A 54,645-nucleotide genomic window follows, 5' to 3' on the forward strand; every position below is an offset into this window, starting at 1 on the left:
TGCGCTGGCGGCGCACGTCGTCGAGCCGGAAGTCGTCGCCGCTAGTGGCGGCATCGAGCACCGGGTTGAGGAACGGGTTGAGTGGCTCGCGGAACGAGCCGATGATCGAGGCGAAGGTCACGTCGGCCTGCGACAGCAGGCCGGCGAAGGCGGTCTTCGCGTTGGCGCTGAGGAAGGGCTTGTCGGCCAACGCCTGCAGATAGGGCTTGAGCTCACTGCCGTCGCCGGACGAGACCCGCAGTACGGCACCCAGTGTCGGCGTCTGGATCAGGGCGTCCGAGGAGCCTTGACGGCGCTGGTCCTCTCGCGCTTCGAACAGGTACAGGGTGAAGGCCAGGAAGGCGTTGCGCGCCTGGCTGGTCCAGAACTTGTCCTTGTCGTCGCCGTCCGGGTACAGCATCGCCGCGATGCTCTGCAGGTCCGAGACCCGGAAGGCCGGATCGTCGGAGACATAGGTCAGCGGGTTCCAGCGGTGGGTCCTGCGGTCTTCGGCGAAGGGATTGAACAGGTAGATTTTGTGGCCGATGGACTTGCGCCAGCCCGAGGTCAGGTCGAAGTTTTCCTGCTTGATGTCCAGCACCACCGCCGACTCGCGATAGGCGAGCAGGTTGGGGATCACCACGCCCACGCCCTTGCCCGAGCGCGTGGGGGCGGCCAGGATCACGAACTGCTGGCCCGGCAGGCGCAGCAGCTTGCCGTTCATCTGGCCCACGACGATGCCCTCGTCCTTCTGTTTCAGGAAGCCCTTGTTGGCCAGGTCCAGCAAGCCGGCGAAGCGGGCGCGACCATGGATGTTGCGATGGCTGCGCAGCTTGAACAGGGCCACCAGGATCGACAGCCACACCAGCGCCATCAAGCCGAAGCCAATGGCGCCGGCAACCACCAGGCGCCCCTTGTACTGCGCCACCTGCGGATGGTCGAGGAACTTGATGTAGTCGTAGTAGGTGGTGAATTTCAGCAGGCCCGTGTCCAGGCCGAGGAAGATCAGGGCCAAGTAGCCCGACAGGTACGCGCCGGCCACGAAGGCCAGCAGCGTGACCAGGATGGTGGTGATAACACGTGTGCTGTCCACGGAAAATCCCTCTAGGAGAATTGGATGAAAGGAATGAATCACTGCGGCGGCTGGCGGGCCGATCGCCAGCCACGCCCTACTCGCGTGGCGTGGCGTCAGCGCTGCCGTCAACAAGCACGTAATCGTCGTTCTTCACCCAGCGTTCCTGGCCATCCTCCAGCTTCAAGCATGGCCGGCCATCGCAGGATGTGATCGTGACGTGCCGCAAGGCCTCGAGTACCTCGGCCTGCACTTGCGCGCGCTGGACACGTTTCACGTTATGCCAGGCAACGTAGGCGGTGCCGCCTGCGAGCACGGTCGCGGCGACGATCAGTGAGCCGATCGACTTCCAGCCAAGGATGCGCATGCGAAGACCGACCGCCGACTGTTCGAACTGAAGTTGCTCCGCCATCCGCTGCAGACGCTCGGCGGTGTCGGCGAGCGAACGGGACGCCGCCGGTATTTCGACCGCCAGCGCATCCCGTACCGCGGTCCTCGCGTGCTGCACAAGTTCGGCCTTGCCGGCAATGACGTTCTGCCCGATTTCATCCGCATGCTGTTGCAGTTCCCGCGCCGCGGCCTGCTGTTCGGCCACCGACTTCTCGCACTGTTGCGTCAGATGCGCGGCGAGGAGCGCGGCATTGGCGACGAAATCCTCCATCCTTCGATCCATGTTCTCCACCTTCCGTGTGCCAGAGCCATCCGGGCCGGGGACATCTTGCCAGACGTCTTGCATGGCCACATCCCCCAGAATTGACTGTTTAAGAACTCGGGGATATATTCGCTAAACACGCGGCTATAGGAATGGTCGCTAGGAATCGATGCCGCGGCTTGGCTGCGGCATACGAGTCAAGTCAAACGGAGTTGAGGACGAATGGAATCTGTCCACAGAAGTTGCGTCCAAGCCTTGGACTGCATACACGGCATCGACACGGCCCACGGCCCGCCAACGTGTTCGCGTCGCTTTAGCGCGATGCCTGCTCCTCCCTTTTTTTTACGCCCGCTTTTTCCGCAGGAAGAAGCGCGGTGTCCTTTGTCCTGTAATCCGATGGTGAGTCCATGAGCCGTGCCGGCCTGGTTCGAAATGCAGTCGTTTCCGGCATTTCCTGTGTCGCGATGTTGCTGGGCGCGTGCGCCACGCACGGTGCGCCCGATGTTGGCGGGCGATGGAGGCCGGTCAACCAGTTCGCGGAAACGCCGGTGGCGATTCCACTGCAGCAGGCCTACGTGTACCAGGCATCGCCAGCGGACGGCACATTGAAAACAATGCTGAACCGGTGGGCGAGGGACTCGAAGATGAGCCTGTCGTACCTGCACCCGAACGATTACTCGCTGCACGTGCCGGTCGCGCAGATTCGCACCACCAGCCTTGAGCAGGCCGCCTTGGCGCTGACGGCCGCTTATGCCGCGCAGGGCGTGCGGGTGGTTGCCGACCGCTCCCAGATTGTCGTCAGTCGTACTCAGGCCGATCAGCCATCCGGTGTCGGCGCGGCGACGGTGCAGGCCGAATAAGGGGCGGGCTTAGTAGCATGTTCGGAAAAAAGACAACTGCCTCGCCGGATATCGAACGGGCCGTCTCGCAGGGCGTCAACTACGAGCTGACAATCGCCGATCGCGCGCGCCGCAGCGAGCGCCGTGCGTGGATCGTAGCCGGGTGCGCGATTTTCATGTCGCTGATCCTTGCTGGGGGATACTTTTTGTTCCTGCCACTGAAGGAAAAGGTGCCGTACCTGGTCATGGCCGATCCGTATACAGGCACGGCGACAGTGGCGCGGCTGGTCGGCAATTTCAACGATCGTGACGTCACCACCGAGGAAGCGATCAACAAGAGCAATGTCGCCCAGTTCGTGCTGGCACGCGAATCCTACGATTCTGGCTTGATCGGCCAGCGCAACTGGCGGACGACGCTGTCGATGGCAAGCCCGGCGGTGGCCCCGGCGTACATTGCCCTGCACTCGGAAAACAACCCCGAGCGTCCGTTCCGCATCTATGGCCCATCGCGCGCCGTCCGCGTGCGCATTCTCAGCATCGTGCTGATCGGCGGTGGCGAAGGGCGTCGCCCATCCGGTGCCACGGTGCGCTTCCAGCGCAGTGTGTACGACAAAGGGAACGGACGCTCCGAGCCGTTGGATAGCAAGATCGCCACGCTCGAGTTCACCTATAACCCGGACCTGCGGCTCAGCGAGGAGGATCGTCTTCTCAACCCACTGGGCTTCCGGGTCGCCAATTATCGCGTCGACAATGATTACGCGAGTGGCTCGACGCCGGAGCGCGAGTTTCCTGCGCTGCTCCCGGCAACTGCCAATGCGGCGGCGACTGCTCCGACCTATCCGGCCGAACAAGCGATGCAGATACCGATGTTCGGTCCGCCTGATGCCGGTGAAGCCGGGAGCGCCGCGCCGCAGGCACCGCAGCCTGCGGAACAGACCGAAGCGAACCGCGAATAACGGAGCACGTCATCGATGATTCGCCAGCAACAAATGTCTCTCAGTCTTGGCCTGGCCCTGCTGGTCGCGTGCATAGCGTTGCCGGTGGCGGCCCAGGCTATCGAGGAATACGAGTACCAGCCGGATCGGATTTACCAGGTTCGAACAGGCTTGGGCATCACCACGCAAATCGAACTCAGCCCGCACGAGAATATCCTCGACTACAGCACGGGGTTCAGCGGAGGCTGGGATCTCAGCCGTCGGGACAACGTGTTTTACCTGAAGCCAAAGAACATCGACGTCGACACCAATTTCATGGTGCGAACCGCTACACATTCCTACATCTTCGAGCTGAAGGTGGTCGCGACCAACTGGCGCGCCTTGGAGCAGGCGAAGGCGGCCGGTGTGCAGTACAAGATCCGCTTCGTCTACCCAAGCGACGCCACCTTTGCAGCGACGGCCGCCCCCGTGAAGGACACGGTCGAGCTCGATACCTTGATGCAGCCGGACCGCGATTATTACTTTAACTACGATTATTCGTATCGAAAGCGATATCCGCGATGGCTTGTTCCGGCCACCGTCTACGACGACCGGCGGTTCACCTACATCCGCATGGGTGACCGTACGCGATTTCCCAGCGGGAATTTTCCCGCTGTGTTCGCGCGCGATAGCGCGAACGGCGACGTGTTCGTGGTTAATTCGACCGTCGAGGGCGACACCATCGTGGTCCACGGTACGTATCCGTACTTGGTCATCCGCCACGGCGACAATGTGATCGGTCTGCGCAGGAGCCCGGAACAGTGAACCAGCCTCCCACCCTCGAGCATGAGGAGCCGGGTTTCAACCGGAACCAGTCGTCCAATCCCTATGTCGGCCGGCAGGCGCCCGCTGATCCGGACCTGGATGCCGAAGCGCCGTACCTCAAGTCCGAGGACGTACAGCGGCTCAACCGCAAGGCGCTGTTGTTCCTCGGCGGTATCGTGCTGCTGCTCGGCATGGTCGCGCTCTGGATCTTCAGCGGCGGCCTGTCCGGTTCGGGTGACGGCTCACCGGTACCGCCGAGAAGCGAGCAAGTGGTGATTCCGGCAGCGCCGAGGGACATTCCGGAGCTTCCGCCCGAGCGAACACTGCCGCCCCCGGTCGCAGACCTGCCGCCGTTGCCGGTCTATGACATGCCCCAGCAACACACGCCCCCGGCCATGAGCCTGTCTTCGGGGGGCGAGTTTGGTGGACGTCGCGAACTCTCGCTTCAGGAGCGCAGGATGCTGGATACGGCCGGGACTTTCGCTGGCTTCGATCACAACGGTCCTGGGGGTGGGGTGTCGGGAATGTTGCCTCCCGATGAGTACGCGCGGCTCATGATGTCGGCGGGGCAGGAATCTCCGGCACCAGCACCTCAGGAGGCACCGGAAGGCACCGCGAGCGCACGACCACTGTACAACCCGAACACGCTGTTGCTGCGCGGTACGTACATCCGGTGTGTCATGCAGTCCAGGGTCATTTCGGACTTTCCGGGTTACACAACGTGCATCGTCACCGAGCCGGTTTATTCGGTGAACGGCCGCCGCCTGCTGTTGCCGCGGGGGTCCAAGGTTTCCGGCACCTACGGCCAGGACGCCATCATCGGCGACCGAGTCGCGATCGTCTGGGACCGTATCACCACGCCCAATGGTATGGACGTCAACATGCGCAGCCCTGGCGTGGATATGCTGGGTGCGGCCGGCAATGCGGGGCACTATACGGCGCATTGGGGGCAGCGAATCGGATCGGCGTTGCTGATCAGCCTCCTCAGTGATTCGTTCAAATACGCTGGTGCCAAGCACGGCCCGCAGGAGACATCGATCGCGAACGGTGTCATCGTCCAGAGCCCTTACGAAAGCAACACTGCGCGGACGATGGAGCGGCTGGCGAACATGGCGTTGGACCGCAACATGACCCGCCCACCCACGGTGACAATCAACCAGGGCTCGGTGGTCAATGTCTACGTTGCGCGCGATGTTGATTTCTCAGCAGTGCTGCGCTAGTCGGTCAGCAGATGGACATCGACTCCGCGCCCCTTGCCAAAGTGTCCAACCAGTTCCTAGATTATCAGTACCAGGTGCTCGGCATCCAGGAGCACATGCATTCCTCGGAAGTGACCGAGATATGCATCAACCGGCCGGGCGAGTTGTACCTGGAAACGCGTACGGGTTGGCAGCGGACCGATGTGCCCACGCTCACCTTCGAGCGCGCGCGCCAGTTCTGCACTGCGGTGGTCAACGAGAGCAACACCGGGCAGCGGATCACCGATGTCGATCCGATGGTATCGCTGACGTTCCCGACCGGACAGCGTGCGCAGTTCGTGATCCCACCGGCCTGCGACAGCGGCAAGGTGTCGATCACGATCCGGTTGCCTGCCAAGTTCAGCAAGACGCTCGAGCAGTATGACCAGGACGGCTTCTTCAACGAGATACTTGAGCAGGCACAGACGCTCAGCGACCACGACCAGGAGCTGCTGGAACTGCGTCGCAATCGCGACTACGCCGAGTTCTTCAGCAAGGCCGTCCAGTACCACAAGAACATCGTGGTCGCTGGGGCCACCGGTAGCGGCAAGACAACGTTCATGAAATCGCTGGTCAACCATATCCCCGAGCAGGAGCGCCTGGTCACGATCGAGGATGCGCGGGAATTGTTCATCCACCAGCCGAACGTGGTGCACCTGCTGTACTCGAAGGGCGGCCAGAGCGCCAGCAACGTCACGGCCAAGTCGTGCATGGAGGCATGTCTGCGCATGAAGCCGGATAGGATCATCCTGGCCGAGCTACGCGGCGACGAATCCTTCTACTTCATCCGCAACTGCGCTTCCGGCCATCCAGGCTCGATTACCAGTTGCCATGCCGGAAGCACCACGCAGACCTGGGACCAGCTGGCGCTGATGGTCAAGGCCTCGGCCGAGGGTTCCGGGCTTGAGTTCGATGTCATCAAGCGCCTGCTCAGGATGACCATCGACATCGTTGTGCACATCAAGGCGCACGCCGGCAGACGCTACATCACCGGGATCGATTTCGACCCCGTGCGCGCGCTGGCGCCGTGACCGCATGGAGGGTGAAAATGATTGGCAGATGCAATCCGGTCGCAATGTTGATATGTCCCGCGGGAGGCAAGGGGCATTGCGCTTGGTTTGAGGGAAGGGAAGAGGTCCAGGGAGACGTTGGAATGTCCGACGTCAGGGACGGGAGGTAACGGCGATGTTGCCAGGCATGGAATTGATGGGCTGCGCCAATCTGGCCGTCCCTCCGGACGTCATGCGCCATGTCGTGCGCATCGAGTCGTCGTTCAATCCATACGCAATCGGCGTGGTTGGCGGTCGCCTGGTGCGTCAGCCGCGCAACCTGCCCGAAGCAGTCTCTACCGCACGCATGCTTGAGAGCGAGGGCTACAACTTCTCGCTGGGCTTGGCGCAGGTCAACCGCTACAACCTCGCCAGTTACGGGCTGGACAGCTACGAGAAGGCGTTCCAGGCCTGCCCGAATCTCCAGGCCGGGGCGCGGATCCTTGCCGAGTGCTATCACCGTTCCGGGGGCGATTGGGGCAAAGCATTCAGTTGTTACTATTCCGGCAACTTCGTCACCGGGTTCCGGCACGGCTACGTGCAGAAGGTGCTGGCGTCGTGGCACAGCGAAGCCGGCAGCTTGTCCGCGCCGGCCGTTGCGCTCGTCGAGCGGCGGACGGGGCGTGCCGTGGCAGCTTCGGTCGCCGCCGATCTGCCGTCGCTCGTCATGCGCCGGATCCAGGAGGCGGCCGCGCCCCCCGTGCCAGCCCTGCGTGTGCAACCCCCTTCGGCCATCGCGCCCGCTGTATCCACAATGTTGCCGCAACCGGCGTCGGTGGCCATGCCGTCACGGCACGCCGCGCCAGGGCCAGTGATTGCCGGAGCGCTCGTGCCCGATGGCGATGCGCCCGTACGCCTGCAACCGATGGGCGCCGTTTCGTCGCAGATTCCATCGCTGCCACCCACGTCCCCGCAACAGCAAGCCGTTGCCGATCTTCCGGCGGTGGCACCGTCTCCGCGCAGGGACGAGGCTTTTGTCTTTTAGCAGTACCCGCCATGGAAGGCACCGCAACACCGCAATGATAACCATCGTTTCCACAACATTCAGGGCCAGATCATGAATCACAACGCACAGGCACTTCCGTTCCGTCACTTTATCCAGGGGGCCTTCATGGCCGTGGCGCTCATGACGGTCTTCGCCGTCCCGGAGATCGCATTCGCGCAGGATGTCACTGGCGCCCAAGGCCGGGTCCAGAGCTTCTTCGGCAACATCAATGCGCTGCTCAACGTCGCGTCCATCGCCGTCGTGACGATTGCCATTATCTTCGCCGGCTACCAGATCGCGTTCAATCACAAGCGCATCGGTGACGTCGCCCCCGTGCTGATCGGTGGGTTCCTGATTGGTGCCGCGGCGCAGATCGCGAAGATGCTGCTGCCAGACGACGTGACGTCGCAGGCGATGCACGTCGGACAGCTGCTGCTACAGCATGCATAAGAACGTGCTCTTCCGGGGCTGCACGCGTCCGGCCATGTTCATGGGGGTGCCCTATGTGCCCTTCGCGATCGGGGCGGGCGCGTGCCTCCTGTTGACGTTCTACATCGACATGTTCCTGGTGGTTCTTTTGCCAATCGTGATCTTCGTCATGCGGCAGATGGCCAAGCGCGACGAGATGATCTTCCGGCTCCTGGGACTTCGCTGGCAGTTCCGCACCAAGGCCAGGAATGTTCAGCACCATGGTGGCATGTGGGTGTTCTCGCCCAATAGTTACCGAAAGCAGTTCCACGACACCACCACAGGCCGATAGCCGCATGCTGGCGCCAGACGCATCCATCGCTGAGTTCATCCCGTTGTCATCGCATGTCTCGCCTAACGTGGTGAAGACGACGGGAGGCGATTTCCTGTTGACATGGCGACTGGATGGATTGCCTTTCGTCGGCCGCGAAGAGTGGGAGATCGAGCACCGGCACAACACATTCAACCGGATGCTGCAGACACTGCGTGCGCCGGACTTCGTCAACGTCGCATTCTGGGTGCACGACGTTCGTCGTCGTGGCCGTGTGGATATGAGTAATCGCTACAGGCAAGCCTTCAACCAGCAACTGTCCGACGACTACTTCGCGGCGCTGTCGGCACAGAAGATCATGCAGAACGAACTTTATCTGACCATGATCTACCGCCCCATCGTCATGGGCAGGAAGTTCGTGGAAAAGTCGGCGGATGTATCTCGGCTGCAGGCAGAGCAAGAGCAGGCCGTGGGTAAGATCACCGAACTGGCCGGCAACGTCGAAGCCGTGCTCAAGGATTATGCGCCGGTCCGCCTGGGCATGTATCAGGCGGACAACGGCGTGGTGTTTTCGGAGACCTTGGAGTTCTTCGGCTACCTGCTCAACCGCATCACCGAGCCAGTGCCGGTGTTGCAGGCACCAGTTTGCGACTATCTGTCGGTCAGCCGGCATATGTTTTCGGCCAAGACCGGCGATTTCGTCGTCAGTTCGCCTGGCGGCAAGAACCACTTTGGAGCCGTCCTCAACATCAAGGAGTACACCGACGGCACCTGGCCCGGCATCCTCAATGGCCTCAAATACCTGGATTTCGAGTATGTGATCACCCACTCCTTCAGCCCGATGGGCCGGCACGACGCGCTGAAGGTACTCGATCGCACCAAGGGCATGATGATCTCCTCCGGCGACAAGGCCGTGAGCCAGATTGCCGAGCTCGACAATGCGATGGACCAGATCGCCTCGGGCAACTTCGTGCTTGGCGAATACCATTTCACGATGGCGTTGTACGCAGACGACCAGCAGAGGCTGTCGAAGAACATCGCCACGGCACGGGCCGAGCTGTCGAACGCGGGTTTCGTCTCGGCCAAGGAAGATCTGGCGGTATGCTCGTCGTTCTATTCGCAGCTGCCCGCCAACTGGAAGTTCAGGACCCGGCTGGCCAACGTCAGTTCCCTGAATTTCCTCGGCTTGTCGCCACTGCACAACTTCGCCACCGGCAAACGCGACAACAATCCCTGGGGCGATAGCGTGACTGCGCTGCAGACCACCAACGGTCAGCCGTACTACTTCAACTTCCACGCCACCCACCCGGCGGAGAACTCGCTGGGCGAGAAGGCGATTGCGAACACCATGGTGATCGGCAAGTCCGGTACCGGCAAGACGGCTTTGATCAACTTCCTGCTCAGCCAGGCGCAGAAATTCGATCCGGTGCCGACGATCTTCTTCTTCGACAAGGACCGCGGCGCGGAGATATTCGTGCGCGCATGCGGTGGCAACTACCTCGCGCTCGAGAACGGCCAGCCAACAGGTTTCAATCCGTTCCAGTGCGAGCGCAGCGACGCCAACGTGCAATTCCTGGGCAACCTCGTCAAGGTGCTGGCGGGCAAGTCGCACTACACCGCGCGCGAGGACGAGGACATCTTCCGCGCCGTCGAGAACATGCTCGACATGCCAATGCACTTGAGGTCGATGACCAACTTCCAGAAAAGCCTGCCCAACATGGGCGACGATGGCCTTTACGCGCGGCTGCGAAAATGGACTGCCGGCAACGCATTGGGCTGGGTCTTCGACAACCCCGTGGATAGCATCGATCTGGGGCGCGCAAGCATCATCGGCTTCGACTACACCGACGTCATCGACAATCCCGAGGTGCGGGTGCCGGTCATCAACTACCTGCTGCATCGCCTGGAAGACCTGATCGATGGCCGGCCGTTGATCTACGTCATGGACGAGTTCTGGAAGATCCTCGACGGCAGCGGCGGGCTCAAGGAGTTCGCCAAGAACAAGCAGAAGACCATCCGCAAGCAGAACGGTCTGGGTATCTTCGCCACCCAGAGCCCCGAGGATGCGCTGGCCAGCGATATCTCCGCGGCGCTGATCGAGCAGACGGCGACCCTGATCCTGCTGCCCAATCCCAATGCGGCGCGCGAAGACTACATCGAGGGCCTCAAGCTCACCGAGGCCGAGTTCCATGTCATCAAGAGCCTCGACGAGCGCTCGCGTAGCTTCCTGGTCAAGCAAGGCCATGCATCGACGGTCTGCCAACTCAACTTGCGGGGTCTCGACGACGCGCTGGCGGTGATTTCAGCAAGCACCGACAACATCGAGATCATGCACAGGATCGTTCGCGAGGAATCCATGCGGCACGAGATCGATATCGCCGAGCTCGCGCCAGAGCAGTGGTTACCCCGGTTCTATCAAGAGCGAAAGGGCTCAGGCAAGAGGGCAGTGAGAGAAGGCGCTGGGCCCGATGATCGTCGGCTTGATGGGGCTGGAAAGAGCGAGCGTTCAATCGATATGGCTGCAGTATCGAAACAACGCTGATTGAAAGACAAACACGGTTCCTATGGCCAGGAGGTTCATCATGAAAGGATATCAACTCCCAATCTGGAAAGGGGCGTGCCGAGCGGCCAGCTTGGTGAGTGTGCTGCTGTGCGGTGTAGTGGCGACAGGTGCCGCCAATGCGCAGGCGGTTGTCACCGACCCGGGCCACACCTTGACCAACAAGCTGGCGTGGATTCAGCAGTACCAGCAGATGTATCACGACTATCAAAGTCAGCTGGACCAGCTTCGCAACCAGATCAGGCAGATCGAGCAGCAGTATGTCCAGGGCGAGGCGTTCAAGGGGACTAGCGGGTATCGTGAAACGCTGACCGAACGTGGTCTGGACGACCACGCCGAGGAACGGTGTGGTCGACAGGGCGATCTCCCGTCCGGTCCCGAACGGATCGCCTGGGCTGCGCAGCGCCAGTTCATCACTTGCAGGACATTGGTGCAGACCGAGAACGCTCGATACAACGCAATGGTCCGGATCATGGAGACGCTACGGGAACGTGATCAGCAGCTCGCCGACATTCGAAAGAGAGCTGGCGAGGTGGGTCCAGACCAACCTGGCACGCTGGCTCGACTGAATAACAACATTGCCCAGATCGAGGCGCAGATGTCGGCGGACGTGGAAAATGCGCAACGGCTGCTGCAGGCGTACGATTCCAGGATCCAAGTGCTGCGCGATGAGCAGGCGTGGGTTGGACAGGCGGCATTCTCGGACCGCAAGAAGAAGAGCCTGATCGATACCGCAATCCAGCACGGCACCTTGAAAGCCGCGCTGGAGATTGCCCGCACGCGGGATCGCTGAGAGACATGTTTAAGCTCGTGGAAGGTCACCGACAGATAGGGATAGGGGGCATACGTGAGTGATCTCATGCTGGCATTCGGCGCGCTATTGCAGGACATGATCCCGCTCAAGGCGGGCGTGCCCAACATGGTGTTCTTCCATGAGATCAGTTCGTTCATCGACGACGAGCTGATCAACGAGTACCTGCCCAATCTCGGGGCGCGAGTGATGCGGGTGGTCGGTGGGCTCGGCCTGACCTTGTTGACGCTGTGGATCATCGTGCAGGGCTATCGTGTCATCACGGGCCAGTCACGCGAATCGATGATGGCGTTGGTGGTCAGTTCGCTGCGTGCGACCTTCATCGTTGGCATCGCCTTGGGCACTGCGGTTTCGTGGGGCCCGACCTACCAGACCCTCACAGAGGGCCTGACGCGGACGGTCAACGACACCATGACCGGAAGGGAAGACGGCGGCAACGCATACCAGCGCATCGACCGGACGCTGGCGATCATGCAGGTGGCATTGACCGTGATCGACACGGTGGATGGTCAGCACGACGAGGTGACGCAGAAGCAGAAGGATCGCGCCTTGTGGATGACCGGCGTCGGTTTCGCCGGGCCTGCAGTCACAGCGGCTTCGGCCATCTTGCTGAACAAGATTGCGATTGGGCTGATTCTTGCGCTGGGGCCGATCTTCATCCTGTGTCTGTTGTTCGAGCAGACGAAATCGCTGTTCCAGAGATGGTTGTTCTACGGCATCGGCGCCTTGTTTTCGATGGCGCTGCTCAACGTGATGGTGATGCTTGCGCTGGACATGGTGATCGCGGTGGGCGGAGCTTTCTGGGTAAGCAGCGCCATCATCGGCTCCAGCAACGAGAGCGCGACCAGCATGGCGATGCAGCAGGGCGGTCTGGGCCTGATCCTGAGCACGCTGATCGTCAGTGCGCCACCCATGGCGGCGATGCTGTTCCAGGGCACGCTGGGCCAGTTCAGCCCGTACAGCGCGTTCAGCCAGCAACAGCAGCCGGGCGCCCCGGGACAGCCGGGGCATCCGGGGGCGGGCGGGTATCAGTACACGCCGGCGCCCGCGGCTAGCGGCTCCATGGGCTCGCAGGCAGCGGGCGCAAGTCCCAACAACGTTGGCAGATACAGGTGAACTAATGATTCAAAGAGCCAGTAAGTACTTGTTGATGCTTGCCATCGCAGTTGCCTGTCCGATGCCTCTGCTTGCACAAACCGCCTGCCCGCAAGGAGTTGGTCCGGGCTCGGCGCAATGTGGTCCTAGTGGAGGGGGTATGGGGCCAGCACCATCGGCACCAAGTCAGCCCACCGCGCGTTGGCAGCTTACGTGGGGTGCATTTGCGAAGGATACGAATGGCGATGTGGTCGGCACCTCTACCGGGCAGCGATCTAAGCGTGCGGCTCGCCGTGCCGCAGTAGATAGATGCACGCAAATGGGCGGTAGGAGTTGTAAGTCCGTGTTTGAGTACAGGCATCAGTGTGCGGTTGCAGCCGAGCCGATCGAGCAGGCTGATGGTGTCACAATAATCTTCGAACGAGGGCCAACGATCGATGCCGCCAGTGCGTCTGCTCTTTCGATCTGCCCAGAGCAGAACGGTGGCCGTGCATGCGAAATCAAGTTTTCGAACTGCACCGGACCCTACTTGGTCTACGATTGACAGGAGTTGGCAGGATGTCGTCGTCCCGCTCCAAACTTCCCACACTCCTTAAGCTCGCTATGTTGCTCTGCGCAACAGCGGTGCCCCTGACTGCCTGCACCCATCCGATGAACAACGAAGCCCGACCCGAGTATCGCGAGAATCCTTCCCCACGGCAGGCATACCGCCTGACGATGACGATCAAAGATGCGCCCGGGCCATTGAAGATTATCGCCAGCGCGGCGCAGTACGACGTAGTCAACCGGGAGTGCCTGCCGCCGCCGAAAGACAATCCGGGCGGTCGTTCGTCACCTGTGCCGACCAGAGACATTCCATTTGAACTTGCGCAGGTGTCGGATGGTGTATACGTCGGAACAGTCTATGCGGACGCGATGATCGACGAGGACTATCACGGTCGTGGCGTGTGCCGGTGGGAGCTGATACAGGCGCGTGCGCACTTGAAGGCGACAGGTGCTGATGGCGAGACGAGATTCATTGCCGGCTTGAGCCAGAGTGAGGGCGAGTTCCAGTCGGGGCAGCCGAAGACAACTTATTTCTGGAAGGGCGGTTATCCTGCGTCAAAGATTGAAGACTTCCCTGACTTTGGCGAGCCTGAGGTAGATCGGTTCAAGTTCGATATTCGGAATGAATTGTTCACGATTGCGCTGGCATCAGAGGAGGTGGCGCCATGAAGATGACCTCTCAGGACTATGCTGAGCTGGCCGGGCATTCTTACGATCGTGCAGGCAATATGCATGATCTGAAGGATCAACAGATCGTCCTTGAAGGCGTGACGTACAAGGTCCTGGAGCACGCCGACAACCCACGTACCGGCTACCAGGGCACGATCTACCAGCGGATGGACAGCGGCGAGATCATCGTGGCGCACCGCGGCACCGAATTCGAACGCGAGCGTTGGAAAGACCTGGCCGTGACCGATGGCCTGATGGTCGCGGGGCGCACCAATCCACAGGCGGCAGACGCGATTGCGTTGACAGAACGAGCAAGAGAAATCGCCCAAGAGCAGGCTGGGCGAAGGGGATTCACCCCCGAAGTCACCGTCACCGGCCACTCCCTGGGCGGAACTTTGGCGCAGATCAGCGCGCATTACTACGACTTACGCGGCGAGACGTTCAACGCCTACGGCGCGGTGAGCCTGAACTATCGGGTCCCGGAAGGCGGCAATCGCGTTCTCAACCATGTGACGGCAGCGGACATGGTGAGTTCGGCCAGCGCGCACTACGGCCAGGTCCGCGTGTACGCAATGCCGCAGGAGATCGAGATGCTGCGGGACAAGGGCTACGCCAACAACGATTCACGCCTGTTCGACCTGCGCAACGAACCAGGTGCGGCCATCGCTGGGTTGAACTCGCACGACATGCACTATTTCCGGAACGTGGATGGCGATGGCCGGGCAGACCGCTCGGTGCTGTCGGGCCCGCGGACGCGAGAACTGGCACGGGAATACGCGCCGATGATCGGGAAGTATCGCGAGGACGTCGAGGAGATGCGACGCGGGCTGACGATGGGATTCCGCGGCTCAGCGGGCTTGGTGCGGGACGGCATCGAGCACCTGCGCGGCCCGCTGGAGTCAGGCGAACCGGTGGCGCGCGAAGAGCGCGCACGTGAAGCGCAGGAGTCCCGCCGACGGGTCGAGACACCTTCACGCCTGATCTCGGAGTTCGGGGAACGTGTGGAGCGAGACCTGCATCGAACGCTGTACGGCGAGAACCTCGCACAGGTGCCACTACGTGCTCCCGTCGAGCCCGAACCCTCACGCGCCCATCTGGGCCCGATGGTGGGCGTGGAAGCCGCCAAGTCGAGCTACGTGGAGCAGCTATTGCAGGCGGCCCGCAACAACGACCCGGCAGCCCTCCGGGCCGCGACCCAGGGCTTGCAGCAATCGGTGTTCGGGCAGGACTGGCAGCAGCAGGTAGCCGGGTATCGACGGGAACTGGACCAGGCCGCCCAAGCGTCGAGCATCGTCGAGCAGGCCGAGCGACAACGACAGGCTCAGCCCGCAGGGCTGGCGCGCTAAGCGCAGCATGGCCAGATAAGCCCTGTTTTGTGACAGATAAAGGATGTCGTAGCGTAGACTTTGGTTACTCGGCATGGCGTCATGTGATGGGCGTGCCGAACATGGAGTCCGGTCTGCATCGATACCGGGCATGTGATGGAAGAAGGACGAAGAAGGAATTTTTATGTCGATGGTGAAGAATCTGCTGTTGTCTTCTGTGGTATCCGTTGCTTTGGTCGGTTGCGCCTCAATTGCGGGTAGTACGAACAACTTGACGGACGAGAGGATCAAGTCCGATACATCGGGTGTTCTTGGGTACCAGCCTGGTGATCTGGAGATCGTGAACCGGCGGACCGAAGGAACCAATACGTATGTGAACCTAAAGACGAACGACGGCAAGGAGTTTGCCTGCGTTATTAATGGCGGAAACCTTCTGACACTTGGCATGACGAACCCGCCCTCGTGTGCGAAGAAGGGCGAGCCCATCAGCACCAATCCACTCCAGAGGTAATTTGTTACTAAGGCGCGGCAGGCAGTGCGTCCGGCGTGCTGCTGCCGCGATACCTGTTTCGGGAAGATGGGCGGCTGCATGACACGTGCTGTCAATCGCACCATGACAGGCGAGCAAGGTGCGGAGGGCCTTTACGAGGGCGTCGACTGCATCTTGGCGGTCATGCAAGTGGTAGCGGCTACCGTCAACTCCATCGGCAACACGTACCACGAGGAGACCCGCGACCAGGAGGATCGTGCGCAGGTCATGATCACTGCGGGCCTTGGCCTGCCGGTGGCCATGGCAATGCAGAGAACTTCCTGGCACACCAAATTGAGTCGGGCGACCTGATGCGCCAGGCACGGATGAATAATGATGGTGAATGATATCGGCAGCTGGCTGGCGGGCGCACTTGTACTCACGTCATTCTGCCCGTCGCTTCTGGTTCTTCCGGTGCAGTTCGCTTTTGCAAAGAAGCTTTTGGTGAGAGTAGGACCAGTTCGGTATTGGAGCAGTATAGGGCTGCACTTGGCGAACGGGCTGACGTTATGGACAGCCATCGCCTATTTGGGGAAGCAGTGTCTGGGTTGTGTCAGTGGCGTCATGTTATTTCTCGGCATCCCTCTCTGGTGGTCGTTGTTCATGGTCGGTCTTCTGTTGTCCCTGGTGCCGCGGAGAAAGCGAAATGGCGAGGCGGGCCCGCAGCAGGCCGCTTGATCGCGCGCGTCACAGGGCCAGAGGGTTCTGGTATTTGTCGAGCAGCCAGATTCCAGGGGTAGCTAGAATCCGTGGCGATCAGGGGGCGCTCGGCTCGGCCCTTATTCGATCGCGCGGGAGCAGAGCCGTCCCCCAGAAGGCAGGGGCCCATGGGCGTTCCTTTTCGGATTGCCGCAGCTGGGTGTGCGTGCAATCGGAAGTTGCCTTGAAGCCATCGCGTCCCGGCTTGACCAGACACTCGCCTGTTGAGAGCCGCCGGGATGACGGGCCTTGTGATCCGACGCATTGGTGTGGTGCGTATCCAGGAGATGGCGGTATCGCACGACCACACCACCATGTCAGAGGGGCAGCGTCAGACGCTGTTTGATCTCGGCGGCCACGCGCGCGCTTTCGCGCAGGGGCTCGGCATCGAAGGATGCCAACGCGTCGTCCATCACGCGGATGCGGCCGCTGGACAGCAGCGCGTCGAGGAACCGCCGCGGGGCGCCCTGCACGCGATCGGGCTCGAACACGAACACCGGTGCGCGGGTGGCGCAGGCTTCGGACACCATGTTCACCGAATCGGGCGAGCAGACGATGCGGTCGGCCCATGCCAGCAGGCCGGGGTAGGGGTTGTCGCCATCGTCGGCGCCACGCCAGGTGACATGCGGTGCGTGGCCGTAGCGCTGCTTGAGCCTGTCGCGCAGGGCATCGGAACTGCGTCGCGACGTGGTGGCCAGCACGCTGCCGCCGTCGCGCGCCAGCACGGCATCGAGCTGGTCGGCGAGGCGATCGAATTCGGCCACGTCGAACGGGACGTGCCGGCTGCCGCCGCCCAGCAGCAGGGCGGTGCGCGGCCCTGGCAGGGACGAGAAGGCGTCGAAGGCAGTACGCGCCCGCGCCAGCCAGGCATCGTCCACCGGGTGCAGCCCGCCGCGGGTCACCACCACGTTGTCGCCGCGCAGGGTGTCGTGTTCGGGGACCACCACCAGGTCCCAATGCCGCGGATCGATGCGTGGGTCGAGCACCTGCACCACCCTGCTGCCGCGTGCACGCAGCAGCCGGGTCGCCAGCGCAGCCTGTCGTCCGCAGCCCACCACGAGTGCCGGCGGGGAGGCCAGGCGCGTCGCGAATTCCGCCCCGAAGGCAGCGTGGCTGCCGGGCAGGGCTCGCGGTGCCATCCACTTCCATGGCGCACGCGGTGACAGCACGATGCTTTCGATTGCATCGCCTCCCGCCAATGCCACGGCGAGCGCTTCGGCCTGTCGGGCATTGCCTGCGCGGCCATCGCTGACGGCCCAGATCGGTGCCGAAAGGGCGGGGTGGGAGGGGCTTCGTTCCACGTATACGATCATCCGTTCCGGAAGCATGGCCACCGCTTCACGGATGGAACTCTACACTGCAGGCCATGGACCGGCGCATGGGCGCCTGGCCGCCCGATCCCTTCGACGACGAGACCGACCGATGTCCGACATCCTGCCCGACACCGCCCTCGACCAGCTGTTCCGCCAGGCCCGCAGTTACAACGCCTTCTCCGGCGAGGTCAGCGAGGAGACCCTGCGCAAGCTCTATGACCTGCTGAAGCTGGGCCCCACCGAAGCCAACTGCTGCCCGGCGCGCATCGTCTTCGTGACCTCGGACGCGGGCAAGAAGAAGCTGGAACCGGCGCTGAGCGAAGGCAATCGCGCCAAGACCATGGCCGCGCCCGCGGTTGCGATCGTCGGCTACGACATGAAGTTCTACGACAAGTTGCCGGTGCTGTTCCCGCACGTGGATGCGAAATCCTGGTTCGAGGGCTCGCCCGAAGAGCGCCTGTACCGCGTCGCGTTGCGCAGCTCCAGCCTGCAGGTGGCGTACCTCATCCTCGCCGCGCGCGCGCTGGGGCTCGATGCCGGCCCGATGTCGGGCTTCGACAACGACAAGGTGGACGAGGCCTTCTTCAAGGGCACCAGCATCAAGTCGAACGTGATCATCAACCTCGGCAAGGGCGATCCCTCGAGTCTGTTCCCGCGCTCGCCGCGGCTGGGCTTCGACGAAGCGGCGAGGATCGAATGATGCGTCGGGTGCGACCTGCAAGGGCGCCTTCGCGGGTTTCGGCGACGGTGTTCGCGCTGGCGCTCGCCTGTGCCACCGCGGTGGCACAGGCGGCGCCAGTCGAGTACCGGATCGACCCCGGCCATACCGATGTCATCGCGCAGTGGAACCATCTCGGGTTCTCCAATCCCACTGCGCACTTCGGCCAGGTCGACGGCACCATCGTCTACGACGCAGACAAGGTGGCGGCGTCCTCGGTGCAGGTCACGCTGCCGTTGTCGGGGCTGAACTCGCACGTCGCGCGTTTCGACGCACACCTGCGCAATGCCGATTTCTTCGATGCCGATGTCTTCCCGGTCGCCACGTTCCGCAGCACCGCGGTCGAGGACCTGGGCGAGGACCGACTGAAGGTCACCGGCGCACTGACCATCAAGGACATCACCCGTACCGTGGTGCTCGACGCCGTGCTCGACAAGGCCGCGCCGCACCCGCGCAACAACCGCCCCACCATCGGGTTCGACGCCACGGCCAACCTGCTGCGCAGTGACTTCGGCCTCGGGCTGGGCGCGCCGGCGGTCAGCGACGAAGTCCAGTTGCGCATCACCACCGAAGCCCAGGCCGCGGCCGCGGACTGACCTGCCTCCCTTACCTCCCATCGAGGACGCCCACATGAAATCCCGAATCCGACCCGTGCTTGCTCCCCTTGCCCTGACCGTCGCACTTGCCGCGTGCTCGCCGTCGCAACCCGCCGCGGACACCACGGCACCTGCGGCAGCAACGCCTGCCGCGACGGAACCTGCCGTCGATCCGGTCGCGGCCGCTTCCGGTACCTACGTGATCGATCCCTCGCACACGATGGTGCTGGCCTCGTGGAACCACTTCGGGTTCTCCAATCCCAGCATCAACTTCGGCAACGTCGAAGGCGCCATCGTCTACAACGCCGAGGACGTGGCCGCGTCGAGCGTCGAGGTCACGCTGCCGATCTCCGGCATCGATGCACTGGCCGCCGAGTTCCACGACCACCTCTCCAGCGCCGACTGGCTGGATGCAGCGCGCTTCCCCGCCGCCACCTTCCGCAGCACGCGCGTCGAATCGACCGGGACCAACCGGCTCACCGTCACCGGCGACCTGACGGTCAAGGACACGACCCGCCCGGTGACGCTCGACGTGACCCTGAACGGCGCTGGCCCGCATCCGATGACCCAGCGGCCGTCGATCGGCTTCGATGCCACCGCCACCGTCCTGCGCAGCGACTTCGGCCTGGGCAACTACGCGCCTGCGGTGGGTGATGAAGTGACCCTGCGCATCACCACCGAAGCCTCGGTCGCCGCGGAATGAGCCACGCGGGTGCCATCGCCCGTGCGATGGCGCCCGGCGGCATGGCGGGCGGTAGAATGCCCGCATCACGATGCAGGCCCCCGCCATGACCGCCACTCCGCAACCGACCCAGGCCAACGCGCAGCAGCGCTACGAGATTTCCCGCGGCGACCTGCCGCTGAGCTGCCCGCTGCCGTCGATGGCGCTGTGGAATTCGCATCCGCGCGTCTACCTGCCGATCGAGGCCGAAGGCGGACAGTCCGATTGCCCTTACTGCGGGGCGCATTTCGTCCTCGTCGACTGACCCCGGCGCGGGCCCGCCACGCGTGACCCGCCCGTTGACGGTCCTGCAGTTGCTGCCGGCGCTGGACGCCGGCGGCGTCGAGCGCTCCACGCTGGAAATCACCGACGCCCTGGTGCGCGGCGGGCATCGCGCGCTGGTGGTCTCCGCGGGTGGGCGGCTGGTGCCCGCGCTGCAGGCGCTGGGCGGCGAGCACACCGCGCTCGACATCGGCCGCAAGTCCCCGCTGGTGCTGCGCCATGTGCGCACGTTGCGCCGGCTGTTCGCGGAGCAGCGCGTCGACATCGTGCATGCCCGCTCGCGGCTGCCGGCGTGGATCGGCTGGCTGGCCTGGCGTGGCCTGCCTGCCGCCTCGCGCCCCCACTTCGTGACCACCGTGCATGGCCTGAACTCGCCTTCGCGCTACAGCGCGGTGATGGCGCGCGGCGAGCGGGTGGTGTGCGTGTCCGACACCGTGCGCGAATACGTGTTGCGGCACTACCCTCGAACCGACCCTGCGGTCATGCAGGTGATTCCGCGCGGCATTGACCCGGCGCAGTTCCCGCGCCGTCCCGCGCCCGACTGCGGGGCACGCGCACGCGTCGCGGCTGCGCATCCGAAGCTTGCCGGCGAGGGCCCGCTGTTGTTGCTGCCCGGGCGCGGCACGCGGCTCAAGGGCCACGCCGATGCGCTGGCGCTGCTGGCCACGCTGCGTGCGGCCGGCAGCGATGCGCGGCTGTGGATGCCGGGCGCGCGCGAAGCGCATCGCAGCGGCTACATCACTGAACTCGAAGCCGACGCCGCGCGGCTGGGCATTGCCGATGCGCTGGCGATCACCGCGCCGACGTCCGCCATCGTCGAGGCCTACGCCGCCAGCGACCTGGTGCTGCAGCTTTCACGCAAGCCGGAAGCCTTCGGGCGCACCGTCATCGAAGCGCTGTCGGTGGGCCGGCCGGTGCTGGGCTGGGCGCACGGTGGCGTGGGTGAGTTGCTGCGCGAGCTGCAGCCGCAGGGCGCGGCAATGCCGTTCGATGGCGATGCACTCGCGCGGCGCGCACGCGAACTGCTTGCGCAAGCACCACCGCTTCCGGCTACGATGCCTTACACGTTGCAGGCCATGCAGGACGCCACGCTCGCGATGTACCGCGACCTCGCCCATACATGAATACGACTCCTCCCACGCCTGAGGTGACCGGCATGCCGCCCGCCTACGGCTGGCGCTGGGCGCCGCCTTGGGTGCTGGCCTTCGTCGCGCTGTGGCCTGCGCCCGGCTACGCCGAGGGCGTGATGGTGCTGGGGGCGTTGACCGCGATCTTCCTGCTGCTGCGCCGGCGTTTCCGCGGTGGCACCGCGCTGCTCAGTCCGCCGGCATGGGCGTTGACCAGCGTGTTGTTCTTCGCGTACTGGCTGCCGCAGCTGGTGTCATCGGTCGATGCCGTCGACCACGGCCGCGCCTTCCGCGAATCGCTGGTGGACCTGCGTTACCTGCCGTTCCTGTGGCTGGTGGCCGGCGCGGTGGCCGACGAGCGCGGACGGCGCATCACCTTCGGTGGGCTGGCGGTGATCATCGGCGTGTGGACGCTGGACGCGCTCGCCGAGGTGCTGTTCCACACCAGTCCGCTGTTCTGGGGCATCGATGCACTCAAGCAGCTGATCAGCGGCCGGCCGATGTGCAGCGAGGCGCAACTGGCCGCGGCCGACCGGCTGGGCGGCATCCTGGGCCCGTGCAACCTCAAGCTGGGCGTGGTGCTGGCCAGCCTGTCGCCGTTCGCGCTGTATGCCGCCGGGCGCCGCTTCGGCACCGTGGGCTGGATCGTGGCGGCGTCGCTGGTCGGCATTGTCATCGTCTTCGCCGGCTCGCGTGCGTCGTGGATCACTTATGCGCTGGTGCTGGTGTTCTCGGGCTGGCGCCTGCTGGGCTGGAAGAAGCTGCTGCTGGTGCTGGCCGGTGGCGCGCTTGCGATCCTCGCCATCGCATTGACCTCGCCCGATGTCGGCAAGCGCATTGAGCGCACCATGCTGGCGATGGAGGCCAGTGAGGCGGGCGTGGATGGCGCACTGTCGGGCCGCGCACGGATCTGGGGCGCGGCGCTGTGCATGGCGCGCGAGCATCCCATCAACGGCGTCGGCGCGCGCGGCTTCCGCGAAGCGTTCGACGATTGCGACCCGGATGCGGGGCAGGTGGCGGCATGGGGTGAAGGCCCTGCCTTCCACGCGCACCAGATCGTGCTGGAGATCCTCAGCGAGACCGGCGGCATCGGGCTGCTGCTGTGGCTGGCCGGTGCGGCGCTGGCATGGCGTGCGTGGCGCTTCGCCGACGAGGCGGCGCGCAAGCGTGCGCGCCCGGCGATGCTGGCATTGGCGGTGACCGTCTTCCCGCTCAACACGCACCTCGCGTTCTATTCGACGTTCTGGGGCGGGCTGACGCTGATGCTGGCGGCGCTGTATGCGGGGAGCCTGCTGGCGCGGGCGGACGCTCCGGCGAAGCCGTAGGCGCCCATCGATGCCTGGCGCTGCGGCCGCTTCAGTGTTTCGGGAAGCGTTAGGGCAGACTGGGTTTGTGCAGGGAATGACACCATCCATGGCGACATGCCGATGCGGGGGCACGTTGCTTGGCCCGAACCTTTTCCTGAGATCAAAGGCGTTCCGCCCGTAGACGGGCGGGTGACGTTCTTTGCTGGCACACTGCGAAGCGAACGGCGCAGCCGGTCAAGAAAGTCACAAAAGAAATACTTTCCCCGACCAAGCTAACGTTCCGTGTCAGGCTCGTCAGGATTTTTCGACAGGACATCCTTGTCCTGTCGAAAAACGCCCGGCGTCCATGCCGGGCGCCCTCCGGGTCTTCAAGCGATGTTACGACTGGGCTTAGATCAGAGGCTTGAGCTTCGACATCCCGGAGCAAGCCGGGACCGAGCGTCCTTGGCTTTTCGCATGCGCTTGCAATGTGGGTCTATGGAGTTCGGCCTGCACCGGAAAGGCCGTGCTGCGGCTCTCCTGACGAACCGCCGCGGGACTTGCCAGACCCGTAGGGCGCCGCACATGTGTGGGGAGGTGCGCTTGCGAGCCATTGGCTCGCGCGCCGACGAACGCCCGCGTTTTCCGACCGCGCCAACCGGATCCTGCCGCTGCGACGGAGACGAACGCGTCGCCACGCGTAACGCCACTGAATCGCCGTTGTCACACGCCTTTGGCGAGTCGGAAAATCCCGACGCACTGTCCGCCGAATCGTTAGCCCCCGTCGGGGAAGGCCCTTTTCTTTGGTTCGTTTCTTCTGACGCGCGCCTATGGCGCTCGCCCTTCGGGCCGGCTTCGTCGTCCGCATGCGCTTCGCGCATGCAGTGGGCCAGCAAAAGAAATGAACCCGCCCGCTGCCGCGGGCGGAACGCTCTTGCATTCGTGGGTTTCACGAGAGTATCGCAAGCGTTCTGAGGAGAGAACGCTGGCCGGGGAGAGCGGCCCGGCAGTCCGCGCCGCCACTACTTCCGCAACCGCTCCAACACCCCATCCAGCGCATCGAGGTTGGCGTAGTGGATGACCAGCCGTCCCTTGCCGCCGCGACCATGCGCAATGGCGACCTTCGCGCCCAGCGTCTCGGACAGCTCGTTCTCGAGCGTGGCGATGTCCGGCGGCGTTGCGGTCTTGCCCGCCTTCTTCTTCTTGGTCACGGGCAGCTTGCCCGCCGCGAACTGCTGCGCGCGATGTTCCACCTCGCGCACCGACCAGCCGTGTTCGACGGCTTCCGCGGCCAGCTTGCTGGCCAGTTCCGGCGACAGCGTCAGCAGCGCGCGGGCATGGCCCATCTCCAGCTGGCGCGACTCCAGCAGCGTGCGGATCGCGGGCGGCAGTTCCAGCAGGCGCAGCAGGTTGGACACCGCGGCGCGCGAGCGACCCACGGTCTCGGCGGTCTGCGCGTGGGTCAGGTCGAATTCGTCGATCAGCCGCTGCAGCGCCTGCGCTTCTTCCAGCGGGTTGAGGTCCTCGCGCTGGATGTTCTCGATCAGCGCCATGGCCACCACGGTGCGGTCGTCGGCCTGGCGCACCACCACCGGCACTTCGGCCAGCCCCGCTTCCTTCGATGCGCGCCAGCGGCGCTCGCCGGCGATGATCTCGAAGGTGCGGTCGGGCATCTGCCGGACCACGATCGGCTGGATCACGCCCTGGGCCTTGATCGATTCGGCCAGTTCGGTGAGCTTGGCGCCGTCCCAGTGCTTGCGAGGCTGGTAGCGCCCGGGCTGCATGGAATCGACCGGCAGCGTGCGCAGGGTGTCCTCGGGCGAAGCTTCCAGCTTCGGCGCCTCGGCGGCGGCCTTGGGGCCGAGCAGGGCTTCCAGTCCGCGGCCCAGGCCACGCTTCTTGGCGGGCGCGCTCTTGGCTGCGCTCATGCCGGGTTCTCCGTCACGTTCATGTCCTTCTGTTGTTGGTCGCGCTCGCGCTGGCGGCGCAGCACTTCGCCGGCGAGGCCGAGATAGGCGATGGCTCCGCGCGAGGCCTTGTCGTAGCCGACGATGCTCTGGCCGTGGCTGGGGGCTTCGGCCAGGCGCACGTTGCGCGGCACGATGGTACGGAACACCTTGTCGCCGAAGTGTTGCACCAGTTCGGCCGACACCGCGTTGGCCAGGTTGTTGCGCACGTCGAACATGGTCCGCAACACGCCTTCGATCTCGAGTTCGGGATTCAGCCGCTGCTTCAGTGCGTCGATGGTCTGCAGCAGCGCGGTCAGGCCTTCCAGCGCGTAGTACTCGCACTGCATCGGCACCAGCACCGAATCGGATGCGGTGAGCGCGTTGAGCGTCAGCAGCGACAGCGCCGGCGGGCAGTCGATGACGATGAAGTCGTAGCGTGCACGCAGGGGTTCGAGTGCGCGCTTGAGCCGCTGCTCGCGGCCGTCCTCGTCCATCAGTTCGATTTCGGCCGCGGTGAGGTCGGTGTTGCCCGGCATCAGGTCGAAACCTTCCGCCGTCTCCATGATCGCGTCCTCGGCGTGCAACTCCTCCAGCAGGACGTCGCAGGTCGAGGCGTGCAGGTCGCGCTTGTCGATGCCGCTGCCCATGGTGGCGTTGCCCTGGGCATCCAGGTCCACCAGCAGCACGCGCTTGGGCGTCTTCGCCAGCGCGGCGGCCAGGTTGACGGCGGTGGTGGTCTTGCCGACGCCGCCCTTCTGGTTGGCAATGGCGATGATGCGGGCCATGGGGTCCGGGGATGCCTCGGTAGCGGAGGGAAACGGCCGCGGCGAGGCGGTCCGGACAGGGGATTATGCCGCGCGATGGCGGGGAAGGGGGTTTGGCGCGGCTGGGAACCAGCCTGTCGGGAAGAGATGCTTCTCCGGCGAGCCTTGATCCCAAGGCGCGTCATCCCGGCGCTAGCCCACTGACCCGAATGAATCCAATGGCGCGGAACAGACGCCTCGATGCGGGCTATCACCGCTTCGCCACGCCGCCCCCCAACCCCCGCTCGGCGCCCCGGCCCGTGCCAGCGGCACGGGCGCTGCAGCGCACGCGCGCCAACGGCACGCAAACCGTGCGCTGTCGCCCCGGAGGGAGAGGGGCTTCTTTGTTCCTTCTCCCTCCGGGGTGAAGGGGGCTGCTTGCGAGCCTTTGGCCCGCGCCCCCCTGAACGCCCTGCGCGCTGCGCAGGCCGGGGCGCGGAGCGAGGTGCCTGCAGGGCGGATGAGGGCCGGCGAGGTGGGGACCGCTCCAATGGCGACGTCACCGCCATACCAAAAATAAACTCCGGATTGCCAAACTCCGCCCAAGCTAGCCCGCGTTCGACACCACCACCAGGTGGCGTTCGGCCGCAAGGCCGGGCACTGCGAGTGGATGGATGGCGTCGAGCCGCCAGCCGGGCGGGAGCGCGGCGATCTCGTCGTCGGGGCGCTGGCCCTTCATCGCCAGCAGGCGGCCGCCGGGGGCCAGCAGGTGGCCGCCCACGGCGATGATGTCGGGCAGCGTGGCCAGGGCGCGGGCGGTGATGGCTTGGTAGCGGCCGGGTTCGTCCAGCGCTTCGGCGCGGGATTCGGCCACGCGGGCGTTGCCGAGTCCCAGTTGGCGCACCGCTTCGCGCAGGAACCGGGCCTTCTTGCCGTTGCTCTCGACCAGGGTGACCTGCAGGGCCGGGGTGGCGATGGCCAGGGGGATGCCGGGCAGGCCGGGGCCGGTGCCGAGGTCGGCGAGTGCGGCGATGTCGGCCACGTGCGGCTGCATCGCCAGCGAATCGAGCAGGTGCAGGGTCACCATCTCCCGCGGGTCGCGGATGGCGGTCAGGTTGTAGGTGCGGTTCCAGCGGTCCAGCAGGGCGAGGTAGTCCAGCAACGGCGCCGCCAGCGCGGGATCGAGGCGCAATGCGGCCAGGCCGGCGTCCAGCGTGTGCCGCAGTTCATCGCGGAGGGGGGTGTCCATGTCGTCATTGTAGGAGCGGCCGCGCGCGCAGACCCTTGTTCAACCGTGGCGATGAGTACGCCGCCCCGCCAGGCAAGGGCAACCCCGGGGTTGCGCAGGCTTGGCCCGTCGCTACAGCGCGCGCCAGGCGAGGGTCGCCAGGAAGCCGGGCATCGGCGCGAAGGCGTGCAGGGTCCAGTCGGCGGGCGTGCCCAGCGCCGGGTCGCAGCGGTCGAGCCGCCATGCGTCGCCATCTGCCACGAATTCCAGCCGGTGCAGGCCGAAGACGATGCCGCGGCCATGCGCCTTCAGCACGGCTTCCTTGGCACACCACAGGCGCACGAAGGCGTCCTCCTGCAGGGCGGCGGGCAGTGCCTGCAGCGTGGCGGCCTCGCCGGGCGTGAAGAAGCGCGCGGCCAGCACCATCGCGCGCGGACGCGGGCGCAGCAGTTCCAGATCGGCGCCCACGCGCACGCCGCGGCCCAGGGCGACCAGCAGCTGGTCGCCGCTGTGGCTCCAGTTGATGTCGAGCCCGGCGTGGCCCGCGGCCAGGTGCGGCCGACCATGCGTGTCGCGCCAGACCCCCAAGGCCGGTTCGTCCACCGCCAGCTGCAGGGCCAGCCACGGCTGCACCAGCGGCGCAGTCGGCGTGCCGCGGCGATGCGGCATCCACGCGCAGTGCACCGGGCCGATCTGGAGGCTGTCGCGGGGTGGGGACATGAACGCGGTGCGGCGGCAGGGGACGCCACCAGCGTAAGCTAGCGGGCCGGGAATCACGAAGCGCAGGAACCTTCGCGTCACGCCATGTCCGCCGTCATCCACGACCACGACGCACCCGCCGCCGCGCCTGCGGTGCCGATGCTGTGCGGCAATGGCGACCAGCCCCTGGCGTTCGGAGCCGGCGGAACCGTGTCGCGCGCGCGTTTCGCAGCGCATGTGCGCGGGGTGGCCGCGCTGCTGCCGACGGGCGGGCACGTGGTCAACCTGTGCGAGGACCGCTACCGCTTCATCGTGTTGTTCTGCGCCACTGCGCTGCGCGGCCAGGTGACGCTGCTGCCGCCGTCCCGGACGCGCGCCGCCATCGCCGCGGTGCGTCGCGGCCATCCCGACAGCGTCTGCGTGGGCGATGGCGAGGCCTGTGGCTGCGAGATGCCGGAGGGCGTGCACTTCCTGCGCTTGCCCGACGCGCTGCCGGAACGCGAAGGCGATGACCTGCGCGTCCAGGACGCCGCCGTGGTGGCGATCGGCTTCACCTCGGGCAGTACGGGCGTGCCGAAGGCGAACGCCAAGACATGGCGCGGCTTCCGCACCAGCACGGCGCAGAACCTCGCCGCTCTGGCGGGCCTGTGGCCGCGTGATCGCACCGTGCATGTGGTCGCCACCGTGCCGCCACAGCACATGTATGGCATGGAGCTGTCGGTGTTGCTGCCATTGCTTGCGGATGCCGCCGTACACGTCGGCAAGCCGTTCTTCCCGGGCGATGTCGCGGCGGCCTTGCGCGATGCCGATGGCGCGCGCCTGCTGGTGACCACGCCGGTACACCTGCGTGCACTGGTCGAATCCGGCGTGGTACTGCCGCCACTGTCGGGCATCGTGACTGCCACCGCGCCGCTGCCAGTGGCGCTTGCGCGTGATGCCGAATCGCGCTTCGGGTGCGAGGTGCGCGAGATGTTCGGTTCCACCGAAACCTGCGTCATCGCGCGCCGCCGCACCGCCCGCGATGGCATGTGGACGCCGCTGCCCGGGGTGCGCGTGCTGCCGCAGCCCGACGGCGCGCTGGTGGAAGCGCCGCACCTCGCGGCGCCCGTCGCGCTGGCCGACCTGGTGGAAGTGCACGGCGATGGTCGCTTCCTGCTGCGCGGCCGCCAGGCCGACCTGCTGGAGATCGCTGGCAAGCGTGCATCGCTGGGAGAACTGACGCAGCGCCTGTTGGCCGTCCCCGGCGTACGCGATGGCGTGCTGGTCCAGTTGGAAGACGCCGATGCCGCCGGCATCCGACGCATCGCCGCGCTGGTGGTGGCGGATGGCCTGGATGAAGCCGCGATCGTCGAGGCGCTGCGCGCCAGCATCGACCCGGTCTTCCTGCCACGTCGCGTGCGACTGGTCGATGCCCTGCCGCGCAACGACACCGGGAAACTGCCGCGCGACGCAGTGCTGCGGGTGTTGCATGGCGGCGTGCAATGAGCGGCGCAACGGCGTAATAGTCGTGATGATCGGGCTGCCCGGCCCGGTCTTCCTGTGACGTCGCCATCACGGCGCCGTCGTCAGGATGCGCGCACCCCCGCATTGGGCGGCATTGCACATCCCTTTGTATCGGACAGGAGACCTCGCATGAACTTCCTCATCTATCTGATCGTCGGCGGCATCGCGGGTTGGTTGGCCAGCATCATCATGCGCACCGATGGCCAGCAGGGCATCATTCTCAACGTGGTCGTCGGCATCATCGGCGGCCTGATCGGCGGCTGGCTGCTGCCGACGCTGGGCCTGGGCCTGGGTGGCGGCTGGGTCGGCTTCCTGATCACTGCGCTGATCGGCGCCATCGTGCTGCTGGCGATCGTCAACCTGTTCCGCCGCGGCAACGTGCGCTGAGTCAACGGTCCAGCAGCACGTTCGAATGCGAAGGCCCGGCGGTTGCCGGGCCTTTCGCTCGTGGGGACATCTGTTTCTGCGACGGAATCGTCTCAACCCGCCAGCCGCACCCATGCAGGGGCATGGTCGCTGGGGCGCTCCCAGGTGCGCGGCTCCTGGTCGATGCCCGATCCAACGGCGGCATCGCGCAGCGCATCCGACACCAGGGTCAGGTCGATGCGCAGCCCCAGGTTCCGGCGGAAGGCCGCCTGCCTGTAGTCCCACCAGCTGAAGACACCGGCTTCATCGCTGTGCAGGCGGAAGGCATCGTGCAGGCCCAGTGACTGCAGTCGCCGCAGCGCATCGCGTTCCGCGGTGGACGTGAGGATGTGGTCGTCGTTCCAGACTTCCGGGTCGTGCACGTCGCGCGCGTCGGGCGCGATGTTGAAATCGCCCAGCACGACCAGCTTCGGATGCGCCTGCAGCTCGCTGGCGATCCAGTCGTGCACCGCCTCCAGCCAGCGCAGTTTGTAGGCGTACTTGTCGGTGCCCACGTCCTGGCCATTGACCACGTACAGGTTGACGATACGCACACCGTCGATGGTGGCCGCGATCACGCGCTTCTGTTCGTCCTCGAAACCGGGGATGCCGAGCTGGATATCATCGATCGCACGACCGCGGGCCAGGATCGCCACGCCGTTATAGGTCTTCTGCCCCGCGAACACGCTGCGGTAGCCAAGCCCGGCCAGCGCGGTATCGGGGAACTTGTGGTCTTCCAGCTTGGTTTCCTGGATGCCCACCACGTCCGGCGCGAACGCGCCCAGCCACTGTTCCAGGTGCGGCAGCCGCACGTTGAGCGAATTGACGTTCCAGCTGGCGATCTTCATGTCGCGGGGTTCCATCGGGTTGCGTTGGCGGCGAAGCGTGGAGCCTGGCGTGCTACGCGTCGGGGGTCCGGACGCGTGGGGCGGGAGCGGAGAACAGCCTTGGCAAGATCCCGCCTGGATCAGGATCAGTGCGCAGTTGCGCATCCTACTGCACAGTTCCCGCCAGGCCCGGCCCGTCGAGTTCGCACGAACGCGGGCGCGGCAGCACGGGAGAGCCGCGCATGCCCGATGCGTCGATTGCCGCGTGGGTCCGGCTGCGTCGTGCGAAAATGCGCGCATGGACATCTTCAAGGTCTTCACCCTCGAGGCAGCGCACCGCTTGCCGAACGTGCCGCCCGGGCACAAGTGCGCGCGCGTGCACGGCCACTCGTTCCGGGTGGAGATCCATGTCTCGGGCGAACCCGGCACGGACACCGGCTGGGTGATGGACTTCGGTGACATCAAGCAGGCCTTCCTGCCGCTGTACGAACAGCTCGACCATCACTACCTCAATGATGTGCCGGGGTTGGACAACCCGACCAGCGAGCGCCTGGCCATCTGGATCTGGGACCGGCTGAAGCCGGTCTTGCCGGGATTGAGCGCAGTGGTGGTCCACGAGACCTGTACATCGGGCTGCCGCTATACCGGCCCTTCGCCCTAACCCATTGATTGATATGGCGATAAATCTGGGCTGAACCCATCAGGGAGCACGATGTTGCAGCGCAACATCAGCTGGGTTATGCTGCATCGCACAAACCGGCACTCCCTGCCGGACAACCGCAGGAAACCGCCATGAATCTCCAGTTCAATGACCAGTTCGTCGCCGCGACCCGCCAGTTCGCGGACACCGCCGCCCAGATCAACCGCCTGACCCTCGAGAACGCGCACAAGGCCTTCGGCCTGCAGCTCGCCACGCTGGAAGAGAACGCCGAAGCCACCTTCGCGTTCCTCGGCGAAGCCGCCGACGTGCGCGACATGGACGGCTTCAAGAGCCTGTTCCCGAAGGGCGTGCAAGTGGCCCGCGAGAACGTCGAGCGCGCCATCAGCGCCGGCCAGGAAGTCTTCGGCGGCACCGTGAAGACCAATGAAGCGATCGCCGGCATTGCCAAGTCGCAGGTCGAAGCCGCCACCTCCAAGGTGCAGGCCGAGGCCGACAAGGTGGTCAAGTCGGCCGCCAAGACTGCCAAGCGCCGTTGATCCACATGTAACACCGCGGCGCGCGACTGTCTCCCGCGTCGATTCGAAAACCCGGCAGCGCAAGCTGCCGGGTTTTTTGCTTGGCGCCTGCTACGCAGCACGCATGCGGGTGGCCGCTGATATCGGCAGGCGTCTCGACGCCAACGCCAGGTGGGCGGGTCCGCCGTTCCACCGGACTTGCGATGGACTGTACGGCGTGGATGGAATGTCGCCGCAACCAGGTGCATAGCGGCCGCGGCTTGTGGCGGCGACGGACCTCGCAGCCGCAGCGGGGTCTTTCCCGCGAGCGGAAAAGAACCTTGGTTCCTGGCGCAGGTAGCGTCTGCCAGGGGGCAGTATCCCGGCGCAGGCCGCTGTGGGCGACCGCCGCAATCCTGCGTGCGGATGGCGCTAGGCCTGCTGGTCCTGGCGCAGGCCGAGCAGCGCCTGTTTGGCGCGGGCGAACTCGTTGGCGATCAACGCCACGGCCACGGCGGGACGCTCCAGGGACTGTTCGCGCGCGGCCAGCTCGACGCGCTTGGCTGCAGCCGACAACGACATCGCGCCGAGGTTGGCGCTGGACGACTTCAGCGAGTGCGCGGCATCGCGCAATGCGTCGTAGTCCGGGCCGGCGGCGGCATTCTCGAGATCCTTCAGCAGGCGGGGCGTGTCCTCGAGGAAAACGTCGACCAGGCGATCGACCTCGTCGCCCAGCATCGCGCGCAGGTCTTCGATGATCTCTGCTTCCAGCACCGGTGGTTGCGGACGACGGGCTGCGGGGGCGTCGTACGCCGTCATCGGCGTCGATGCAGGCGGCGCAGGGGGCGTGGGCCGTGGCGCAGAGGGTGTCGGTGCCGGTGTGCGCGTGGCGGGCGCCGGTGCGGCGTCTGGTGCCGGGGATGCAGGCGAGGCTGCGATGTCGACCTGGTCGTCATCGCGGGCGATGCGTGGCGGGGGCGGCGGGTCGATGATCGCCACCGCGAGTTCCTCGCTGGCCCTCTGCTCCGGCGCTGGTGCCACCAGGCCGGCGAACTCGGCCGGCACCGGGATCTGCTCGGGGTCGAACCAGCGGTGCAGGCAACGTTCCAGTTCGCTGCGCGTGACCGGCTTGGGCAGGTAGTCGTCCATGCCGGCGTCGAGGCATTTCTGGCGGTCGCCGGCCATGGCGTTCGCGGTCATGGCGATGATCGGCAGGCGGCGGCCGTCGGCGGCTTCGGCTTCGCCCTCGCGCCAGCGCTGGGTGGCGGTATAGCCGTCCATCACCGGCATCTGGCAGTCCATCAGCACGATGTCGTAGCGCGAGGCGGACATGCGCATCAGCGCCGCCTCGCCATTGCTGGCGGTGTCGCAGGAAATCCCCAGCACGCCCAGCAGGCGCTGGCCGACCATCAGGTTGACCGGGTTGTCCTCGACCAGCAGCACGCGCGGTTTGCGCTGCGTGCCGCCGACCGGCGCGTCGCCGCCGGCCTTGCCGGCATCGGGCGCGGTCGTCGTCGGCTTGGGGGCATCCTCGCGCATGCGTTCTGCATCCTGTTGCCTCGCGCCGCCCACCAGAGCGGCGCGCAGGTCGGCGTCGGGCGCCTGCCGGCTCAGCAAGGTGGTGCTGCGTTGCAGCTCCTCCGCCACCGGGTCGTCACCGTACAGGCAGACCAGCTTGAGGTCACCGTACACCGACTGCCGCCCCAGGTTGCGGTGCAGCGCCAGCGCCGTGTTGCGCATGCCGGCCAGGTCGGCAAGCACGATGGAGTAGGCCCACGGTGGCCCCTGGTTGGCGGCGGTGCGCAAGCGGTCCAGCGCTTCCTGCGTGGTCTCCACCGCACTGACGCGCAGCCCCCAGTTGGGCAGCAGCATGCTCAGGCGCAGGCGCAGGCGCGGGTCGGCGCTGAGCAGCAGCAGGCGGCCGCCCTGCGGCGCCTGCTCGTCGGCCGGCATGTCGCCCTGCACCTTCAGTAGCGGCACTTCGAACCAGAAGGTCGCGCCCATCCCGGGCTCGGAGTCCACGCCGATGCGGCCTCCCATCAGTTCGACGATGCGCCGCGAGATCGCCAGCCCCAGTCCGGTCCCGCCGTACAGACGGGTGGTAGACGCGTCGGCCTGGCTGAAGGCCTGGAACAGGCGCGCCTGCCCGGCTGGCGAGATGCCGATGCCGGTGTCGCGCACTTCGAACCGCACCTGGTGCTGCGCCGCGGTCTCGCCGACGCGGCGCAGGGTGACGGTGATCGATCCGCGTTCGGTGAACTTCACCGCATTGCTGACCAGGTTGCCCAGCACCTGGCGCAGGCGCACCGGGTCGCCGCGCACCGGCAGGCGTACCGAGGATTCGAGCTGCAGGTTCAGGCGCAGGCCCTTGCTTTGCGCGGGTCGCTCCATCAGCTGCAACACGCCCTCGACCAGCTCGCGCAGGTTGAAGCCGGTGGTTTCCAGTTCCAGCCGGTCGGCCTCCAGCTTGGAGTAGTCGAGGATGTCGTCGACGATGCGCAGCATCTGCTGCGACGACAGGTAGGCGGTGCGCACCAGCTCGGCGTGGTCTGGCGCCAGCCTGGCGTGCATCAGCAGGTCGAGCATCGGCACGATGCCGTTGAGCGGCGTGCGGATCTCGTGGCTCATCGTGGCCAGGAACTCGCCCTTGGCCATCACCGCCGAATCCGCGGCCTGCTTGGCCAGGCGCAGGTCCTGTTCCAACTGCGTATGGCGATCCAGTTCGCGCTGCAATAGGGTGAGTTCTTCGGCACCGCGTCGGCGGTCTTCGTCGGCCTCTTCCAGCTGCCTTTCGCGCTGGCGCATGTTGTAGACGATGGCCATCAGCGCAAATACCGCCAACAGCGCCAGCACCAGCGCGAACCCCTGCCACGGACCTTCCATGCCCAGCACGTGCAGCGCAGTGGTCACCGCGGTGCCGCCGGCGGCACCCAGCGCGAACCAGCGGAGCATGATGGACGAGGGGCGTGCGCGGCTGACGGTCAGGGCCATTTCAGAGCACCGAATGCTGGAAGTCGAAGTCCAGCCCGCCGGCGGCGCGCTGCACCAGGTTGCCCTGGATGAAATCCACGCCGCTCATCCACAGCGTGGCGGCAGCCTGGGGGTCTTCGACCTGCTGGCCGATCACCTGCAGGCCAAGGCGGTGCGCCTGCTCGATGGCCTCGCGCATTTCGTCACGCACCTGGCCATCGTCCAGGCCCGAGGAATAGCGTGCCGACAGCCGCACGTAACCCAGGGGCAACTGCGCCAGCAGGGCACGGGCTTCGGCGTCGGGTCGATACTGGCTGAGGCAGAGCTGCACGCCGGCCGGCACCATCGCGCTGCAGAATTCCTGCAGCGACAGCGCGTGGATCAGTGCATCCTCCTGGCGCACGTCGATCACCAGCGACGACCCTTCGATCCCTCTGGCGGCCAACAGCGACAGCAGCTCGGCAGCGTAGCCATCGCGGGTGAGGCTGCGCGCGGACTGGGTGACGAACAGGCGGAGGCCACGGCCCTCGCCGCGGCGTCGCTGCATGGTGTCGATGGCGAGCGACAGCACGCGGTGGTCGATCTCGTGCAGCAGGCCGGCGGCATCGGCAGCGGGCAGGAATTCCGCGGCGGTATACAGCCGGCCATCGCGGTCACGCATGCGCGCCAGCGTCTGGTATTGCGCCTCCTCGCCGCCGGCGACGGCCACGATCGGCTGGAAGGCGAGCTCGAAGCCGTGGCCGTCGACCGCTTCCCGCACCATGTCGGCCAAGCCGACGTCTTCACGGATATCCGGTTGCGTGGCGGGTTGCCATTCGGCGATGCCGATGGGCGTGGTTCGCGCGCTGCGCAGCGCCTGTTCCGCCGAGGCCAGCGCACTGCCGGCATCGTTGAAGCCGTGCGACAGCGATGCATAGCCGACCAGGCCGCGCAGGCGCACGGTCTGGCTGCCGGCTGCGAACGGCTCCCGGCCAAGGCCGTCGCGCAGCGCGCGGGCGAAGGCGGCCAGGTCCTGCGTGCCAGACACGTCGGTGGCGAAGACCAGGAAGGTGTTGTCGTTGAGTCGCGAGGCAGGGTGTCCGCCCGCCAGCGTGCCGATGTGGCGGCCGGCGTCGGTCAGCACCGATTCCAGGGCGGCATAACCGTAGCGGTCGCGCAGCGCGCTGGTGCCCTCCACCTCGAGGAAGAACAGGCCGCCGTCGCGTGTTCCGGCGATCGCCCCGGACAGCAGTTGCAACATCTGCGGGCGGGTGTGCAGGCCAGTGGCAGGGTGGCGTTCGGCCGGTTTGGCGGCGCCCTGCAGCGCGCGGGCGCGGCGGACCCGGTTCTGCACGGTCAGCACGAGGTGCCGCGGGCGCACCGGCTTGTTCAGGAAATCGTCGGCGCCGACATCCAGCACCTCGAACTGGCGTTCCGGGTCCGGGTCGCCGGTCAGGAACACGATCGGTACCCGTCCCAGCTCGGCGTGGGCTCGGATCAGTCCGGTCAGCTCCACGCCATCCATGCCCGGCATGTGCAGGTCCATCAACACGAGGTCCGGCTGGAACTGCTCCAGCGACGTGATCACCTCGCCCGGTGCGCCGGCCACCAATGCCTGCATGCCGGCGCCATTGATCACGCTCTCGGCGAACAGCGCCTGGCTGGGATCGTCCTCGACGATCAGCACGCGATACGGGGCGTCGGCCTTGCTGTCGCTGTCTTCCGCCCGGCGTGAGGCGACCAGCGCCGGCAGCTCCGCCAGTGGATCCGGGGCTTCCGCCCCGGGCGCTTCGGCGGGCTGCGCATCGGTCGCCCAGCGCCGCCAGTAGTGTGCAGGCGGGAATTCGGCGCGGGTGCGGGCGTCGGCGGCGGACATCCCTTGAACTGTGCCGGGATGGGCCGGAGGAGGCAACTTCTTTCTTGTGCGCTGCGTCGCAGCCAGCAATCCTGGCGATGGCAGTGGCCATCGCAATGGCGACATCGCAGCGTCCGTGCCGGTGCGTGCTGCGCCGCGCAGCGTCGTCAACAGCCCGCCCAGCGCCGCGGACCAGGGCGCATCGATGCTGTTTGCCTGCGCATGCAGCCGTGCGGTTTCGTCGACAAGCGTATCCAGGGAGTCGGCCGAGAGCCCGTCGGGCAGGCGCAACCTTGCTTCGACGGTGTCGAGGTGCCGATGCAAGGACTGCAATGTTTCCTGGACCAGGCCCTCCGGTCCAGCCGCCATGCCTGTCATCGACGATCCCCCCGTGGCTTCGTCGTGTGATGGGTGTGAGCCCGGCGCGCGATCGTTCGTGCCGCGGGCGGGCCGCGCGTCCTGACGCACGTCTCCGGAAAGACGGGATCGGCCGCGCCGGGAGGCCAGCATGCGCCCCGGCGGGTGCGTGGGGTCAGGGCATGACCGGCCGGGGCGCCCGCCGGAACAGCTTGCGCCAGATCCACCACACCACCAGCGCGAAGCCGACACTCACGGCCACCACCAGCGCCAGCGCCACCCAGGGATAGGCGAAGGCCAGGGCCAGTGCGCCCACCACGGCCACATCCTCGGTAACCGAAGCGGTCCAGTTGCTCAACGGCTCCGGCGAGGTGTTCATCAGTGCCCGCGAGCCTGACTTCAGCAGGTGGCTGGTCAGCGCCACGCCCGCGCCGGTGGCCAGCATGCCGGCGCCCAGGTCGCCATCGGGCGACAGCGTGGCGGCGGCCAGGAAGGCGCCGGCCGGCACCCGGGCCAGCGTCTGCAGCAGGTCCCAGCCGGAATCGACCCCGGGGATCTTGTCGGCGAAGAACTCGGTGACCGCCAGCGCGCCGGACACGCCCACCACCCACGGCGAGGTGGCCACTGCCAGCGCAGGCGGCAGCTCCAGCCAGCCCAGCATGCCGGCGATGCCGATGCCGAAGACGGTCAGGTACACCCGGATCCCGGCCAGCCAGGCCAGCAGGATGCCGATGGCGAACAGATGGGCTTCCGACATCGCATTGCCCCCGGCGCGGCCATGAACGTGCGCAGTATAGGCAGCGCACGGGACGGATGCAGGCAGCGGCGGCTGGCGATACGCTTCGGGGCATGAGCGAATCGACACCTCCGGCGGCCGACCCCGGCGAATCGCCGTCCGGCGCGATCCGGCAGACCGCCGCCCGGCACCCATGGTGGGCCTACGGCGCGTTGGCCGTGCTGCTGGCGGCGCTGCTGTTCGGCGCCTGGGGCGTGTGGACGGTGGCGTCCGGTGGCGCGGGCGGTGGAAGCTCGTCCGCGGGTCACCGGGTCGAGCTGGAGCGGCTGGAGCAGGAAGTGGCCACGCTCAAACGCTCCGACCAGATCAGCCGCGACGCCAATGCCGAACTCCAGGCCTCGCTGGCGGCCCGCGACGAGGAGATCGCGGGCCTGCGCTCCGACGTGGCCTTCTACGAGCGCTTCGTCGGTGCCACCGCGCAGCCGCGCGGGCTGGCGGTGCACGAGCTGGAACTGCGCCCGCAGCAGGCCGATGGCCAGGTCTGGCACTTCATCGCCACCCTCACCCAGACCCGCGACCGCGACGCGCCCAGCGCCGGCCGGCTGACGCTGTCGGTCGAGGGCACGCAGGACGGGCGGCTGCAGCGGCTGTCGTGGGCCGACCTGCGCCAGCAGCCGGACGCCAATGGCAGCGAGTATTCGTTCCGGTACTTCCAGCGCGTCGAGGGCGACATCATCCTGCCGCCGGGCTTCGTGCCGCTTCGCATCCATACCCGGCTGGCGCCGTCGTCCGGCGCGCCGATCGAACGCACCATTCCGTGGGCCGAAGCGGCACGGGTGGCGGTTGACGGTTGAACTCGGCCGATTGCCGCCCCATCCTGATCGACATGGAACTCTTCGACTCCGCTGCCCCCGGCTACCAGTCGCTCGAACGCCCGCTGGACTTCACCCCCGCGGCGGCGGGCAAGGTGCGCGAACTGATCGACGGCGAGGGCAATCCCGGCCTCAAGCTGCGGGTGTACATCCAGGGCGGCGGCTGCTCCGGCTTCCAGTACGGCTTCGAGTTCGACGAACAGCAGGCCGAGGACGACCTGGCCGTGGTGACAGACGGCGTGACCCTGGTGGTCGACCCGCTCAGCCTGCAGTACCTGATGGGCGCGTCGGTGGATTACGTGGAAAGCCTGCACGGCGCGCAGTTCACCATCCGCAACCCCAACGCCAAGTCGACCTGCGGTTGCGGGTCCTCGTTCACCGTCTGACGTCGCGTCGCATGCCGTCGCCGTCGTTCGCCTTCATCGATGGCGCGTTGGATCGCGCCGAGCATGTCCGCAGCGATTCCGCCCGGCTGGCGACGCTGTGGCCGGATGCGCGCGTGCTGCTGCTCGATGCCGACGGCCGCGCGCAGGCCGACGATGCGGGCGCATTGCGCGCCAGTACCGGTGCACGGCATCCGGACCGTAGCGCCGATGCGGTGCTGCTGGGACTCGATGGCGGACAGGCCTGGTTCGCGTTGCCGCTGCTCGCGGATGAGTCTGGCGACAGCGACCAGCGCGTCGACCTGCGCACCGCCGCGGCCACCTGGCCGGTGCGCGACGCCACTGCCTTCGCACAGGCGCGCGCCGTGCTGCACTGGCGCGCCCGGCACCGTTACTGCGGTGCCTGCGGTGGTGCCCTGCGTTACGACCGTGCCGGCTGGCTGGGCCGCTGCACGCAATGCCACCTCGAGCATTACCCGCGTACCGATCCGGCGGTGATCGTGGCGGTGACCGATGGCGAGCGACTGCTGCTCGGCCGCCAGGCGAACTGGCCGGCGCGACGCTATTCCACGCTGGCCGGTTTCGTCGAACCCGGCGAGACCCTGGAGCAGACCGTGGTGCGCGAAGTGTTCGAGGAATCGGCGGTGCGCGTGCGCAGCTGCCGCTACCTGGCCTCGCAACCGTGGCCGTTCCCGTCGTCGCTGATGCTTGGTTTCGTGGCCGAGGCCGAGACGGACGTGCCGCGCGTCAACGACGTGGAACTCGAGGACGCGCGCTGGTTCACGCGCGACGAAGTGGGCGCTGCGTTGCGTGGCGAGACGAAGGACGCGGGCCTGCTGGTCTCGCCGCGCCTGTCGATCTCGCGCTGGCTCATCGAGACCTGGCACGCATCGTTGTAGGCCCGGGCCGCGCCTGCGCCCGCTGCCGTCATCCCGGGGAACGACCGGACCCGGCGCGTTCAACCGCTTCAAGGCCCTCAATGACGCTGGGCCCCGGCGTTCGCCGGGGTGACGGGAATCGCGATGCGAACGGATCGCGCCCCGTCAGGCCACGTCCCCCCGCAACGCCCGCACCTTCGCTTCCAGCTGCGCCGCGGTCACCGTGGGGTCTTCGATCGGCGCATCCGCCATCACCACGATGTGCGCACGGAACCTGCGCGGCACGCGCATGCGCCGCAGCCGTGAATCGCGCCGGCTCCACATGCTGCTCCACAGCCCGCGCAGCGCCATCGGCACCACCGGCACCACCTGCCCCCGCGCGGCGGCGCGTTCGAGGATCGTCTCGACGCCGGACTTGAATGCCGCGATCTCGCCGTCGGACGTCAGCTTGCCCTCGGGGAAGATGCCGACGATCTGGCCGTCGGCCAGCGCCGCGTCGATGGCGTCGAACGCGCGCTGCATCAGCGCCGCATCCTCCTTCGGACTGGCGATCGGGATCGCCTTCGCGGTGCGGAAGATCCAGCGCATCAACGGGATCTCGAAGATGCGGTAGTACATGACGAAGCGTACCGGCCGCGGGATGGTCGCCGACAGCACCAGCGCGTCCATGTAGCTGACATGGTTGCAGACCACCAGCGCCGCGCCCTCGTCCGGCACGTGTTTCTCGATGCCGTGCAGCTCCAGCCGGTACAGCAGGCGCACCATCAGCCAGCTGACGAAGCGCATGAAGAATTCGGGCACCACGGTGAAGATCCAGATCGCCACCAGGAGGTTGGCGATCGCCAGCGCCAGGAACACCTGCGGGATGCTCCAGCCCAGCGCCTTCTGCGTGACCAACATGGTCGCCGCGGCCAGCACGATGAAGCCGGAGTTCTGGATGTTCAGCCCGGCGATCACCCGCGACAGTTCGTGGCGCGGCGAACGCTCCTGGATCAGTGCGAACAGCGGCACCACGAAGAAACCGGCGAACAGGCCGATGCCCAGCAGGTCGACGATCACCCGCGCGCTGCCATCGGCGCGCACGAAACCCATCATGCCGTTACCGGTGCCGACCTGCAGGCCGGTGTGCGCGAACGACAGGTCGAGGATGAAGGCGCTCATGCCGATCGCACCCAGCGGCACCAGGCCGATCTCCACCGTGCGCCCGGACAGCTTCTCGCACAGCAGCGAACCCACGCCCACGCCGACCGAGAACAGCGCCAGCGCGAAGATGTACAGCGTCTCGTCGCCGCCCAGGTGCACGCGCGCATACGCCGGCAACTGCGAGGTCAGCACGGTGCCGACGAACCAGAACCACGACACGCCCAGCACCGAATTGCGTACCGCCAGTTGCTTGCGCGCCAGCTTGAGCATGCGCACCGATTCGGGCACCGGATTCCAGTTGATCTGCAGGTCCGGCGCACCGGCCTCGACCCGCGGCACCAGCCGCGCGATCAGGTTGCCGGCCACCGCCAGCGCCACCACCGTGCCGCCGGCCACCCACGGCCCCTGGTCGCCGGCCAGCTTGAACAACAGGCCGCCGACGACCATGCCCAGCAGGATCGACATCGACGTGCCCATTTCCACCAGGCCGTTGCCGCCCGTCAGTTCCTCGGGCTTGAGCACGGACGGCAGGATCGAATACTTCACCGGCCCGAACAGCGTGGACTGCACGCCCGTGGAAAACAGCGCCAGCAGCAGCAGCGGCAGGTTCTGCAGCGCGAAGCCCAGCGCCGCCACGCCCATGATGCCGATCTCCATCGCCGTGGTGATGCGGATCAGGCGCTGTTTCTCCAGCTTCTCCGCGATCTGCCCGGCGAAGCCGGAGAACAGGAAGTAGGGCAGGATGAACACCGCCGGCGCCAGTGTCGCGTACAGCGCCAGCTGTTCGTCGCTGGCCTGCAGCCAGAACAGCATGCCGATGATCGCCTGGCGGAAGACGTTGTCGTTGAGCGCATTGATCGACTGCACCGAGAAATACGGCAGGAAGCGGCGCTGCCGCAGCAGGTCGAACTGGGAGTGGTTGTCGCGGGGGTCTGCCATGTGGCCTCCGTGGCTCGCGGCGAGTGTAGCGGGGCGATGCGGCGGTCGATACGCCGCCGGCGAGGTGGCGTCGCGTTGTACCGGAGGGAGCGTGGCGCGTCACCTCGTGCGCCCATCCCCGAGCCGGGCCACGCCGCCGACGTGCCCGGGGACAGTGCGTTCTACGCCGCGCGCAACCACGCGACATGCCCGGGTGTAGATTCGCAACGACAGATCGCAATGCGAGACAGCCCGGTGGCCACACCCATGATGCCCGCCGCCTTCCTCGGCCACGGCAGCCCGATGAACGCACTGGAACGCAACCGGTTCACCGAGGCGTGGCGGCGCTTCGGGGCGTCGGTGCCGAGACCGCGCGCGATCCTGGTGGTGTCGGCGCACTGGTATGTCAACGCGCTGGCGGTCACCGCGATGCCGCGGCCCCGGACCATCCACGACTTCTACGGCTTCCCGCAGGCGCTGTTCGACGTGCAATACCCGGCGCCGGGCCTCCCCGACCTGCATGGCGAGATCGCGGAGCTTGTGAAGCCCGATCGCGCCGGCGCCGACATCGACAGCTGGGGGCTGGACCACGGCACCTGGTCGGTGCTGGTGCACGCCTTTCCGCAGGCCGACATCCCGGTGGTGCAATTGTCGATCGATGCGCGCAAGCCCTTCGCCTGGCACCTCGCGCTCGGTGCCAGACTGGCCGAACTGCGCCGTCGCGGAATCTTGGTGGTCGGCAGTGGCAACGTGGTGCACAACCTGCGCGCGATCGATTGGCAGCAGCCGGATGGCGCCTTCGACTGGTCGCGCCGTTTCGACGCGGCCGTGCGGGACCTGATGCGGTGGCGTCCGCATGATGTGCCGTCACTGGTGTCGCATCCGGACTTCCGCAGCGCCGTTCCGACGGACGAACACTTCCTCCCGCTGCTGTACCTCGCGGGCATGGCCGCGGCGGACGACGTGCAGGCGGATGTACTGGTCGATGGCTATGCCTACGGCTCGCTGTCCATGGCCGCGTACGCGGTGGACGCGCAATGCCCGCAGGCCGCCGGCATCGGCACGGGTGCCGCGCCGCTGGACACGGCCCTGCCGCCCGAGGACGCGAACGTCTGACGGGCACTGTCGGTCGGTCCATTCAAGCATCGTCCTGCCGGCGACTGCGAAGCGTTGGGTCGAATGCGCCGACCACCACGAACCGGGGTGCGGCGATGGCGGGAGCCCGCGCCGTAGTGGCCTCAGCCTGGCTCGCGGTCGATCGCCCGCCAGCCGATGTCGTGGCGGTGGAACTCGCCCGGCCAGCTGATGCCCGCGACTTCGGCGTAGGCCTTGCGCTGGGCGTCGGCGACGGTGTCGCCGATGGCGCATACGCACAGTACGCGGCCACCCGCGGTCACCACGTGGTCGCCCTCGATGCGCGTGCCGGCGTGGAACACCTTCGTGTCCTCTACGGGCGGAGCGTCCCAGGCATTGATGGTGTCGCCGATCCGCGCGGCGCCGGGATAGCCTTCCGCCGCCATCACCACGCCCAGCGACGGACGCGGGTCCCACTGTGCGTCGATCGTGTCGAGTCGGCCGTCGATCGCGGCTTCCACCAGGTCCAGCAGGTCCGATTGCAGGCGCAGCATGATCGGCTGCGTCTCCGGATCGCCGAAGCGCACGTTGAACTCGATCACCCTTGGCGCGCCGGACGCATCGATCATCAGGCCCGCGTACAGGAAACCGGTGAACGGCGTGCCGTCGGCCGCCATGCCGGCGACGGTGGGTTCGACGACCTCGCGCATCACCCGCGCATGCACCTCGGGCGTGACCACCGGTGCCGGCGAATACGCGCCCATGCCACCGGTGTTGGGGCCGGTGTCGCCATCGCCGACGCGCTTGTGGTCCTGGCTGGTGGCCATCGGCAGCGCGGTGCGGCCGTCGACCATCGAAATGAAACTCGCTTCCTCGCCGTCGAGGAACTCCTCGATCACCACGCGCGCGCCGGCTTCACCAAACGCGTTGCCGGCAAGCATGTCGCGCACGGCCGATTCCGCATCGGCCAGGGTCATCGCCACGATCACGCCCTTGCCCGCGGCCAGGCCATCGGCCTTGACCACGATCGGCGCGCCCTTGTCGCGGAGGTAGGCCAGTGCGGGCTCGACTTCGGTGAACACGCCGTAGTACGCCGTGGGAATCCCGTGGCGTGCGAGGAAATCCTTGGCGAAGGCCTTGCTGCCTTCCAGCCGCGCGGCGGCCGCCGTGGGTCCGAAGATGCGCAGCCCGGCGGCGCGGAAACGGTCCACCACGCCCGCGACCAACGGCACTTCCGGGCCCACGACGGTCAACGCGATGTCTTCGTCGCGCGCCAGCCGCAGCAGGCCGTCGAGGTCATGCGCATGGACAGGTGCGTTGCGGCACTTCGGCTCGCGCGCAGTGCCGGCGTTGCCGGGCGCCACGATCACCTCCCCGACGCGCGGTGATTGCGCCAGCTTCCACGCCAGCGCGTGTTCGCGTCCGCCGGAACCGATGACGAGCAGCTTCATGTCGGAGTGTCCTTGCGTGCCTGTCGGGTGCGGCGCGCCTTGAGGCTGTCCAGCGTCACCGCGGCGATGGTGAGGACGGTCATCGGAATCACCACGTACACCATGCCGAACCGGAAATCGGCCAGCGCGGCGTGGCTGGAAGCCGCCATCAACAGGTAGGCAGTGTACGCAACGTAGTAACCGACGAACACCGCGCCTTCCCAGCGCGAGATGCAGTGGCCGGTGAAGAAGATCGGGAGGCAGGCGACGGCGACTGCGGTCATCACCGGCAGGTCGAAGCGCAATGCCACCGGATGCACGGGCACGCCTTCGCTCGCGATCAGCGCGGTGCCGCCCAGCACCAGCAGCAGGTTGAAGATGTTGCTGCCGACGATGTTGCCGACCGCCAGGTCGCGTTCGCCGCGGATGGCGGCGAGGATGGACGTGGCGATCTCGGGCAGCGACGTGCCCACCGCTACCACCGTGAGCCCGATGATCAACTCGCTCAGGCCCAGCGCGGTCGCCATGCCGGTCGCGGCCTGCACCAGCAGGCGCGCGCCGCCCACCAGCAGCGCCAGGCCCACGGCCATCAGCAGGACCTGCCGCACCACGCCGGCCTTCTTGGCCGCCACGCCATTGCCGTCCCGCACCTCGGGACGTTCAGGCACCTGCTCGGGCGTGCGCAGCGCCAACCGGATCAGGAACACCGTGTAGGCCACGGCCCCCGCCAGCAGCACGCCACCCTCCCAGCGTGCGATGTGTCCGTCGAGTGCCATCACGAAGCACAGCACCGAGGCACCGATCATGATCGGCACGTCCAGCCACACCAGCTGGCGTTGCACCACCAGGGGCGTGATCAGCGCGACCACGCCCAGCACCAGCAGCACGTTGGCGATGTTGCTGCCGACGATGTTGCCCAGCGCCAGGTCCGGCGACCCGGACAGCGCGCCGTCGATGCTGATCGCCAGCTCCGGCGCGCTGGTGCCGATGGACACCACGGTCAGGCCGACGATGATGGGCGCCAGGCCCAGCGCCAGCGCAAGTCGCGACGCGCCGCGTACCAGTGCCTCGGCACCGACCAGCAGCAGGACGAGGCCCGCCGCGAACAGCAGTGCGAGCATCACGGTGGTGTCGCCCCGCACGCGCTTGCCGGCATTTCGACTTCGAAGAACACGTTGTCCTCGCGGTCGAGAAAGCGGCGCGCCAGCCGCACGTCGCTGTCGAGCAGTCTTTCCAGCGCGGGATGCGCGCACAGCAGGCGCAAGTCGTCCTGTTCGTCCTGCCGCAGTTCCTCGAAGCGGGGGTGTTCACGCGTCTTGATGGCGTTGCCGCCGGGGCTGCGGATCACCTGCACCAGGGCATCTCCTTCGATCGACACCGATTCGATGACAAGGTCCTCGACATGCGCCGCGGGCAGCGTGGCCGCCATTGCGTCGCGCGCCTGCTGCAGCGCTCGCGCATCGTCGCCGCCGCATGCCGCCAGCAGGCTGCACAACATTCCCGCGAGGAAGCAACCGGATCGCATCGTCATCTCCGTGCGCGCAGGGCGTGGATGGGTCAGTGGCGGAAGTGGCGTACGCCGGTGAACACCATGGCGATGCCGTGTTCGTCGGCCGCGGCGATGACCTCGCTGTCGCGCATCGAGCCGCCCGGCTGGATCACCGCCTTGATGCCGGCCTGCGCCGCGGCGTCGATGCCGTCGCGGAACGGGAAGAACGCATCGCTGGCCATGGCCGAGCCTTCGACCTGCAGCCCCGCATCCGCCGCCTTGATGCCGGCGATGCGCGCCGAGTACACGCGGCTCATCTGTCCGGCGCCGACGCCGATGGTGCGGTTCTGCTTCGCATAGACGATGGCGTTTGACTTGACGAACTTCGCCACCTTCCACGCGAACAGCAGGTCGTCGAACTGCGCGTCGGTCGGCACCAGCTTCGACACCACCTTGAGCGCGTCGCGCGTCACCACGCGATCGTCGGCGGTCTGCATCAGCATCCCGGAGCCGACGCGCCTGGTATCGATGAAACCGGTCGATGCCGGCGCCAGGGGAATGCGCAGCACGCGCACGTTGGCCTTCTTCCTGGCGTAGTCCAGCGCGGCGGGCTCGTAGTCCGGTGCGATCAGCACTTCGACGAACTGGTGGTCGAGGATCGCCTTCGTGGTGGCCGCATCCAGCGGGCGGTTGAACGCGAGGATGCCGCCGAAGGCGCTGGTCGGGTCGGTGGCGTGGGCGAGTTCATAGGCCTCGCCGCAGGCCACGCCGACGGCCACGCCGCAGGGGTTGGCGTGCTTGACGATCACGCAGGCCGGCGCGTCGAACTGGCGCACGCATTCCCAGGCGGCATCGCTGTCGGCGATGTTGTTGTAGCTCAACTCCTTGCCCTGCAGCTGTTCGAACGTAGCGAGGGAGCCGGGCGCGGGGTGAAGGTCGCGGTAGAACGCCGCCTGCTGGTGCGGGTTCTCGCCGTAGCGCAGGTCCATGACCTTGACGAAGCTGCCGTTGGCCTGCGCGGAAAAGGGCGCGCGCACCGGCACGTCGGCCGAGGCGTCGGTGATCGCCGAGAGGTAATTGCTGATCGCGGCGTCGTACTGCGCGACGCGGTTGAACGCGGCGACCGACAACGCGAACCGCATCTTCGCCGACAGCGCACCGTGGTTCGCATCGAGTTCGGCCAGCACGTCGGCGTACTGCGATGGATCGGTCGCCACCGCCACGCGCGCGAAGTTCTTGGCCGCGCTGCGCAGCATCGCCGGGCCACCGATGTCGATGTTCTCCACCGCATCGGCCAGCGTGCAGTCCGCCTTCGCGGTGACCGATTCGAACGGGTACAGGTTCAGCACCAGCAGGTCGATCGCAGCGATGCCGTGCTCGGCCATCACCGCATCGTCGATGCCGGCGCGACCCAGCAGGCCGCCGTGGACCTTCGGGTGCAGCGTCTTGACGCGGCCGTCCATCATCTCGGGAAAGCCGGTGACCTCGCTCACGTCGCGCACGGACAGGCCCGCGTCGCGCAATGTCCGGGCAGTGCCGCCGGTGGACAGCAGTTCGACGCCATGCGCATCGAGCGCGCGGGCCAGTTCGAGCAGGCCGGTCTTGTCGGACACGGACAGCAGGGCCCGGCGGACGGGCAGCAGGTCAGGCATCGTGGTTGGGCGGGCGTGGAGGGGGCGCCATTGTAATCCGCAGCGCTGATGCGGCGGCGGCGCGACGCGCGGCTTCTGCGGCGAGCCCGTCGACCCCGGCGACGTTACGCGTCCAGCCCGTACTCGCGCAGCTTCTTGCGCAACGTGCTGCGATGGATGCCCAACAGCGTCGCGGCTCGGCTCTGGTTGCCGTCGCAGTGCTCCAGCACTTCGACGAACAGCGGGATCTCGAGTTCGCGCAGCGCGATTTCGTACAGGTTGTCCGCTGCATGGCCATTCAGGTCGCCGAGGTAGCGTCGGACGGAATTGGCGACATGCTCGCGCAGCGGCGCGCGTGGCTGCGCGCGTTGCGTGGCGTCGGTACGTTCGGGGGTGTTCAAGGATGCATCCGGATCGCGTTGGGACAGCATCGCCGCGCTGCGCTGCAAAGGCGGCCGCGACGAGGGGGGAGCGAGTCTAGCGCGTCGTCGTGCGTGGCGCCAATGCAGCGTTGCGATCAGTGGAAATCGAACGAAAACGCGACCACGTTCGCAGCCGGCTCCCGCACGTCCAGGCGGATCATCGCGCTCTGTCCGCTGGACAACGTGGCTTCCGTGGGCATTTCGCCCAGGTATTCATCGGGCGCGAAATCGCGCATGCCGATGCTGCGGCCCTCCACGTCCGACAGCGTCAGCACCACGCGTGGCCACGCCTGTGGCCAGCGTGCGTCGTTGCGCAGCGTTGCCGTGGCGCGCAGCACGCCAGGCTGGGTGGGATGCGCGCGCACGTCGCGCGCGACCAGGTGGAACGCGGCTGGCTCACGCCAAGGCGGCAGGTTGCAGCCGAGCGCACCGCACAGGGTGGCCAGCAGCGGCCGCCAGCTTGCATCCATGGACAGGCGTGCACGATCGGCCAGCAGGATCTGCAGGATCAGCAGCGCGGAAAGCGCGCCGATTGCCGCGGGTGCGACCCAGCGTCGCCGGGGTGTCGCTGGGGCCGACGCATGACGCGACGCAGCGAAACTTGGCGCGGAGGCTTTCGACCGCGGGGCGGCCGGATCGGTCTTTGTCGAGGGGTCCTGCGACGCAGCGGGCGGGGTCGGGACGAGCGCCCCGGACAGGCCTTCGACATTGCCTGACTGGATGTCTTCCGACTGCGTGCCTTGCACGGGTCGGGTCGCCCCACCTTCCGCTGCGTCGACCCGGGTCACGTCGGCAGTGTCGACCGTCGGCGATACGGTCGACGCATCCGTTGACACGGTCGCTGCGCCGGGCGACAGGCCACTGTCTTCGTCCAGCGGCGCGCCGACGAAGCCTGGCGCGTCCTGCGCCGCGTCGTCCCCGTCGTGCAGGTCGTCGCGCCTGGCCAGCGCGGCCACCAGGTCGGCCGCGCGACGCCAGGCGCCGTCAGGGTCGTCCGAGTGTTCCCGTGCGGCGTTGCCTGCGCCATCCTCCGGCGCTGCTGCTTCGCCATCGTGAAGGGTTTCGATCGGTTCGGCAGTGGGCTGCGTCGGAGCGGCCTGATCGCCATCCGCGGAAGGCGATGCGGCGTCCGGCACCTGCGCAGGCGCATCCGATTCGCGCAGCGCGCCCTGGCAGCGCGGGCAACGTTCCGGCGGCGCATCGGTCGCGGGGTCGGTGGCGACCAGTGCGTTGCAGTGGCGGCAGTTGATGAACATGCCGCTATTCAAGCATGCCGGCGCAAGCGTCAGGCATGCATGCCGTCACCTGCGCACGCCGTCGATGCGGACCCAGTCGCCCTGGCGTGCGACGTGAAGCCTGTCGAACCAGGGGCGGAAACGTCGCAGAAGATCTTCTTCCTGCCCGTCCAGGATGCCCGACAGCGCGATGCGTCCGCCGGGCGCGGTGCGGTCGGCCAGCGTGTCGGCGAGGGCGTCGAGTGCCGAGGCCAGGATGTTTGCGATGACGACGGGATACGTTCCACGCGGGTCATCCGCGGGCGCGAATACGTCCAGCCGGTCGCCCACGGCATTGCGCCCGGCGTTGTCGCGCGTGGCCAGAAGGGCTTGCGGATCGTTGTCGATCCCCACCGCCTGCGCCGCGCCCAGCTTCAGCGCCGCCAACGCGAGGATGCCGCTGCCGCAACCGAAGTCGAGCACGGTCGTGTCCTGCAGCGTGCCCTCGACCGCCAGCGCGTCGAGCCACTGCAGGCACAGCGACGTGGTGGGGTGCGTGCCGGAACCGAAGGCCAGGCCTGGGTCGAGCCGCACGATGGCGGCCTCATCGCTGCTTGCCTCGGCCGGAAGGTCGCGGTTCCACGGCACGATCCAGGTCCGCTCGCCGAAGCGCAGCGGCTCATACTGGTCCATCCACACGCGTTCCCAGTCCTGGTCGTCGACCTTGCGGAAGCTGGCGCCCGACCAGTCCAGGCCCGGATCGAAGGCCTCCAGCGTGGCCAGCAGCAGCAGCGCATCGGCATCGCCCGGGAACAGCGCGGCCAGCACCATCTCCTGCCACAGCGGCGTCTCGCCCACGCCCGGCTCGAAGATCGCCTGTTCGTCGGCGTCATCCAGGTGCGCGTCCTGCATCGTCACCGACAGCGCGCCCACGTCTTCCAGTGCCCGTTCGACGCGGGGCTGTTCGGTTTCGCTGCAGCGGACGGTGAGTTCGAGGAAAGGCATGGCGTCGAAGCGTGTGGGTGAGGCGCGGCGGCTGTACGGAAGTGGATGGCCGTACACGGCAGATCGCCGGTGGGCGCAATAAGATACCGGTTCTGCATCGAGGTGCGATGCGACGGTTCGCCACCTTCGCCCGTAGTTGCACAGGCTCGCCCGTCGGGGCGGTGCGTGGCTTTCTCCCACAGGACGGCATGCAAACAGCGCACATCCCCCGCCCGACAGCCTCGCGCGCCATGCGCGCCCTGGTGGTGCGTGGCGTGCTCGTGCTGTCGGCCTTGGTCGCGTCATCGGCGTTGCTGGGCGGTTGTGCGCAGCCGGACGTGGCACAAACGCATGAGGCGATCCCTGCGCCGGCCGTGCGATCTGCCGGGTCGAAGGGCGGCGGCGCTGACCCGGCGAGCCGCGCGGCGTCGGCCGTGGCGCGGGACCTGCACGATGCGGCATCCGCGGCGCCGCTGCAGCCGGACCTGCGCACGGCGTTCAACGCGTCGCGCGACCTCTACCGATACGCGCAGGCACTGGCACCCGCGGTGCACGCCGGAGATGCGGATGCGACGTGGCTGATGGCGCGCGTGGTCGATACCTGTGCTGTTTACGCCACGGATCCGGCGGCATACGCACGGGATTCGCGATTGCTGCAGGACATGGGCCTGGATGCCGGGGCGGCGCTGCGTGCTGCGCGCGATCATGTCGCAAGTCGCTGCGGGCGCTTCGTGGCGGGCGATGATTTTTCGTTGGCACGGACGACGCAGCTTCGGCGTGACGCCGCGCAGGCCGGCAGCCTGGCCGCGGAGGCCGAACTGCTGGCCGCAGGTCAGCCGCTGGAGGCAGGGGAAGACTACGCCCAGGAGCTTCTGGAGCGCGTGCATGCGTCATTCGATGGCGAAGCCTACAGCGCGATTGCGCCCGCCGTGGGCGGCCTGTCGACCGCTTCGCTGTTCGGGCAGCGCGACGTGGCGCCGCAGTACAGGGAGCTGGTCTGGCACCTCGCAGCGTGCCGCCTGGGCATGGACTGCGGCCCCGACAGCCCATTGATGACGTCGTACTGCGTCAACGGCGGCATCTGTTCGCGCGACCGGGCGCAGGGTTTCGAAGAGTTCGCATATGACGCAGCAGTGCCGCGACAAAGCGCCGACGTGGTGCGGCGTGCGGTCGATGCGCTGGTCGGGAGAAGAGGAGAGTGATGATGAAGTTCCGTTTGCGGTCACGGGGAACGGGTACGCTGTTCTGGCTGTCGCTCTTTTCCGTGTATGCGGTGGCGGCTGCCGGGGTGGTGGTGCTGGATGCGAACAGCCGCGACCACGCCGACCTGTCCCAGGTCGCCACGGTGACGGTCTATGCCCCGGAAGAGATGCGTGCCGTCGGCGCCGCGCAGATGGCAGCCGTCTATCGCGCGAGCAGTGGTACGCCGTTCACCTCGCTTCCACCCGGCAGCACCGTGCGCGTGGTCTGGCCCGACGGTTCCAGCGAGTACGTCGCCATCGTGAACCCCGCCGCACGCAATGGCGTGCGCACGTTGCCCGGCACGCAGCGTAACGGAGAGTGGGAAGAGGTAGCGCCCGGAACGTCCGAAAAAACGCAGGAATCGGCTCGAGCGGAGCGAGTCCGCGGCAGGCCTCAGAGCCTGGAGGAATCAGCACGCGATAGCGCGAGATAACGAAGCCGTGGATCTTCTCCGCGGGCGCGCCGACCCGACACCGGGTGTAGTGCAAGGTGTCATGCATCAACGCTGATGGCCGCCGATATCACCCGATCGACAGCGCCTTTTCCTTGCGCTCCGCCAGCCGCTTCTCGAGGTAGTGGATGTTCTGTCCACCGGCCTGGAAGCCGGCGTCGGCCATGATCCGCTGCTGCAGCGGGATGTTGGTCTTGATGCCGTCCACCACCATTTCGCTCAGCGCCACGCGCATCCGTGCGATCGCCTGCTCGCGGTCGGCACCGTGCACGATCAGCTTGCCGATCATCGAGTCGTAGTTCGGCGGTACCGCATAGCCTTCGTAGATGTGCGAGTCCACGCGCACGCCGGGGCCGCCTGGTACGTGGAAGTGCTGGATCAGGCCGGGCGAGGGCAGGAAGGTGTCCGGGTCCTCCGCGTTGATGCGGCACTCGATGGCGTGGCCGCCCAGCACGATGTCGCTTTGCTTGATCGTCAGCTTCTGGCCCGACGCGATCTTCAGCTGCTCGCGCACCAGGTCGATGCCCGTCACCAGTTCGGTGACCGGGTGTTCCACCTGGATGCGGGTGTTCATTTCGATGAAGTAGAAACGGCCGTCCTCGAACAGGAACTCGAAGGTGCCGGCGCCGCGGTAGCCGATGCGGATGCACGCTTCCACGCAGACCTTGCCGATCTGGGCGCGCAGCTCCGGCGTGATGCCGGGTGCGGGCGCCTCCTCGACGACCTTCTGGTGGCGCCGCTGCATCGAGCAATCGCGTTCGCCGAGGTGGATGGCGTTGCCCTGGCCGTCGGCGAGCACCTGGATCTCCACGTGGCGCGGGTTCTCCAGGAACTTCTCCATGTAGACCATGTCGTTGCCGAACGCGGCCTTGGCTTCCTGCTTGGTGGTGGCGATGGCGTTCACCAGTGCGGCTTCGGTATGCACCACGCGCATGCCGCGCCCGCCGCCGCCGCCCGCGGCCTTCACGATCACCGGATAGCCGATCTCGGCGGCGATCCTGACGTTGGTCGCCGCGTCGTCGCCCAGCGGGCCGCCGCTGCCGGGCACGCAGGGCACGCCGGCGTCCTTCATCGCGCGGATCGCCTCGACCTTGTCGCCCATCAGGCGGATGGTCTCGGCCTTGGGGCCGATGAAGATGAAGCCGGACTGTTCGACGCGCTCGGCGAAGTCGGCGTTCTCGCTGAGGAATCCGTAGCCGGGGTGGATGGCCTGCGCGTCGGTGACCTCGGCCGCGGCAATGATGCTGGCCATGTCGAGGTAGCTCTTCGGCGACGGCGCCGGGCCGATGCACACCGACTCGTCGGCCATGGCGACGTGCTTGAGGTTGCGGTCGACGGTGGAATGCACCGCGACCGTGCGGATGCCCAGCGCGTGGCACGCGCGCAGGATGCGCAGCGCGATTTCGCCGCGGTTGGCGATGACGACTTTATCGAGCATGGCCAAGGCCTCAGCCGATGACGAAGAGCGGCTGGTCGAATTCGACCGGCTGGCCGCTTTCGCACAGGATCGCGACGATCGTGCCCGAGGTGTCGGCCTCGATCGGGTTGAACATCTTCATCGCCTCGATGATGCCCAGCGTCTCGCCGGCCTTGACCGACTGGCCGACGGCCACGAACGCCGGCTTGTCCGGCGAAGGCGACGCATAGAACGTGCCGACCATCGGCGACTTCACCACGTGGCCGGGCGGCAGCGCGGAACCGCCGGCCGGTTCGCGGCCGCCGGTGGCGCCATCGACCGGCGACAGCATCGGCATCACCGGCTCGGCGGCGCGCGGCGCGGCGGGCGCTGCGGCGGCGGGCGCTGCGTACATCACCGGCGCGGCGCTGCTGCCGCGCGACAGGCGCACCGACTCCTCGCCCTCCTTGATCTCGATCTCGGCGAGGTTCGATTCTTCCAGCAGTTCGATGAGTTTCTTGAGCTTGCGCAGGTCCATGGATGGCCTCGTGATGCCTTGTTGCGAACGGGATGGGGGCGGTCAGCCGGCGGCGTCGAGCTGGTGGAGGGCGGCGTCCAGCGCCAGCCCGTAGCCGAACGCGCCGAAGCCGCAGACCACGCCGACGGCGAGGTCGCTGACATAACTGGTGTGCCGGAACGGCTCGCGCCGGTGCGGGTTGGACAGGTGGATTTCGATGAACGGGATCGCCACTGCCGCCAGCGCGTCGCGGATCGCCACGCTGGTGTGGGTGAAGGCCGCGGGATTGATCAGGATGAAGTCGGTGCCGTCGCCGCGGGCGGCCTGGATGCGGTCGACCAGGGCGTGCTCGGCATTGGACTGGAAGCTTGCCAGCGTGTGGCCGGCGGCTTCGGCCCGGGCCTTGAGGTCGGCATCGATGCTGGCGAGGTCGGCGTGGCCATAGACTTCCGGCTCGCGGAGACCGAGCAGGTTGAGGTTGGGACCATGCAGGACGAGCAGCGTTGCCATCGGGCGACCGGTCGCGGGAATGGCGCGCAGTCTGGGCCAACCGTCCATTACTGTCCAGTTCGCCGACGTTGGCGGAATTTAAGCAGTTGTTTGAGTTGCGACTCTAATCACCGAGCGGCGCCACGCACGGGCCTGTTCGCCGCTGTCGATCCAGTCGGCGCTGGATCGCCGTAACCTGCGGGCGGCCCTGCAGGCCGACAGGAGAACTTCGATGCCCGATCATGAACGCCTGGGCACGCTTTATTACTCGCACAACCTCAATCCGCGGGTGGCGGTGGCCGTGGGGCGCTACCTCCGGGCCCCGCTGGACTACGTGCGCGTGGATCCGATGGGGCGCGACCGCGAAGCGTTCCGCCCGATCAACCCCAATACCCGGGTGCCCGTGCTGGTGGAGCCATCCCGCAGCCTGTGGGAAACCGACGCCATCGCGCTGCGGCTGGCGACCCTGCTCGATGAGCGCTTCTGGCCGGCCGAGCGGCGCGAGGAGGTGTTGCAATGGGTCAGCTGGGGCGGGCACCACTTCACCCGCGCGGCCAATGTCTTCTAAACCGAGCACATCATCGCGCCGCGCCATTTCGGCCGCGGCCCGGATGCGCAGGCGCTGGAGCGCGCAGGACAGGAGTTCCATGCCTTCGCGGCGGTGCTGGACGAGACCCTGGCCGGCCGGACATGGCTGGTCGGAGACCGCCTGAGCTATGCCGATTTCCGCGTGGCGTCCGTATTGCCGTTTGCGGCGGAAGCCCGGCTCCCGCTGGACGGGTATCGCCATATCGAAGACTGGCATGCCCGCCTGATGGACCTCGATGCCTGGCGCAGCCCGTTCGAGGGCCTGGACTGACCGGGATACATCGCCCACAGCCTGCTAGGGGTGCGCCCACCCATCGATCTCGCCGTGCTGGAACGGACCGATCTTCTGTTTCAGCAGGCGGCCATCGGCCGAGACGAGGGCCGTGTAGGGCAGCACGCCGCGGGGGTTTCCCAGCTTGACCCCGGCATCGGCCGGCCCCGGCGTGTCGAGGGCGATGGCATAGGCCACGGGGATGCGCTCCAGGAAATCCTCCACCGCGTCGCGGTCGTCCAGCGCGATGCCGAGCACCTGCACGCCGTCCGCACCCT

The 54,645-nt window shown here is 66.8% G+C and carries 58 protein-coding genes (1 of these 58 only partly in view); 35 read left to right on the forward strand and 23 right to left on the reverse strand.

Features of this window, described 5'->3' with window-relative positions; all coding sequences use genetic code 11:
- Together E2F46_RS12925 and E2F46_RS12930 are read right to left on the reverse strand one after the other, a co-directional pair.
- Positions 1 to 1,072 (reverse strand): type IV secretory system conjugative DNA transfer family protein (locus E2F46_RS12925; RefSeq protein ID WP_165967467.1); only part of this gene is annotated, 1,072 nt, incomplete at its 3' end.
- Positions 1,073 to 1,148: 76 nt separating this feature from the next.
- Positions 1,149 to 1,712, reverse strand: coding sequence for a hypothetical protein (locus E2F46_RS12930; protein WP_133322716.1), 564 nt, complete (start codon positions 1,710 to 1,712; stop codon positions 1,149 to 1,151).
- Between the two features lie 398 nt (positions 1,713 to 2,110).
- On the opposite strand from E2F46_RS12930, the gene E2F46_RS12935 reads away from it, so the two are divergent.
- From E2F46_RS12935 to E2F46_RS13015, 17 genes are all read left to right on the forward strand, one after another.
- Complete coding sequence (locus E2F46_RS12935; RefSeq protein ID WP_133322718.1) at positions 2,111 to 2,563, forward strand: hypothetical protein; 453 nt, start codon at positions 2,111 to 2,113, stop codon at positions 2,561 to 2,563.
- 17 nt (positions 2,564 to 2,580) lie between these two features.
- Positions 2,581 to 3,498: a VirB8 family type IV secretion system protein gene (locus E2F46_RS12940; protein ID WP_133322720.1), complete on the forward strand. Its 918-nt coding sequence runs from the start codon at positions 2,581 to 2,583 to the stop codon at positions 3,496 to 3,498.
- A 15-nt stretch (positions 3,499 to 3,513) separates the two neighbouring features.
- Complete coding sequence (locus E2F46_RS12945; RefSeq protein WP_165967468.1) at positions 3,514 to 4,281, forward strand: TrbG/VirB9 family P-type conjugative transfer protein; 768 nt, start codon at positions 3,514 to 3,516, stop codon at positions 4,279 to 4,281.
- On the forward strand, positions 4,278 to 5,501 hold the full coding sequence (locus tag E2F46_RS12950; protein WP_133322722.1) for a TrbI/VirB10 family protein: 1,224 nt from the start codon (positions 4,278 to 4,280) through the stop codon (positions 5,499 to 5,501). The genes E2F46_RS12945 and E2F46_RS12950 overlap by 4 nt, the downstream gene beginning before the upstream one ends.
- A gap of 11 nt (positions 5,502 to 5,512) precedes the next feature.
- Positions 5,513 to 6,550 carry a P-type DNA transfer ATPase VirB11 gene (gene virB11 / locus E2F46_RS12955; RefSeq protein ID WP_133322724.1) on the forward strand — a complete coding sequence of 346 codons (1,038 nt, stop codon included), beginning with the start codon at positions 5,513 to 5,515 and terminating at the stop codon, positions 6,548 to 6,550.
- Positions 6,551 to 6,716: 166 nt separating this feature from the next.
- Positions 6,717 to 7,553, forward strand: coding sequence for a transglycosylase SLT domain-containing protein (locus E2F46_RS17835; protein WP_207949583.1), 837 nt, complete (start codon positions 6,717 to 6,719; stop codon positions 7,551 to 7,553).
- A 72-nt stretch (positions 7,554 to 7,625) separates the two neighbouring features.
- A complete protein-coding gene (locus tag E2F46_RS12965; RefSeq protein ID WP_133322728.1) occupies positions 7,626 to 8,003 on the forward strand; it encodes a TrbC/VirB2 family protein in 378 nt (125 codons plus the stop codon).
- Positions 7,996 to 8,313, forward strand: a complete 318-nt coding sequence (locus E2F46_RS12970) for a VirB3 family type IV secretion system protein (protein WP_133322730.1) — start codon at positions 7,996 to 7,998, stop codon at positions 8,311 to 8,313. The genes E2F46_RS12965 and E2F46_RS12970 overlap by 8 nt, the downstream gene beginning before the upstream one ends.
- A 4-nt stretch (positions 8,314 to 8,317) precedes the next feature.
- Entirely contained in the window at positions 8,318 to 10,834 is a 2,517-nt protein-coding gene (locus tag E2F46_RS12975) for a VirB4 family type IV secretion/conjugal transfer ATPase (protein WP_133322732.1), read from the forward strand.
- Positions 10,835 to 10,874: 40 nt separating this feature from the next.
- Complete coding sequence (locus E2F46_RS12980; RefSeq protein ID WP_133322734.1) at positions 10,875 to 11,645, forward strand: TrbJ/VirB5 family protein; 771 nt, start codon at positions 10,875 to 10,877, stop codon at positions 11,643 to 11,645.
- A gap of 66 nt (positions 11,646 to 11,711) precedes the next feature.
- Entirely contained in the window at positions 11,712 to 12,779 is a 1,068-nt protein-coding gene (locus E2F46_RS12985) for a TrbL/VirB6 family protein (protein WP_133322736.1), read from the forward strand.
- A gap of 139 nt (positions 12,780 to 12,918) precedes the next feature.
- The gene (locus tag E2F46_RS17870; RefSeq protein ID WP_425599836.1) at positions 12,919 to 13,302 is read left to right on the forward strand and encodes a DUF4189 domain-containing protein; all 384 of its coding nucleotides are present in this window, start codon (positions 12,919 to 12,921) and stop codon (positions 13,300 to 13,302) included.
- 107 nt (positions 13,303 to 13,409) lie between these two features.
- On the forward strand, positions 13,410 to 13,973 hold the full coding sequence (locus E2F46_RS12995; RefSeq protein WP_133322740.1) for a hypothetical protein: 564 nt from the start codon (positions 13,410 to 13,412) through the stop codon (positions 13,971 to 13,973).
- Complete coding sequence (locus tag E2F46_RS13000) at positions 13,970 to 15,319, forward strand: Tle-like phospholipase domain-containing protein (RefSeq protein WP_133322742.1); 1,350 nt, start codon at positions 13,970 to 13,972, stop codon at positions 15,317 to 15,319. The genes E2F46_RS12995 and E2F46_RS13000 overlap by 4 nt, the downstream gene beginning before the upstream one ends.
- Positions 15,320 to 15,482: 163 nt before the next feature.
- Positions 15,483 to 15,809 (forward strand): hypothetical protein, encoded by a 327-nt coding sequence (locus tag E2F46_RS13005; RefSeq protein WP_133322744.1) that lies wholly within the window; start codon positions 15,483 to 15,485, stop codon positions 15,807 to 15,809.
- Positions 15,810 to 15,911: 102 nt separating this feature from the next.
- Positions 15,912 to 16,139: a hypothetical protein gene (locus E2F46_RS13010; RefSeq protein ID WP_133322746.1), complete on the forward strand. Its 228-nt coding sequence runs from the start codon at positions 15,912 to 15,914 to the stop codon at positions 16,137 to 16,139.
- Positions 16,140 to 16,163: 24 nt separating this feature from the next.
- Complete coding sequence (locus tag E2F46_RS13015) at positions 16,164 to 16,505, forward strand: hypothetical protein (protein WP_133322748.1); 342 nt, start codon at positions 16,164 to 16,166, stop codon at positions 16,503 to 16,505.
- 338 nt (positions 16,506 to 16,843) lie between these two features.
- Here the strand turns inward: E2F46_RS13015 and E2F46_RS13020 are convergent, their stop codons facing one another.
- Complete coding sequence (locus E2F46_RS13020; RefSeq protein WP_243720423.1) at positions 16,844 to 17,827, reverse strand: mitochondrial fission ELM1 family protein; 984 nt, start codon at positions 17,825 to 17,827, stop codon at positions 16,844 to 16,846.
- 121 nt (positions 17,828 to 17,948) lie between these two features.
- On the opposite strand from E2F46_RS13020, the gene E2F46_RS13025 reads away from it, so the two are divergent.
- From E2F46_RS13025 to E2F46_RS13050, 6 genes are all read left to right on the forward strand, one after another.
- Positions 17,949 to 18,539, forward strand: coding sequence for a malonic semialdehyde reductase (locus tag E2F46_RS13025; RefSeq protein WP_133322753.1), 591 nt, complete (start codon positions 17,949 to 17,951; stop codon positions 18,537 to 18,539).
- Entirely contained in the window at positions 18,539 to 19,153 is a 615-nt protein-coding gene (locus tag E2F46_RS13030) for a YceI family protein (RefSeq protein ID WP_243720425.1), read from the forward strand. The genes E2F46_RS13025 and E2F46_RS13030 overlap by 1 nt, the downstream gene beginning before the upstream one ends.
- Positions 19,154 to 19,187: 34 nt before the next feature.
- Positions 19,188 to 19,856, forward strand: coding sequence for a YceI family protein (locus E2F46_RS13035; protein ID WP_133322757.1), 669 nt, complete (start codon positions 19,188 to 19,190; stop codon positions 19,854 to 19,856).
- Positions 19,857 to 19,941: 85 nt separating this feature from the next.
- Positions 19,942 to 20,139, forward strand: coding sequence for a zinc-finger domain-containing protein (locus tag E2F46_RS13040; protein WP_425599837.1), 198 nt, complete (start codon positions 19,942 to 19,944; stop codon positions 20,137 to 20,139).
- A 22-nt stretch (positions 20,140 to 20,161) separates the two neighbouring features.
- The gene (locus tag E2F46_RS13045; protein ID WP_133322761.1) at positions 20,162 to 21,280 is read left to right on the forward strand and encodes a glycosyltransferase; all 1,119 of its coding nucleotides are present in this window, start codon (positions 20,162 to 20,164) and stop codon (positions 21,278 to 21,280) included.
- Positions 21,277 to 22,608 (forward strand): O-antigen ligase family protein, encoded by a 1,332-nt coding sequence (locus E2F46_RS13050; RefSeq protein WP_243720426.1) that lies wholly within the window; start codon positions 21,277 to 21,279, stop codon positions 22,606 to 22,608. The genes E2F46_RS13045 and E2F46_RS13050 overlap by 4 nt, the downstream gene beginning before the upstream one ends.
- Before the next feature lie 983 nt (positions 22,609 to 23,591).
- Here E2F46_RS13050 and E2F46_RS13055 read toward each other — a convergent pair.
- The 4 genes from E2F46_RS13055 to E2F46_RS13070 all read right to left on the reverse strand — a co-directional run bounded on the left by E2F46_RS13055 (position 23,592) and on the right by E2F46_RS13070 (position 27,209).
- Positions 23,592 to 24,497 carry a ParB/RepB/Spo0J family partition protein gene (locus tag E2F46_RS13055; protein WP_133322763.1) on the reverse strand — a complete coding sequence of 302 codons (906 nt, stop codon included), beginning with the start codon at positions 24,495 to 24,497 and terminating at the stop codon, positions 23,592 to 23,594.
- A complete protein-coding gene (locus E2F46_RS13060; protein ID WP_133322765.1) occupies positions 24,494 to 25,303 on the reverse strand; it encodes a ParA family protein in 810 nt (269 codons plus the stop codon). The genes E2F46_RS13055 and E2F46_RS13060 overlap by 4 nt, the downstream gene beginning before the upstream one ends.
- Positions 25,304 to 25,868: 565 nt before the next feature.
- The gene (rsmG, locus tag E2F46_RS13065) at positions 25,869 to 26,510 is read right to left on the reverse strand and encodes a 16S rRNA (guanine(527)-N(7))-methyltransferase RsmG (protein ID WP_133322767.1); all 642 of its coding nucleotides are present in this window, start codon (positions 26,508 to 26,510) and stop codon (positions 25,869 to 25,871) included.
- 111 nt (positions 26,511 to 26,621) lie between these two features.
- On the reverse strand, positions 26,622 to 27,209 hold the full coding sequence (locus E2F46_RS13070) for a 4'-phosphopantetheinyl transferase family protein (protein WP_133322769.1): 588 nt from the start codon (positions 27,207 to 27,209) through the stop codon (positions 26,622 to 26,624).
- Between the two features lie 84 nt (positions 27,210 to 27,293).
- Here E2F46_RS13070 and E2F46_RS13075 point away from each other — a divergent pair, with 84 nt between their 5' ends.
- Together E2F46_RS13075 and E2F46_RS13080 are read left to right on the forward strand one after the other, a co-directional pair.
- Positions 27,294 to 28,673, forward strand: coding sequence for a class I adenylate-forming enzyme family protein (locus E2F46_RS13075; protein WP_133322771.1), 1,380 nt, complete (start codon positions 27,294 to 27,296; stop codon positions 28,671 to 28,673).
- A gap of 147 nt (positions 28,674 to 28,820) precedes the next feature.
- Complete coding sequence (locus tag E2F46_RS13080) at positions 28,821 to 29,078, forward strand: GlsB/YeaQ/YmgE family stress response membrane protein (protein WP_133322773.1); 258 nt, start codon at positions 28,821 to 28,823, stop codon at positions 29,076 to 29,078.
- A gap of 92 nt (positions 29,079 to 29,170) precedes the next feature.
- On the opposite strand, the gene xth is transcribed toward E2F46_RS13080, so the two are convergent.
- Positions 29,171 to 29,944 carry an exodeoxyribonuclease III gene (xth, locus tag E2F46_RS13085; protein ID WP_133322775.1) on the reverse strand — a complete coding sequence of 258 codons (774 nt, stop codon included), beginning with the start codon at positions 29,942 to 29,944 and terminating at the stop codon, positions 29,171 to 29,173.
- Between the two features lie 277 nt (positions 29,945 to 30,221).
- On the opposite strand from xth, the gene queD reads away from it, so the two are divergent.
- Together queD and E2F46_RS13095 are read left to right on the forward strand one after the other, a co-directional pair.
- Positions 30,222 to 30,584, forward strand: coding sequence for a 6-carboxytetrahydropterin synthase QueD (gene queD, locus E2F46_RS13090; RefSeq protein WP_133322777.1), 363 nt, complete (start codon positions 30,222 to 30,224; stop codon positions 30,582 to 30,584).
- A 131-nt stretch (positions 30,585 to 30,715) separates the two neighbouring features.
- Positions 30,716 to 31,120, forward strand: coding sequence for a phasin family protein (locus tag E2F46_RS13095; protein WP_133322779.1), 405 nt, complete (start codon positions 30,716 to 30,718; stop codon positions 31,118 to 31,120).
- A gap of 390 nt (positions 31,121 to 31,510) precedes the next feature.
- Here E2F46_RS13095 and E2F46_RS13100 read toward each other — a convergent pair whose 3' ends face one another.
- From E2F46_RS13100 to E2F46_RS13110, 3 genes are all read right to left on the reverse strand, one after another.
- Positions 31,511 to 34,030: a hybrid sensor histidine kinase/response regulator gene (locus E2F46_RS13100; RefSeq protein ID WP_425599838.1), complete on the reverse strand. Its 2,520-nt coding sequence runs from the start codon at positions 34,028 to 34,030 to the stop codon at positions 31,511 to 31,513.
- A 40-nt stretch (positions 34,031 to 34,070) separates the two neighbouring features.
- Positions 34,071 to 36,251 carry an EAL domain-containing protein gene (locus E2F46_RS13105; RefSeq protein WP_341777564.1) on the reverse strand — a complete coding sequence of 727 codons (2,181 nt, stop codon included), beginning with the start codon at positions 36,249 to 36,251 and terminating at the stop codon, positions 34,071 to 34,073.
- 163 nt (positions 36,252 to 36,414) lie between these two features.
- On the reverse strand, positions 36,415 to 36,996 hold the full coding sequence (locus tag E2F46_RS13110) for a DUF4126 domain-containing protein (RefSeq protein ID WP_133322781.1): 582 nt from the start codon (positions 36,994 to 36,996) through the stop codon (positions 36,415 to 36,417).
- Between the two features lie 92 nt (positions 36,997 to 37,088).
- Between E2F46_RS13110 and E2F46_RS13115 the strand changes: the two genes are divergently transcribed.
- The 3 genes from E2F46_RS13115 to nudC are packed head-to-tail and all read left to right on the forward strand — an operon-like array spanning position 37,089 to position 39,129.
- On the forward strand, positions 37,089 to 37,829 hold the full coding sequence (locus E2F46_RS13115) for a DUF6776 family protein (protein ID WP_243720428.1): 741 nt from the start codon (positions 37,089 to 37,091) through the stop codon (positions 37,827 to 37,829).
- Between the two features lie 32 nt (positions 37,830 to 37,861).
- The gene (gene erpA, locus E2F46_RS13120) at positions 37,862 to 38,233 is read left to right on the forward strand and encodes an iron-sulfur cluster insertion protein ErpA (RefSeq protein WP_133322783.1); all 372 of its coding nucleotides are present in this window, start codon (positions 37,862 to 37,864) and stop codon (positions 38,231 to 38,233) included.
- An 11-nt stretch (positions 38,234 to 38,244) separates the two neighbouring features.
- Positions 38,245 to 39,129: an NAD(+) diphosphatase gene (gene nudC, locus E2F46_RS13125; protein WP_133322785.1), complete on the forward strand. Its 885-nt coding sequence runs from the start codon at positions 38,245 to 38,247 to the stop codon at positions 39,127 to 39,129.
- Positions 39,130 to 39,273: 144 nt separating this feature from the next.
- Here the strand turns inward: nudC and E2F46_RS13130 are convergent, their stop codons facing one another.
- Complete coding sequence (locus E2F46_RS13130; protein ID WP_133322787.1) at positions 39,274 to 41,190, reverse strand: MFS transporter; 1,917 nt, start codon at positions 41,188 to 41,190, stop codon at positions 39,274 to 39,276.
- A 246-nt stretch (positions 41,191 to 41,436) separates the two neighbouring features.
- Here E2F46_RS13130 and ygiD point away from each other — a divergent pair, with 246 nt between their 5' ends.
- Positions 41,437 to 42,285 (forward strand): 4,5-DOPA-extradiol-dioxygenase, encoded by an 849-nt coding sequence (gene ygiD / locus E2F46_RS13135; protein WP_243720429.1) that lies wholly within the window; start codon positions 41,437 to 41,439, stop codon positions 42,283 to 42,285.
- Between the two features lie 122 nt (positions 42,286 to 42,407).
- On the opposite strand, the gene purD is transcribed toward ygiD, so the two are convergent.
- From purD to prmA, 7 genes are all read right to left on the reverse strand, one after another.
- Entirely contained in the window at positions 42,408 to 43,694 is a 1,287-nt protein-coding gene (gene purD, locus E2F46_RS13140) for a phosphoribosylamine--glycine ligase (protein ID WP_133322789.1), read from the reverse strand.
- On the reverse strand, positions 43,691 to 44,794 hold the full coding sequence (locus E2F46_RS13145; protein WP_133322791.1) for a calcium/sodium antiporter: 1,104 nt from the start codon (positions 44,792 to 44,794) through the stop codon (positions 43,691 to 43,693). The genes purD and E2F46_RS13145 overlap by 4 nt, the downstream gene beginning before the upstream one ends.
- Complete coding sequence (locus E2F46_RS13150; RefSeq protein ID WP_133322793.1) at positions 44,794 to 45,198, reverse strand: hypothetical protein; 405 nt, start codon at positions 45,196 to 45,198, stop codon at positions 44,794 to 44,796. Before E2F46_RS13150 ends, E2F46_RS13145 begins: the two co-directional genes overlap by 1 nt.
- 32 nt (positions 45,199 to 45,230) lie before the next feature.
- On the reverse strand, positions 45,231 to 46,814 hold the full coding sequence (gene purH / locus E2F46_RS13155) for a bifunctional phosphoribosylaminoimidazolecarboxamide formyltransferase/IMP cyclohydrolase (RefSeq protein ID WP_133322795.1): 1,584 nt from the start codon (positions 46,812 to 46,814) through the stop codon (positions 45,231 to 45,233).
- 104 nt (positions 46,815 to 46,918) lie between these two features.
- Complete coding sequence (gene fis, locus E2F46_RS13160) at positions 46,919 to 47,194, reverse strand: DNA-binding transcriptional regulator Fis (RefSeq protein ID WP_243720430.1); 276 nt, start codon at positions 47,192 to 47,194, stop codon at positions 46,919 to 46,921.
- Positions 47,195 to 47,310: 116 nt separating this feature from the next.
- Complete coding sequence (locus tag E2F46_RS13165) at positions 47,311 to 48,471, reverse strand: DUF3426 domain-containing protein (RefSeq protein ID WP_133322799.1); 1,161 nt, start codon at positions 48,469 to 48,471, stop codon at positions 47,311 to 47,313.
- Positions 48,472 to 48,516: 45 nt separating this feature from the next.
- Positions 48,517 to 49,434, reverse strand: a complete 918-nt coding sequence (gene prmA / locus E2F46_RS13170) for a 50S ribosomal protein L11 methyltransferase (RefSeq protein ID WP_133322801.1) — start codon at positions 49,432 to 49,434, stop codon at positions 48,517 to 48,519.
- A gap of 230 nt (positions 49,435 to 49,664) precedes the next feature.
- Between prmA and E2F46_RS13175 the strand changes: the two genes are divergently transcribed.
- Positions 49,665 to 50,615, forward strand: a complete 951-nt coding sequence (locus E2F46_RS13175) for a hypothetical protein (RefSeq protein ID WP_243720431.1) — start codon at positions 49,665 to 49,667, stop codon at positions 50,613 to 50,615.
- 2 nt (positions 50,616 to 50,617) lie between these two features.
- Positions 50,618 to 51,088 carry a hypothetical protein gene (locus tag E2F46_RS13180; protein WP_243720432.1) on the forward strand — a complete coding sequence of 157 codons (471 nt, stop codon included), beginning with the start codon at positions 50,618 to 50,620 and terminating at the stop codon, positions 51,086 to 51,088.
- A gap of 88 nt (positions 51,089 to 51,176) precedes the next feature.
- Here the strand turns inward: E2F46_RS13180 and accC are convergent, their stop codons facing one another.
- From accC to aroQ, 3 genes are read right to left on the reverse strand one after another with little or no spacing between them, the layout of a single operon-like run.
- A complete protein-coding gene (gene accC, locus E2F46_RS13185; RefSeq protein WP_133322803.1) occupies positions 51,177 to 52,544 on the reverse strand; it encodes an acetyl-CoA carboxylase biotin carboxylase subunit in 1,368 nt (455 codons plus the stop codon).
- 10 nt (positions 52,545 to 52,554) lie between these two features.
- Positions 52,555 to 53,040, reverse strand: coding sequence for an acetyl-CoA carboxylase biotin carboxyl carrier protein (gene accB, locus E2F46_RS13190; RefSeq protein ID WP_133322805.1), 486 nt, complete (start codon positions 53,038 to 53,040; stop codon positions 52,555 to 52,557).
- A gap of 42 nt (positions 53,041 to 53,082) precedes the next feature.
- Positions 53,083 to 53,529 carry a type II 3-dehydroquinate dehydratase gene (gene aroQ / locus E2F46_RS13195; protein ID WP_133322807.1) on the reverse strand — a complete coding sequence of 149 codons (447 nt, stop codon included), beginning with the start codon at positions 53,527 to 53,529 and terminating at the stop codon, positions 53,083 to 53,085.
- A gap of 211 nt (positions 53,530 to 53,740) precedes the next feature.
- Here aroQ and E2F46_RS13200 point away from each other — a divergent pair, with 211 nt between their 5' ends.
- Complete coding sequence (locus E2F46_RS13200) at positions 53,741 to 54,076, forward strand: glutathione S-transferase N-terminal domain-containing protein (protein WP_133322809.1); 336 nt, start codon at positions 53,741 to 53,743, stop codon at positions 54,074 to 54,076.
- A gap of 12 nt (positions 54,077 to 54,088) precedes the next feature.
- Positions 54,089 to 54,367, forward strand: a complete 279-nt coding sequence (locus tag E2F46_RS13205; protein WP_279512687.1) for a glutathione S-transferase family protein — start codon at positions 54,089 to 54,091, stop codon at positions 54,365 to 54,367.
- 24 nt (positions 54,368 to 54,391) lie between these two features.
- Here E2F46_RS13205 and E2F46_RS13210 read toward each other — a convergent pair whose 3' ends face one another.
- Positions 54,392 to 54,645: the end of a TlpA disulfide reductase family protein gene (locus tag E2F46_RS13210; RefSeq protein WP_133322813.1), read on the reverse strand. 343 nt of this gene lie beyond the right edge of the window; the window shows 254 of its 597 coding nt (coding positions 344-597); the start codon falls outside the window, past its right edge; the stop codon is at positions 54,392 to 54,394.

It is taken from the genome of Luteimonas aestuarii, from assembly GCF_004357985.1.
Classification (GTDB): Bacteria; Pseudomonadota; Gammaproteobacteria; order Xanthomonadales; family Xanthomonadaceae; genus Luteimonas; species Luteimonas aestuarii.

What these genes read in the sequence shown, in the direction of transcription:
- E2F46_RS12930 (WP_133322716.1), bottom strand. Translation starts at nt 1,712, where the DNA reads ATGGAGGATTTCGTCGCCAATGCCGCGCTCCTCGCCGCGCATCTGACG.
- E2F46_RS12935 (WP_133322718.1), top strand. Translation starts at nt 2,111, where the DNA reads ATGAGCCGTGCCGGCCTGGTTCGAAATGCAGTCGTTTCCGGCATTTCC.
- E2F46_RS12940 (WP_133322720.1), top strand. Translation starts at nt 2,581, where the DNA reads ATGTTCGGAAAAAAGACAACTGCCTCGCCGGATATCGAACGGGCCGTC.
- E2F46_RS12945 (WP_165967468.1), top strand. Translation starts at nt 3,514, where the DNA reads ATGATTCGCCAGCAACAAATGTCTCTCAGTCTTGGCCTGGCCCTGCTG.
- virB11 (WP_133322724.1), top strand. Translation starts at nt 5,513, where the DNA reads ATGGACATCGACTCCGCGCCCCTTGCCAAAGTGTCCAACCAGTTCCTA.
- E2F46_RS17835 (WP_207949583.1), top strand. Translation starts at nt 6,717, where the DNA reads ATGGAATTGATGGGCTGCGCCAATCTGGCCGTCCCTCCGGACGTCATG.
- E2F46_RS12965 (WP_133322728.1), top strand. Translation starts at nt 7,626, where the DNA reads ATGAATCACAACGCACAGGCACTTCCGTTCCGTCACTTTATCCAGGGG.
- E2F46_RS12970 (WP_133322730.1), top strand. Translation starts at nt 7,996, where the DNA reads ATGCATAAGAACGTGCTCTTCCGGGGCTGCACGCGTCCGGCCATGTTC.
- E2F46_RS12975 (WP_133322732.1), top strand. Translation starts at nt 8,318, where the DNA reads ATGCTGGCGCCAGACGCATCCATCGCTGAGTTCATCCCGTTGTCATCG.
- E2F46_RS12980 (WP_133322734.1), top strand. Translation starts at nt 10,875, where the DNA reads ATGAAAGGATATCAACTCCCAATCTGGAAAGGGGCGTGCCGAGCGGCC.
- E2F46_RS12985 (WP_133322736.1), top strand. Translation starts at nt 11,712, where the DNA reads ATGCTGGCATTCGGCGCGCTATTGCAGGACATGATCCCGCTCAAGGCG.
- E2F46_RS17870 (WP_425599836.1), top strand. Translation starts at nt 12,919, where the DNA reads ATGGGGCCAGCACCATCGGCACCAAGTCAGCCCACCGCGCGTTGGCAG.
- E2F46_RS12995 (WP_133322740.1), top strand. Translation starts at nt 13,410, where the DNA reads ATGAACAACGAAGCCCGACCCGAGTATCGCGAGAATCCTTCCCCACGG.
- E2F46_RS13000 (WP_133322742.1), top strand. Translation starts at nt 13,970, where the DNA reads ATGAAGATGACCTCTCAGGACTATGCTGAGCTGGCCGGGCATTCTTAC.
- E2F46_RS13005 (WP_133322744.1), top strand. Translation starts at nt 15,483, where the DNA reads ATGTCGATGGTGAAGAATCTGCTGTTGTCTTCTGTGGTATCCGTTGCT.
- E2F46_RS13010 (WP_133322746.1), top strand. Translation starts at nt 15,912, where the DNA reads ATGACAGGCGAGCAAGGTGCGGAGGGCCTTTACGAGGGCGTCGACTGC.
- E2F46_RS13015 (WP_133322748.1), top strand. Translation starts at nt 16,164, where the DNA reads ATGGTGAATGATATCGGCAGCTGGCTGGCGGGCGCACTTGTACTCACG.
- E2F46_RS13025 (WP_133322753.1), top strand. Translation starts at nt 17,949, where the DNA reads ATGTCCGACATCCTGCCCGACACCGCCCTCGACCAGCTGTTCCGCCAG.
- E2F46_RS13030 (WP_243720425.1), top strand. Translation starts at nt 18,539, where the DNA reads ATGCGTCGGGTGCGACCTGCAAGGGCGCCTTCGCGGGTTTCGGCGACG.
- E2F46_RS13035 (WP_133322757.1), top strand. Translation starts at nt 19,188, where the DNA reads ATGAAATCCCGAATCCGACCCGTGCTTGCTCCCCTTGCCCTGACCGTC.
- E2F46_RS13040 (WP_425599837.1), top strand. Translation starts at nt 19,942, where the DNA reads ATGACCGCCACTCCGCAACCGACCCAGGCCAACGCGCAGCAGCGCTAC.
- E2F46_RS13050 (WP_243720426.1), top strand. Translation starts at nt 21,277, where the DNA reads ATGAATACGACTCCTCCCACGCCTGAGGTGACCGGCATGCCGCCCGCC.
- E2F46_RS13055 (WP_133322763.1), bottom strand. Translation starts at nt 24,497, where the DNA reads ATGAGCGCAGCCAAGAGCGCGCCCGCCAAGAAGCGTGGCCTGGGCCGC.
- E2F46_RS13060 (WP_133322765.1), bottom strand. Translation starts at nt 25,303, where the DNA reads ATGGCCCGCATCATCGCCATTGCCAACCAGAAGGGCGGCGTCGGCAAG.
- rsmG (WP_133322767.1), bottom strand. Translation starts at nt 26,510, where the DNA reads ATGGACACCCCCCTCCGCGATGAACTGCGGCACACGCTGGACGCCGGC.
- E2F46_RS13070 (WP_133322769.1), bottom strand. Translation starts at nt 27,209, where the DNA reads ATGTCCCCACCCCGCGACAGCCTCCAGATCGGCCCGGTGCACTGCGCG.
- E2F46_RS13075 (WP_133322771.1), top strand. Translation starts at nt 27,294, where the DNA reads ATGTCCGCCGTCATCCACGACCACGACGCACCCGCCGCCGCGCCTGCG.
- E2F46_RS13080 (WP_133322773.1), top strand. Translation starts at nt 28,821, where the DNA reads ATGAACTTCCTCATCTATCTGATCGTCGGCGGCATCGCGGGTTGGTTG.
- xth (WP_133322775.1), bottom strand. Translation starts at nt 29,944, where the DNA reads ATGAAGATCGCCAGCTGGAACGTCAATTCGCTCAACGTGCGGCTGCCG.
- queD (WP_133322777.1), top strand. Translation starts at nt 30,222, where the DNA reads ATGGACATCTTCAAGGTCTTCACCCTCGAGGCAGCGCACCGCTTGCCG.
- E2F46_RS13095 (WP_133322779.1), top strand. Translation starts at nt 30,716, where the DNA reads ATGAATCTCCAGTTCAATGACCAGTTCGTCGCCGCGACCCGCCAGTTC.
- E2F46_RS13100 (WP_425599838.1), bottom strand. Translation starts at nt 34,030, where the DNA reads ATGCTCCGCTGGTTCGCGCTGGGTGCCGCCGGCGGCACCGCGGTGACC.
- E2F46_RS13105 (WP_341777564.1), bottom strand. Translation starts at nt 36,251, where the DNA reads ATGGCGGCTGGACCGGAGGGCCTGGTCCAGGAAACATTGCAGTCCTTG.
- E2F46_RS13110 (WP_133322781.1), bottom strand. Translation starts at nt 36,996, where the DNA reads ATGTCGGAAGCCCATCTGTTCGCCATCGGCATCCTGCTGGCCTGGCTG.
- E2F46_RS13115 (WP_243720428.1), top strand. Translation starts at nt 37,089, where the DNA reads ATGAGCGAATCGACACCTCCGGCGGCCGACCCCGGCGAATCGCCGTCC.
- erpA (WP_133322783.1), top strand. Translation starts at nt 37,862, where the DNA reads ATGGAACTCTTCGACTCCGCTGCCCCCGGCTACCAGTCGCTCGAACGC.
- nudC (WP_133322785.1), top strand. Translation starts at nt 38,245, where the DNA reads ATGCCGTCGCCGTCGTTCGCCTTCATCGATGGCGCGTTGGATCGCGCC.
- E2F46_RS13130 (WP_133322787.1), bottom strand. Translation starts at nt 41,190, where the DNA reads ATGGCAGACCCCCGCGACAACCACTCCCAGTTCGACCTGCTGCGGCAG.
- ygiD (WP_243720429.1), top strand. Translation starts at nt 41,437, where the DNA reads ATGATGCCCGCCGCCTTCCTCGGCCACGGCAGCCCGATGAACGCACTG.
- purD (WP_133322789.1), bottom strand. Translation starts at nt 43,694, where the DNA reads ATGAAGCTGCTCGTCATCGGTTCCGGCGGACGCGAACACGCGCTGGCG.
- E2F46_RS13145 (WP_133322791.1), bottom strand. Translation starts at nt 44,794, where the DNA reads ATGCTCGCACTGCTGTTCGCGGCGGGCCTCGTCCTGCTGCTGGTCGGT.
- E2F46_RS13150 (WP_133322793.1), bottom strand. Translation starts at nt 45,198, where the DNA reads ATGCGATCCGGTTGCTTCCTCGCGGGAATGTTGTGCAGCCTGCTGGCG.
- purH (WP_133322795.1), bottom strand. Translation starts at nt 46,814, where the DNA reads ATGCCTGACCTGCTGCCCGTCCGCCGGGCCCTGCTGTCCGTGTCCGAC.
- E2F46_RS13165 (WP_133322799.1), bottom strand. Translation starts at nt 48,471, where the DNA reads ATGTTCATCAACTGCCGCCACTGCAACGCACTGGTCGCCACCGACCCC.
- prmA (WP_133322801.1), bottom strand. Translation starts at nt 49,434, where the DNA reads ATGCCTTTCCTCGAACTCACCGTCCGCTGCAGCGAAACCGAACAGCCC.
- E2F46_RS13175 (WP_243720431.1), top strand. Translation starts at nt 49,665, where the DNA reads ATGCGCGCCCTGGTGGTGCGTGGCGTGCTCGTGCTGTCGGCCTTGGTC.
- E2F46_RS13180 (WP_243720432.1), top strand. Translation starts at nt 50,618, where the DNA reads ATGAAGTTCCGTTTGCGGTCACGGGGAACGGGTACGCTGTTCTGGCTG.
- accC (WP_133322803.1), bottom strand. Translation starts at nt 52,544, where the DNA reads ATGCTCGATAAAGTCGTCATCGCCAACCGCGGCGAAATCGCGCTGCGC.
- accB (WP_133322805.1), bottom strand. Translation starts at nt 53,040, where the DNA reads ATGGACCTGCGCAAGCTCAAGAAACTCATCGAACTGCTGGAAGAATCG.
- aroQ (WP_133322807.1), bottom strand. Translation starts at nt 53,529, where the DNA reads ATGGCAACGCTGCTCGTCCTGCATGGTCCCAACCTCAACCTGCTCGGT.
- E2F46_RS13200 (WP_133322809.1), top strand. Translation starts at nt 53,741, where the DNA reads ATGCCCGATCATGAACGCCTGGGCACGCTTTATTACTCGCACAACCTC.